The organism is Sphingomonas melonis, from assembly GCF_013409985.1.
GTDB classification, from domain to species: Bacteria; Pseudomonadota; Alphaproteobacteria; order Sphingomonadales; family Sphingomonadaceae; genus Sphingomonas; species Sphingomonas melonis_A.
Genome location: NZ_JACCBY010000008.1, coordinates 1 through 57,671, shown reverse-complemented (window position 1 = coordinate 57,671; position 57,671 = coordinate 1). Strand labels below are relative to the sequence as shown.

43 protein-coding genes and 2 riboswitches (1 of these 45 running past the window's edge) are annotated in these 57,671 nt (G+C 67.7%); of the genes, 25 read left to right on the top strand and 18 right to left on the bottom strand.

Going from position 1 to position 57,671, the window contains the following annotated elements:
• Nucleotides 1-543 carry the 3' portion of a hypothetical protein gene (locus HD841_RS18570; protein ID WP_179510392.1) on the top strand. 267 nt of this gene lie to the left of the window's left edge, so 543 of the gene's 810 nt are visible here — the last part of the coding sequence; the start codon falls outside the window, past its left edge; the stop codon is at nucleotides 541-543.
• A 205-nt stretch (nucleotides 544-748) separates the two neighbouring features.
• On the opposite strand, the gene HD841_RS18565 is transcribed toward HD841_RS18570, so the two are convergent.
• Complete coding sequence (locus HD841_RS18565; RefSeq protein ID WP_179510391.1) at nucleotides 749-2,581, bottom strand: hypothetical protein; 1,833 nt, start codon at nucleotides 2,579-2,581, stop codon at nucleotides 749-751.
• 200 nt (nucleotides 2,582-2,781) lie between these two features.
• On the opposite strand from HD841_RS18565, the gene HD841_RS18560 reads away from it, so the two are divergent.
• Nucleotides 2,782-3,060: a hypothetical protein gene (locus tag HD841_RS18560; protein WP_179510390.1), complete on the top strand. Its 279-nt coding sequence runs from the start codon at nucleotides 2,782-2,784 to the stop codon at nucleotides 3,058-3,060.
• A gap of 186 nt (nucleotides 3,061-3,246) precedes the next feature.
• Here the strand turns inward: HD841_RS18560 and HD841_RS18555 are convergent, their stop codons facing one another.
• Together HD841_RS18555 and HD841_RS18550 are read right to left on the bottom strand one after the other, a co-directional pair.
• Complete coding sequence (locus tag HD841_RS18555; RefSeq protein ID WP_179510389.1) at nucleotides 3,247-3,516, bottom strand: hypothetical protein; 270 nt, start codon at nucleotides 3,514-3,516, stop codon at nucleotides 3,247-3,249.
• Nucleotides 3,517-3,587: 71 nt separating this feature from the next.
• A complete protein-coding gene (locus tag HD841_RS18550; RefSeq protein ID WP_179510388.1) occupies nucleotides 3,588-4,226 on the bottom strand; it encodes a transglutaminase-like cysteine peptidase in 639 nt (212 codons plus the stop codon).
• A gap of 244 nt (nucleotides 4,227-4,470) precedes the next feature.
• Between HD841_RS18550 and HD841_RS18545 the strand changes: the two genes are divergently transcribed.
• The 5 genes from HD841_RS18545 to HD841_RS18525 all read left to right on the top strand — a co-directional run bounded on the left by HD841_RS18545 (nucleotide 4,471) and on the right by HD841_RS18525 (nucleotide 9,858).
• Complete coding sequence (locus tag HD841_RS18545) at nucleotides 4,471-5,103, top strand: polysaccharide biosynthesis/export family protein (RefSeq protein WP_257015778.1); 633 nt, start codon at nucleotides 4,471-4,473, stop codon at nucleotides 5,101-5,103.
• A gap of 183 nt (nucleotides 5,104-5,286) precedes the next feature.
• The gene (locus HD841_RS18540; protein ID WP_179510386.1) at nucleotides 5,287-5,721 is read left to right on the top strand and encodes a hypothetical protein; all 435 of its coding nucleotides are present in this window, start codon (nucleotides 5,287-5,289) and stop codon (nucleotides 5,719-5,721) included.
• A gap of 27 nt (nucleotides 5,722-5,748) precedes the next feature.
• A complete protein-coding gene (locus tag HD841_RS18535; RefSeq protein ID WP_179510385.1) occupies nucleotides 5,749-7,050 on the top strand; it encodes an outer membrane beta-barrel protein in 1,302 nt (433 codons plus the stop codon).
• A gap of 33 nt (nucleotides 7,051-7,083) precedes the next feature.
• Complete coding sequence (locus HD841_RS18530) at nucleotides 7,084-9,228, top strand: GumC family protein (protein WP_179510384.1); 2,145 nt, start codon at nucleotides 7,084-7,086, stop codon at nucleotides 9,226-9,228.
• 6 nt (nucleotides 9,229-9,234) lie between these two features.
• Nucleotides 9,235-9,858: a hypothetical protein gene (locus tag HD841_RS18525; protein ID WP_179510383.1), complete on the top strand. Its 624-nt coding sequence runs from the start codon at nucleotides 9,235-9,237 to the stop codon at nucleotides 9,856-9,858.
• A gap of 519 nt (nucleotides 9,859-10,377) precedes the next feature.
• Here HD841_RS18525 and HD841_RS18520 read toward each other — a convergent pair.
• Nucleotides 10,378-11,697 (bottom strand): O-antigen ligase family protein, encoded by a 1,320-nt coding sequence (locus tag HD841_RS18520; protein WP_179510382.1) that lies wholly within the window; start codon nucleotides 11,695-11,697, stop codon nucleotides 10,378-10,380.
• A gap of 272 nt (nucleotides 11,698-11,969) precedes the next feature.
• Between HD841_RS18520 and HD841_RS18515 the strand changes: the two genes are divergently transcribed.
• From HD841_RS18515 to opgC, 3 genes are all read left to right on the top strand, one after another.
• Nucleotides 11,970-13,016: a cell wall hydrolase gene (locus HD841_RS18515; RefSeq protein WP_373563071.1), complete on the top strand. Its 1,047-nt coding sequence runs from the start codon at nucleotides 11,970-11,972 to the stop codon at nucleotides 13,014-13,016.
• A 41-nt stretch (nucleotides 13,017-13,057) separates the two neighbouring features.
• Nucleotides 13,058-14,239 carry a glycosyltransferase gene (locus tag HD841_RS18510; RefSeq protein WP_179510381.1) on the top strand — a complete coding sequence of 394 codons (1,182 nt, stop codon included), beginning with the start codon at nucleotides 13,058-13,060 and terminating at the stop codon, nucleotides 14,237-14,239.
• Between the two features lie 169 nt (nucleotides 14,240-14,408).
• Nucleotides 14,409-15,554 carry an OpgC domain-containing protein gene (gene opgC / locus HD841_RS18505; RefSeq protein ID WP_179510380.1) on the top strand — a complete coding sequence of 382 codons (1,146 nt, stop codon included), beginning with the start codon at nucleotides 14,409-14,411 and terminating at the stop codon, nucleotides 15,552-15,554.
• 176 nt (nucleotides 15,555-15,730) lie between these two features.
• Here opgC and HD841_RS18500 read toward each other — a convergent pair whose 3' ends face one another.
• Nucleotides 15,731-16,762, bottom strand: coding sequence for an acyltransferase family protein (locus HD841_RS18500; RefSeq protein ID WP_179510379.1), 1,032 nt, complete (start codon nucleotides 16,760-16,762; stop codon nucleotides 15,731-15,733).
• Nucleotides 16,763-17,027: 265 nt separating this feature from the next.
• Nucleotides 17,028-17,498, bottom strand: coding sequence for a PilZ domain-containing protein (locus HD841_RS18495; protein WP_179510378.1), 471 nt, complete (start codon nucleotides 17,496-17,498; stop codon nucleotides 17,028-17,030).
• A 575-nt stretch (nucleotides 17,499-18,073) separates the two neighbouring features.
• Here HD841_RS18495 and HD841_RS18490 point away from each other — a divergent pair.
• From HD841_RS18490 to HD841_RS18480, 3 genes are all read left to right on the top strand, one after another.
• A complete protein-coding gene (locus tag HD841_RS18490; RefSeq protein WP_179510377.1) occupies nucleotides 18,074-20,020 on the top strand; it encodes an oligosaccharide flippase family protein in 1,947 nt (648 codons plus the stop codon).
• Between the two features lie 653 nt (nucleotides 20,021-20,673).
• Complete coding sequence (locus HD841_RS18485) at nucleotides 20,674-21,711, top strand: acyltransferase family protein (protein WP_179510376.1); 1,038 nt, start codon at nucleotides 20,674-20,676, stop codon at nucleotides 21,709-21,711.
• A 108-nt stretch (nucleotides 21,712-21,819) separates the two neighbouring features.
• On the top strand, nucleotides 21,820-23,121 hold the full coding sequence (locus tag HD841_RS18480; RefSeq protein ID WP_179510375.1) for a UDP-glucose dehydrogenase family protein: 1,302 nt from the start codon (nucleotides 21,820-21,822) through the stop codon (nucleotides 23,119-23,121).
• A gap of 39 nt (nucleotides 23,122-23,160) precedes the next feature.
• Here the strand turns inward: HD841_RS18480 and HD841_RS18475 are convergent, their stop codons facing one another.
• The 4 genes from HD841_RS18475 to HD841_RS18460 form a co-directional block, all read right to left on the bottom strand.
• A complete protein-coding gene (locus tag HD841_RS18475) occupies nucleotides 23,161-24,225 on the bottom strand; it encodes a glycosyltransferase family 2 protein (protein WP_179510374.1) in 1,065 nt (354 codons plus the stop codon).
• A 265-nt stretch (nucleotides 24,226-24,490) separates the two neighbouring features.
• Entirely contained in the window at nucleotides 24,491-25,450 is a 960-nt protein-coding gene (locus tag HD841_RS18470) for a UDP-glucuronic acid decarboxylase family protein (protein WP_179510373.1), read from the bottom strand.
• Nucleotides 25,451-25,483: 33 nt separating this feature from the next.
• Nucleotides 25,484-26,491, bottom strand: a complete 1,008-nt coding sequence (gene galE / locus HD841_RS18465) for a UDP-glucose 4-epimerase GalE (protein WP_179510372.1) — start codon at nucleotides 26,489-26,491, stop codon at nucleotides 25,484-25,486.
• A gap of 127 nt (nucleotides 26,492-26,618) precedes the next feature.
• Nucleotides 26,619-28,028, bottom strand: a complete 1,410-nt coding sequence (locus HD841_RS18460; protein WP_179510371.1) for a hypothetical protein — start codon at nucleotides 28,026-28,028, stop codon at nucleotides 26,619-26,621.
• A 314-nt stretch (nucleotides 28,029-28,342) separates the two neighbouring features.
• Here HD841_RS18460 and HD841_RS18455 point away from each other — a divergent pair, with 314 nt between their 5' ends.
• From HD841_RS18455 to HD841_RS18445, 3 genes are all read left to right on the top strand, one after another.
• Nucleotides 28,343-29,371, top strand: coding sequence for a glycosyltransferase family 8 protein (locus HD841_RS18455; RefSeq protein ID WP_179510370.1), 1,029 nt, complete (start codon nucleotides 28,343-28,345; stop codon nucleotides 29,369-29,371).
• A gap of 94 nt (nucleotides 29,372-29,465) precedes the next feature.
• Nucleotides 29,466-30,947 (top strand): lipopolysaccharide biosynthesis protein, encoded by a 1,482-nt coding sequence (locus HD841_RS18450; protein WP_179510369.1) that lies wholly within the window; start codon nucleotides 29,466-29,468, stop codon nucleotides 30,945-30,947.
• A gap of 102 nt (nucleotides 30,948-31,049) precedes the next feature.
• Nucleotides 31,050-31,517, top strand: a complete 468-nt coding sequence (locus tag HD841_RS18445; protein ID WP_179510368.1) for a hypothetical protein — start codon at nucleotides 31,050-31,052, stop codon at nucleotides 31,515-31,517.
• 36 nt (nucleotides 31,518-31,553) lie between these two features.
• Here HD841_RS18445 and HD841_RS18440 read toward each other — a convergent pair whose 3' ends face one another.
• The 5 genes from HD841_RS18440 to HD841_RS18420 form a co-directional block, all read right to left on the bottom strand.
• Nucleotides 31,554-32,426: a glycosyltransferase family 2 protein gene (locus tag HD841_RS18440; protein ID WP_257015775.1), complete on the bottom strand. Its 873-nt coding sequence runs from the start codon at nucleotides 32,424-32,426 to the stop codon at nucleotides 31,554-31,556.
• Nucleotides 32,427-32,482: 56 nt separating this feature from the next.
• Nucleotides 32,483-33,616: a glycosyltransferase family 4 protein gene (locus HD841_RS18435; RefSeq protein ID WP_179510366.1), complete on the bottom strand. Its 1,134-nt coding sequence runs from the start codon at nucleotides 33,614-33,616 to the stop codon at nucleotides 32,483-32,485.
• 29 nt (nucleotides 33,617-33,645) lie between these two features.
• Entirely contained in the window at nucleotides 33,646-34,284 is a 639-nt protein-coding gene (locus tag HD841_RS18430) for a sugar transferase (protein WP_373563070.1), read from the bottom strand.
• Nucleotides 34,285-34,541: 257 nt separating this feature from the next.
• Nucleotides 34,542-35,672 carry a glycosyltransferase family 4 protein gene (locus HD841_RS18425; RefSeq protein WP_179510364.1) on the bottom strand — a complete coding sequence of 377 codons (1,131 nt, stop codon included), beginning with the start codon at nucleotides 35,670-35,672 and terminating at the stop codon, nucleotides 34,542-34,544.
• Nucleotides 35,673-35,729: 57 nt separating this feature from the next.
• On the bottom strand, nucleotides 35,730-36,590 hold the full coding sequence (locus HD841_RS18420) for a glycoside hydrolase family 16 protein (protein WP_179510363.1): 861 nt from the start codon (nucleotides 36,588-36,590) through the stop codon (nucleotides 35,730-35,732).
• A gap of 582 nt (nucleotides 36,591-37,172) precedes the next feature.
• Here HD841_RS18420 and HD841_RS18415 point away from each other — a divergent pair.
• The 3 genes from HD841_RS18415 (at nucleotide 37,173) to galU (ending at nucleotide 40,233) form a co-directional block, all read left to right on the top strand.
• Nucleotides 37,173-38,039, top strand: a complete 867-nt coding sequence (locus HD841_RS18415) for a glycosyltransferase family 8 protein (protein ID WP_179510362.1) — start codon at nucleotides 37,173-37,175, stop codon at nucleotides 38,037-38,039.
• Between the two features lie 284 nt (nucleotides 38,040-38,323).
• Nucleotides 38,324-39,226 (top strand): hypothetical protein, encoded by a 903-nt coding sequence (locus HD841_RS18410; protein ID WP_179510361.1) that lies wholly within the window; start codon nucleotides 38,324-38,326, stop codon nucleotides 39,224-39,226.
• 134 nt (nucleotides 39,227-39,360) lie between these two features.
• Nucleotides 39,361-40,233, top strand: a complete 873-nt coding sequence (galU, locus tag HD841_RS18405; RefSeq protein ID WP_179510360.1) for a UTP--glucose-1-phosphate uridylyltransferase GalU — start codon at nucleotides 39,361-39,363, stop codon at nucleotides 40,231-40,233.
• A 94-nt stretch (nucleotides 40,234-40,327) separates the two neighbouring features.
• On the opposite strand, the gene HD841_RS20825 is transcribed toward galU, so the two are convergent.
• Nucleotides 40,328-41,794 (bottom strand): sugar transferase, encoded by a 1,467-nt coding sequence (locus tag HD841_RS20825; protein ID WP_257015773.1) that lies wholly within the window; start codon nucleotides 41,792-41,794, stop codon nucleotides 40,328-40,330.
• 192 nt (nucleotides 41,795-41,986) lie between these two features.
• Nucleotides 41,987-43,408, bottom strand: a complete 1,422-nt coding sequence (locus HD841_RS18395) for an L-serine ammonia-lyase (RefSeq protein WP_179510359.1) — start codon at nucleotides 43,406-43,408, stop codon at nucleotides 41,987-41,989.
• 36 nt (nucleotides 43,409-43,444) lie between these two features.
• Nucleotides 43,445-43,511: riboswitch (glycine riboswitch) on the bottom strand.
• A gap of 2 nt (nucleotides 43,512-43,513) precedes the next feature.
• Nucleotides 43,514-43,603: riboswitch (glycine riboswitch) on the bottom strand.
• 323 nt (nucleotides 43,604-43,926) lie between these two features.
• Between HD841_RS18395 and HD841_RS18390 the strand changes: the two genes are divergently transcribed.
• The 6 genes from HD841_RS18390 (at nucleotide 43,927) to HD841_RS18365 (ending at nucleotide 50,253) form a co-directional block, all read left to right on the top strand.
• Entirely contained in the window at nucleotides 43,927-44,892 is a 966-nt protein-coding gene (locus tag HD841_RS18390; protein ID WP_257015772.1) for a replication initiator protein A, read from the top strand.
• 455 nt (nucleotides 44,893-45,347) lie between these two features.
• On the top strand, nucleotides 45,348-46,154 hold the full coding sequence (locus HD841_RS18385) for a helix-turn-helix domain-containing protein (protein ID WP_179510358.1): 807 nt from the start codon (nucleotides 45,348-45,350) through the stop codon (nucleotides 46,152-46,154).
• A gap of 328 nt (nucleotides 46,155-46,482) precedes the next feature.
• Nucleotides 46,483-47,145 (top strand): ParA family partition ATPase, encoded by a 663-nt coding sequence (gene parA / locus HD841_RS18380; protein ID WP_179510357.1) that lies wholly within the window; start codon nucleotides 46,483-46,485, stop codon nucleotides 47,143-47,145.
• On the top strand, nucleotides 47,142-47,426 hold the full coding sequence (locus HD841_RS18375; protein ID WP_179510356.1) for a ribbon-helix-helix domain-containing protein: 285 nt from the start codon (nucleotides 47,142-47,144) through the stop codon (nucleotides 47,424-47,426). The genes parA and HD841_RS18375 overlap by 4 nt, the downstream gene beginning before the upstream one ends.
• Before the next feature lie 530 nt (nucleotides 47,427-47,956).
• Nucleotides 47,957-48,565, top strand: a complete 609-nt coding sequence (locus HD841_RS18370; protein WP_257015771.1) for a ribbon-helix-helix domain-containing protein — start codon at nucleotides 47,957-47,959, stop codon at nucleotides 48,563-48,565.
• A 32-nt stretch (nucleotides 48,566-48,597) separates the two neighbouring features.
• Entirely contained in the window at nucleotides 48,598-50,253 is a 1,656-nt protein-coding gene (locus tag HD841_RS18365; protein WP_179510355.1) for a relaxase/mobilization nuclease domain-containing protein, read from the top strand.
• A 157-nt stretch (nucleotides 50,254-50,410) separates the two neighbouring features.
• On the opposite strand, the gene HD841_RS18360 is transcribed toward HD841_RS18365, so the two are convergent.
• Complete coding sequence (locus HD841_RS18360) at nucleotides 50,411-57,484, bottom strand: autotransporter outer membrane beta-barrel domain-containing protein (protein ID WP_179510354.1); 7,074 nt, start codon at nucleotides 57,482-57,484, stop codon at nucleotides 50,411-50,413.
• Nucleotides 57,485-57,671: the final 187 nt, after the last annotated feature.

Below are 57,671 nucleotides of genomic sequence, written 5' to 3'. Positions count from 1 at the left end.
AAGGCGCAGCTGCATCTGGTCGAGGTGCTCCATGCCGGCGAGCCCGGCCGGCACATCCAGGCGGTGACGCAGATCGCGCGCGAACTGGCCGCCTCGGTTCAGGAGTTCATCAGCGTCGGCGGGACGCCGTTCGATCTCGGTGCGATCAACATCGATCCGATCAAGGACACCAACCCGCCGAAGACGGTCAACCCGACCGATCCCGCGGTTTTGGTCGTGGCGGCTGCGGTCGCTGCCGCGCCGCGCGGCGACGTGCAGCAGGCCGCCGCAGCCCAGGCCGCCATCGCGCAGCACGAGGCCGAGGCCGCCGACCTGAGCAGCGCCGTCACCAAGGTGAGCAACGTGACCAGCGTCGCGGTCACCGTCGGCGAGGATCCCGACGCCGCCTTCGCCCGCGACGCACGGATGCTCGCCCGCGACCTGAAGGCGAGCGTGCGGCGCCGCAGCGAGCAGGATGGTGACGACCGCGACGCTGCCGCCGACGAGGTCGATCGGGTGCTCGCCTCGGCCACGGATGCGCCGGCGGCTTTACCCGCGCTCTGATCCTATAGGGGCGGCGTTCATCCGGACCTGCCGCTGATCGGAAAGCCGTCCGGGTCGGGCAGGCCAAGCGTCACGCCGGACTCAGACCAACGTCGGCGAGGCCATCAACGGCGCGTTGTCGCTGCGCGTCGCCTGGTGACGGACGAACGGGCCGCCGGCGGGTGCCGGCGACCCGTTCCCTGGGACGCTGGATCGATCGCCGCGATCAGGCGGCGCGGTACATCTTGATCCGGTAATTGGTCGTGTCGGTGCCGGCGGCATTCTTGTTCGGCCCGACGACGAAGGTGATCACGTCGCCCTGTTTGAGACTGATCCCCTTGAGGCTCATGTCGTAATGGCCGTTGAAGATCGTCGTCAGCACGGTCTGCGAATTGACCACGACCTGGACGTCGATGCCATCCGCGGACTTGGCGTTGACGTCCCACACCCCGCTGATGTCGAACTTGCCGTCATAGGGGGAGGTGTAGCGCAGGATCGCCTTATAGGCATCGGGCGACCCGCCGGTGTTATAGTCGACCGGGCTCAGCGTGTTGGCGTTGATGTTGAACGGGCGCAGCCAGTCGATGCCGATATAGGGCATCCAGTCCGAGCTCGCGACCTCGCCCCCGCCCTGCGTATAGGCCTGGGTATAGGCCTGCGACCGCACGCCATAGGCGAAATAGGTCCACGGCCCTTCGAACCTGCTCGACCCGTCGAGCGCATTGGTGAAGTCGAACTGGTCGTAGCTGTCGGCGACGAGCTGGCTCGACCCGAGCACGACGGTGTCGCCATAGACCAGCGGCGCATCGCTGACGATGATCGTCGGCGACTTGGCGTCGATCGTCGCCGGCTGGGCGATCTCGACCCCTTGCGAATTGTAGAATTTCGCATTGCCCTTGACCGTCAGGCTGCGCGGGTCGCCCCAGACGACCATCGCATTCTGGCCGAACTGATAGGCATAGACGAAGGGATCGGTGGCGATCCGCCGCCCGGCGCCCCTGGCGAGCACCTGCGTCGCCATGACCTTATAGCCCTGCCCCGGCGGCAGCACCGCGCCCGAAAAGGAGGCAAGCGCGACGTTCTTGTACCAGATGTTGTTGGGGCCGCCCTGCTGGCGCAGCGCATACCAATCGGCCTCGGCGACGCCCGCGCTGGCCATCACCGCGACGCTCTTGACCAGATAGTCGGCGGTGTCGACGACGCTGTCGACCTCCTTGGCGAATTCGGTGACGTGGATCGGCCGGGCGTTGGCGCCCATCGCCGATTTCAGCACGGTCAGCTGCTTGTCGAGCTGTTCGGGATCGGTCGTATAGGGATGGACGACGATGCCATCCATATAGTTGAGACCGCCGAGCGCGAACAGCGGCTTGAAATAGCCGACCGGGATGGCGAGCGCCGCGCCGCCCAGCACCTTGACGTCGGGATGCGTCGCCTTGACCGCGGTGTAGACCGCCTTCAGCGTCTCGAAATAATATTTCTGGCGCGCCGGATAGCCGTCGTTGAGCACCGGGCCGCTGACGAAGTTGAACGCATTGTATTCGTTGGCGACCTCGATCGACTTGACGCGCGGGAAATGGTCGAGCGTGGCGACGATCAGCTTGGCATAAGCGGCACGGCCGGCGTCGGTATAGGGCGTCTGGCCGCCGTCGTAGAGCGGATTGGTATTGTCGAACAGCAAGGTGACGGGGAAGCCGCCGTCGATGACGTTGTTGATCCAGCTCACCTTGGGGGAGGTGAACTGATAGACGCCGGGCGACTTCTCGATCTCGGTCCAGGCGACGCCGTCGCGCACCGCTGCCGAGCCGATCGACTTGGCGGTCTGCAGGATCGAGAAGTCCCAGGTCTGCTGGCCGAAGGCGGTGGCCGTGCCGAGGATCATCGTATTGGGCGTGGTCGCCACGGGTGTCGGCGTCGGTGTCGGTGTCGGAGCCGGGGTCGCGACGGGCGTCGGTGCGGCCACGACCACCACGCCGGACGAGCCGGCCGCGGTGTCGCTGGCGGCGCCTCCGCCGCCTCCGCATCCACCGAGCAGCAGCACGCCGCACGCCGCAAGAGTCATTCGGAAGTTCAGCATGACGATCCAACTCGAGATTGTTCTCAAGCTCTTAGCCATGGCGGAGTTAAATATCGGTTGCGGTGCGGACCGTTGCGGTTCCGCCGCACCGCAAAAAAATCGAGCTATGCCTGGTAGATGCCGGCGTCGCGACGCGTTCGGCCAGCGGCGACCTTCGCCGACCACTCGCAACCGGGAGTATCTCCTTGCTTAAATCCGTCATTCTGGGCGCTTCGACCCTCGCCCTCGTCGCCAGCCCGATCGCGGCGGCCAATGCCGCCCCGACCACCGTCGCGCCGACTAATGCGGCGAGTGCGCTGTCGCTGTCGTCCGCCCATCGTGCCGGCGCGCCCGCAGGCAAGTCGAGCAAGCTCGCCGGTGCCGGCATCGGCCCGATCTCGGCCGCGATCATCGTCGCCGGCATCGCCATTGCCGCCGGGGTGCTGATCAGCGACAAGGAAGACGACGATTCCGACAGCAACTAAGCTGTGACGCACCACCCCGTCCGTCATGTACGGCGGGCGGGGTCGGTCGCGTGCGGCGCTGTGCCGACGCAAATCTGTCCCGACGCAAAGCCGTCCGACGCAAAAAGGGCGCCCGGCTTGCCGGACGCCCCCCAGTACGGGCTGGGCTTGGGACCAGCCCGGCCTGACCCGGAACTTCGCCGGCCGTCAGATACCGTTCGACAGGTTGGTGTCGGGGTCGTTGGTGCGCATGTCGTCGGCCTGGTTCTGGCCGGTCGCGCGGACGGCGTCCGCCTTGTTCTCGAGGCTGGCTTCGGCCGCGTCGTTGCTGACGTTGTCCGCGGCGTCTTCCAGATTGTCGGCGACCGCTTCGCTGTTCGCTTCGATATTGTCCGCGGTCTGTTCGCGCGGGCTGGAATTGCACGCGGACAGGCTGGCCAGACCGGCCGCCATGGCGAGAACCACCATCTTCTTCATCGATTGTACCCCTGTTATCGAACGGCTTGAAAGCCGAAGGGGGTTAATCGCCAAAGCCCGGCTTGGTTCCGTCAGGAGCTGCGCTGGATACCGAACCAGCGCGCCGGGTCCTGCCCGGACTGGACGCCGATCCAGCTATAGGGAACGTCGCGCCACATCCGGATGCCCTCGGCGCGGCTGTCGAGCACCAGGTCGCCCGAGCCGGTGCGCGCGACGAGCACGACGTGCAGGCCGATGCGCCGCGCATAGCCGACCGCGAGGAACAGATTGTCGGGCGGGAAGCCGGCCCTGATCAGCTCCAGCCGCTTTTCGAGCGCGATATCCTCGCAATCGCCGACCGCGCGGCGGCCACGGCCCGAAGGCGTCCACAGTTCGGCGCGGCCATAGGCGCGCAGGTCGCTCTGCTGGCGGACGTGATGGTTGACGGTGCGGTTGACCTGGTCGAGCAGGCGCAGGTCGTCCGTGATCTGCGTCTCGCCCGCCCAGGGTGCGTTGGTGCACAGGTCGGGCCGCGTCTCGCACATCACCGCAAAGCCGCGCGGCGGGGTGATCGGCTGGGCGAGCGCGATGTACAGGTCGGGCCGGCTGGCGCTCGCCGGGGTGGCGAGCGACGCGGACAGCGCGACGGCGAGGCCGGCAAGCCAGCGCCCGATGGCGCCGGTGGAGCGGAGGGCCGGGAGACGGCCGATCGGAAGGGGCGCGGTGATCATCTCGGCCCGCAGGGTAGCGGGGGAAGGTTAAGAAAATTCCTACGCCGTCCCGGGAAAGGACGCTGCGATGCCGTGAACCGCGCGTCGGGCCGTGCCGGGCAGGTGACAATAATCGCGATGTGCGCTAGCTTTAGCCGATCCAGACCGCAGCTGCGGCGGCTCGGCGGCTCTGTCCGCCGGCCGGCCGCCGCGGTCGTCCGATGCGAAGCTCTGCCATGGGGAAGTCCGGCGAATGAAAATCCTGATGACCCTGATCGCGGCGATCGGCCTGGCGGGATGCGGCCCCGCCCTCGCCTCCGGTCAGACCGCGCCGGCCACCGCCAGCACCCCGGCGCGGACCGGCCCGGCCACCGCTGCGGGAACGGGGAGCGTCACCGCCTCGGCACAGGCCGGCCCGGCCGGCGTCTCGGCCTCCACCGATGACTATCGGCTCGGTGTCGCCGACAAGATCCGCATCCTGATCTTCGACGAACCCTCGCTGTCGGGGGAATTCCTGGTCAATGCCAACGGCAAGCTGTCGCTGCCGCTGATCGGCGACGTCGATGCCGCCGGCGTCACCACCACCGCGCTCGCCGCGACCATCCAGCGCAAGCTCGCCGACGGCTATCTGCGCGAGCCGCGGGTCAGCATCGACGTGCTGACCTTCCGCCCCTATTATATCCTCGGCGAGGTCAACAAGCCGGGCGAATATCCCTATTCCTCCGGGCTGACCGTCCTCAACGCGGTCGCCACCGCGGAAGGGTTCACCTATCGCGCCAGCAAGAAGTCGGTGGTGGTCAAGCACGCCGGCGAGGCGACCGAGGAGACGGTGCCGCTGTCCCCCGACCTGCGCGTCCGCCCCGGCGATACGATCCGCATCCGCGAGCGGCTGTTCTGACGATCCGCCCGGCGACGGCGCACCCCACGCCTCGCCGGGCCCACGCGCTGTCCGTCGCTGCCGTAACCGCGTCATTGCGGCCACTATTGTCCCGAAATCGGACGCAACGCCGGCCAAGCCATGCCACGTGATTGTGGATCACGGCGTTATATGACACAGGCTTGGCAAATAAGGGGTTTGGCTATGCGATTGCTTTTCTTGGGAATGGCGGCGACGATATCGCTCGTCGGCGCCAGCGGTGACGCCCAGATTCCGGTCACGCCGCTGTCGCCGGTGGTGTCGCGCGACGATCCCAACGTCATCGCGCTCTATACCGAGATCATGCGCACCATCGCCGGCGTGCCCGCCACCGCGGAGCGCGACCAGTTCGAGGCGCAGATCGCCTATGCGGTCGACCAGAGCCAGGCCAATTGCCCGGTCGTCGTCGCCGCGCTGCACGAGGCGCTCGACGTGCCGCGTCAGCCCAAGCCGACCGTCCAGGCGCTGCGCGACGTGCTGACCGGCGCCTCGCGCTGCGACCGCTACGGCACCGCCGCGGTGGGTGGCCCCGGCGCGACGCTTGCCCAGGGTCCCGCGGTCGGGATCGGCGGGGGCAGCTCCAATTACGCCTCGTTTTAACTGATGACCGTCATGACAGGTATTTCGATGCGGCTGCCCCTTGTTGCCCTGGCGGGCATGCTGTCCATGCCGTTTGCGGCCGGTGTGGCGCAGGCGCAGCAATCGACCGACGCCAATCTGGTGCTGCCCAACCTGCCGCTCGATTTCGATCGCGGCAAGAACACCAGCGTCCTCCAGCGCGAGCGGCCGGAATATCAGGCGCAGGGCGTCCGCGCCGGCTCGTTCCTGCTCTACCCCAAGCTGGAACTGGGCGCGGGCATCACCGACAACGCCTATCAGGTCGACAACAACAAGGAGGGCGACGTCTACGCCCTCATCGCGCCGTCGATCGCCGCGAACAGCAACTGGTCGACTCACGAGCTGAACTTCAACGCCGGCGCGCGGCTGCGCCGTTTCGCCAGCGAGACGCCGCGCAACGAGACCAACTACAATCTCGACGCCAGCGGCCGGCTCGACGCGACGCGATCGCTGACCTTCAACACGCTGCTGCGCACCGCGCGCTCGACCGAGCCGCGTTCGTCGGCCGCCTCGCCGCAGGATGCCGCCGAGGCGATCCAGTTCCAGCAGACCACCGCCAGCGTCGGCAGCGCCTTCGCCGGCGCCCGCATCCGCGGCCAGGTCGCGGTCAGCGTCGACCAGTTCGACTTTTCGGACGTGCGCTCCTTCTCGGGCGGGCGGATCAGCCAGCAGGGTCGCGACCAGACGCTGCTGCGTACCACCGCCCGCGGCGAATATGCGGTGTCGCCCGACACCTCGCTGTTCCTGCAGGGCGGCTATACCGACACGACCTACAAATATCCGCTGACCACCGGCATCGCTAACCGCGACTCCAAGGAGGTCAACGTGATCGGGGGCGCGAGCTTCGACCTGTCGGCGCTGGTCCGCGGCGGCATCGGCATCGGCTATGTCAGCCGCCGCTACGACGCGCCGATCTATCGCGACATCTCCGGCCTGTCGGCGGAGGCGAAGATCGAATATTTCCCGACCCAGCTCACCACCGTCGGCCTCAACGTCCGTCGGACGGTGCAGGACAGCTATTTCGGCACCAGCAGCGGCTTCTTCGCGACCGCGGCCGCGCTGCGCGTCGATCACGAACTGCTTCGTAACCTGCTGCTCAACGCCCAGATCGGCTATGAGCAGGACGATTTCGTCAATCAGAACAGCAAATCGAAGATTGTCCGCTACAGCGCCGGCGGGCGCTACCTGCTCAACCGCAATTTCGGGTTCGGGCTGCTGGTCGGGCGTGACAATCGCTCCGCCCGCGGGACGGTCGGATTACAGTCTTTCGACGAGACCCGCGCGCTGTTATCAATCGTCCTGCAGCGGTAACGCTGTCGTTCCCCAAGGGAAAATCGCGACCGTATGAACAAGATGTCCTCGCTGGCCGAGCAAGATGAAGCAAGCCGCTTCGACCAGTCGCGTCACGTCGGACGGCGCGCGGTCACCCTGAAGTCGGTCGGCGAAGCGATCCGTCGGCGCTGGATCGTCGTGGTCGCGACGGCGCTCGTCGTGTTCGCGGCCGCGCTCGGCACGGCGCTGATGCTGACGCCGAAATACGACGCCTTCGCCAAGGTGCGGATCACCCCCAACGCCGCCTCGCCGCTCGACTTCGGCAACGGCACCGAACAGCCGGCCGACCAGACCGCGGTCAACACCGAGGTGCAGGTGATCGGCTCGCGCGCCACCGCGCGCAAGGTGGTCACCCAGCTCGGCCTCGATCGCGATCCCGAATTCGCCGGCAAGGGCCCCGCCAACACCGCGATCGAACGCGCCACCAGCGGCGTGCTCGAGCACCTCAAGATCAACCGCGACGACAAGAGCTATCTTGTCATGATCGGCATCCGCTCGGTCGACGGCGCCAAGGCGGCGCGCATCGCCAATACCTATGCCAGCACCTATGTCGCCGGCACCGCCGACAATCTGATGGGCACCGCGGCGAAACAGTCGCAGTCGATCCAGAACCGGCTGCGCGAGCTCGGTGCCGAGGTGCAGGCCGCCGATGCGCGCCTCGCCTCCTATCGCGCGCAGAGCGGCATCAGCCAGAGCGGCGAAGGCGGCACGATCACTGACCAGCAGATCGCACCGCTGTCGATGCAGCTCGCCACCGCCGAATCCGAAGCCGCCGCGGCGCGCTCGGCGCTGGCGGTCGCGGAGCGGCAGAATGCGACCGGCGGCACCGACGCGATCTCGGCGGTGCTGTCGTCGGGGGTCATCGCCGACCTGCGCCGCCAGCGCACCGAGGCGGAGAAGCGTCGCGCCGAGCTGAGCTCGCGCTACGGCCCGCGCTATCCGCTGTCGATCCAGGTCGCGCAGCAGATCGAATCGCTCGACGCGCAAATCCGCCAGGAGGCGCAGCGCGTCGTCGGCGGCCTGCGCAGCCAGGCGCTGTCCGCCGAGGCGCGCGCCGCCAGCCTGCGCAACCGCCTCAACACCCTGCAGCGCGGCGTCGCCCGCGACGACCAGGCATCGGTGATGGCCGGCAGCCTGGAGCGCGATGCCGAGGCCAAGCGTACCGCCTATACCCGCCTCGCCCAGGCGGCGCAGCAGTCGACCCAGGCGCAGCGCGTCTCGACGCCGCAGGCGAACATCATCGAGAATGCGACGATCCCGACCAAGCCGACCTTCCCGCAGGTCAAGGCATTCGCCGCGGCCGGCCTGCTGATCGGCCTCGTCTTCGGCCTCGCCGGCGTGCTGCTGTTCGAGGGGCTGAGCTCGACGATCCGCAAGCCTGAGGATATCGAGACCCTGCTCGGCCTGTCGTTCGTCGCCTCGGTGCCGCGCCTGCCGACGCCGTGGAAGCTGCGCGCCAACCGCGCCGCCAATCCGGCGACGACGCTCGTGTCCAAGCCGATGACGGTCTATGCCGAGGCGTATCGCGCGATCCGCTCGTTCATCGCGTCGCGCAACCAGACGCAGCGGACGCAGGTGATCGCGCTCGCCTCGACCCTGCCGGGCGAGGGCAAGACGACCAGCGCGCTGTCGCTGGCGCGGATTATGGCGCTGAGCGGCGACCGCGTGCTGCTGATCGACTGCGACGTGCGCCGCGCCGGCGTGCTGCGCGCGCTCAACCGCTCGGTCGACACCGGCCTTGCCGACGTGCTCGAAGGCCGCGCCTCGATGGCGCAGGCGGTGCTGCCCGACGAGGTCGACGGGCTCGACCTGCTGCTCGTCCAGGGCTCGCTGTTCACGCCGATCGACCTGTTCGGCGGGGGCCGGATGGAGGCGATGCTCGCCGAGGCGCGCGGTCGCTACGACTTCATCATCCTAGACACCCCGCCGCTGCTCGGCATCGCCGATGCCCGCACGCTGGTCGGCCTCGCCGATGCGGTGATGCTGGTCATCAAGTGGAACACGACGCCGATCGCCGCGGTCGACGCCGCGCTCGCCGGGCTCGAGCAGAGCCAGGGCGAGGTGCTCGGTGCGGTGCTGACGATGGTCGATCACCGTTCGGAGGCGATGGGAGGCCTGTATTATTCGGCGCGCTACTCCTCTTATTACAACGAATAGGCGGCGGTGGCCCGCTCCCGCCTGAGGCCGGCGTGGCTGGCGGCCGCGGGGGTGACGCTCGTCCTCTCGGGCATGGCGATCGGCAGCGAGCGCCGTGTCGCCGCGGTCGCCGCGGCGCGCGATGCCGAGCCGCCGGCGCGCGCCGCGCTGCTCGCCGAGGCGACGGGCTGGCGGCCGGCCGACGTGCCGCCGCGCGCCGCGATCGGCCTTGCCGCGCTCTGGCTGCGGCAGGCGGGCGAGGCGGTGCAGCCCGGCGCGGACCGCGCCAGCCTCGCCCATGCCCGCGCGATGCTCGCCATCGCCGACGACGGCCGGCCGACCGCCGCGGCGACGCTGCTGCTGCATAGCCAGCTCGCGCTGACGCCCGGCGACCATCCCGGCCCGGCCAGCCTGCGCGCCTTCACCGCCAGTTATGCCGCCGCGCCCTTCCTCACCGCCGAGGGCTTCTGGCGTGCCGCTTATGCCGCGCGCTATTGGCGCGACCTGCCCGCGGCGACGCAGGAGGCCGCGGTCGCCGAGGCGGCCTGGCTCGCGGCGCTCGACGGCCGCTTCAACGACCGGCTGGTCGACATCATGGGCGGCTCGCCGATGTCGGTCCGCTTCGCGCTGCGGATGCCGCCGAAGCATTGAGGCGCGAGGCTGCGAGGCGGCTCGCCTCCTTGCCTCCTTGCCTCCTTGCCTTCCCGCGCCCCCGACCGTTCGCCCTGAGCCTGTCGAAGGGCAGGTGAGACCCACGGCGCCTCGACAGGCTCAGCACCAACCGGGCGGGAGTGCGAGGTCGGTGACGTGGCACGCTCATCGCCGGCCCCCCTCCCCGACCGTTCGCCCTGAGCCTGTTGAAGGGCAGTTGGGACCCACGGCGCTTCGACAGGCTCAGCACCAACCGGGCGGGGGTGGCGAGGTCGGTGACGTGGGCACGCGCATCGCCGGACCCTCTCCCCGACCGTTCGCCCTGAGCCTGTCGAAGGGCAGGTGGGACCCACGGCGCTTCGAGAGGCTCAGCACCAACGGGGCGGAGGGTAGCGAGGTCGGTGACGTGGGCACGCGCATCGCCGGACCCCCTCCCCGACCGTTTGCCCTGAGCCTGTCGAAGGGCAGTTGGGACCCACAATGCTTCGACAGGCTCGGCACCAACGGATGGATGTCAGGTCATCGAGGTTTCGGCGCGCCGCGTTCGCTTCCGCGCCCTCGCCGCGCCACCGGCCGCCGCACCGCGCCGCTCGCCAGCGCCGCACCCCAGACCGACCCGAGCAGGATCGCGAACAATCCGGCCACCGCGGGCACGTTGAGCGCGATGTCGACCATCGCGCTGCCGGTGATCGCGGCGAGCGCGCACAGCGGCGCGACCGACCACCAGTCGCGCCGCGCGCGGGCGATCTGGAAGGCGATCGCCGCCAGCGCGACCAGCAACAGCGCCAGCCCCGGCCAGCCCGCCTCGATCGCCAGCTGCACCGGCGCATTGTGGGCGGCGCCGAAATTCCAGTAGAGCGGCGCCACCTCCGCGGTCAGCGTGTGCTGGTTGACCTCGTAGAAGCTGCCAAGGCCATGGCCCCAGAGCGGGCTGGCATTGGCGACCCCGGCATAATGATCGATCACCGCCCAGCGCGACCCGGCATCCTCGGGCAGATAGGCGGAGCGGTCGGCGACCGGGGTGAGCACCGCGACCAGCACGAGCAGCACCAGCATGGCGAGCGCGGCCGGGGCGAGCAGGCGTAGCGACGGCCGCCCGTCCTGCCAGCGCCGCCAGCGCCGCACCAGCAGCAGCGCGCCGCCCAGCAGGGCGAGCAGCACCGCGCTGCGGCTGCCGGTCAGCGCGCACAGCACCAGCGCCACCGCACTTCCGGCGAGCGCGGCGAGGCGCAGCGGCATCGGTTCGTCGTCGGGGGCGAGCGCCAGCCCGCCGGCGAGCAGGGCGATCGCCGCGAAGACGATGCCGGCGGCATTGGGATTGCCGATCGTGCCGCTGTAGCGGGCGGCGCGGGCGCTGTCGTACAGCCAGTCGACCGCATCGACCGCCGCCCAGGCGACATAGACCAGCCCGGCGAGCGTCAGCACCCGCACCACGCCGCGCGCCGAGCCGGCGCGATAGGCGAGCAGCGCGGCGACGATGGTCAGCAGCGTCGTCGCCAGCGCCTTGGCGAGCGCGAGGCCGAACAGGTCGGCGGCCGGGTTGGCGGGCATGGCGAGCGCCGCGCCCAAGCCGCGCGGCAGCAGGCCGGGCAGCGCCGCCCACAGCAGCGCCGCGGCGAGCAGCGCGAGCGGCAGCCGCGCCAGCCGCCAGAAGCGCGAGGCGGCGGGCGACAGCGCGATCACCGCGATCGCGAGCAGGGCGTCGGCGAAGGCGGCGATCGCGCTCGACACGCCCTGGTTGGCACCGCCCGCGAGGATCTGCGTGACGATCAGCACGGCGAGCGCCGGCGCCGCCCAGCCGAGCGGACGCGGTGCGGCGGGGCGCGCCGTCTCGCTCATGCCGTCACCTTTGGTGTTTGCGCGGCCGTCCGGGGTGACGGTGTGAGGCGGGTCCGCTCCCGATCGGGCAACACAATCATATCCCTCCCCTGCCCGGCGTGGCCGCTGCCGCATGCCGGTCGGCGCCGACCCTAGCCAATGCAATCGCCTCTGCCAGCTTGCAAATGTCCCGAAAACGCACGATGCGGCGGGGATCGATCCGATCCCGCGCAGGACACCCGTCGAACGATCGGCTTATGGGTGCGGCCGCCCCGATTGCCCGAGGACCGCCCGTGCCGCTTTCCCATTCCCAACGATCGACGCTCTGGGGCCTTGCCGCAGTGCTGCTGGTCATCGGGCTGGTGACCGCGCTGCTGACGATGGACGACGACAGCACATTCCTCGACGCCATCCCGTTCGGGCCCGCACGCAGCAAGGTGGCCGCGCCCGCCGCGCTGCCCGAGGACCAGCTGCCGATCGACACCTTCGTGCCGAGCGCGATCCTCCAATTGTCGCCGCAGGATGCGCTCGCCCGCAATCTCGCGCTGCCGCTCAGCCATGCCAGCAATCCGCTGGCCCCGCCGTTCGTCGCCGCCTGGCTCGGCGCCGATCTCGAGCGGCAGACGGTCTGCCTCGCCAATGCGGTCTATTACGAGGCGAGCGGCGAGCCGCTGAGCGGCCAGCGCGCGGTCGCGCAGGTCGTGCTCAACCGGCTGCGCCATCCGCGCTATCCCAAGACGATCTGCGAGGTCGTCAACCAGGGCTCCGAGCGGCCGACCGGCTGCCAGTTCAGCTTCACCTGCGACGGATCGATGGCGCGCGCGCCCAATCCGGCGCGGTGGAAGGTCGCGATGGGCGTCGCCACCGCCGCGCTCGACGGCTGGACCTCGGCCGAGGCGGGGCAGGCGACGCATTACCACACGCTCTACGTCTTCCCGAAATGGGCTCCCGAGCTGCTCAAGCTCGGCATCCTCGGCCATCACATCTTCTACCGCCTGCCCGGCCAGCCGCACGATTATGCCGCGTTCCGCGCCGCGGCCGCGGCGCTGCCCACCGACCCGGCGCTGCTCGCGCCGACGCTGCCCGATCCGGCGCTGCCGGCGAGCGACATCGACACCCGCGCGGTGGCCGGCGCGCCGCTGGCGCTGCCCGCCTATCCCGGCCCCACCGTGACCGGGACCGACGGCAGCGCCGCGACCCCGGGCGGCGGCAGCGGCGCCGGCGCCGGCAGCGGCCAGCCCGCGCCCGCCCCCACGCCGGCCCCGACCGCGACGCCAACGCCGCGCAATTATTTCCCGGATCGCCGCAGCACGCGTTCCCATCTGCCGCTGCCCCAGTAAGCTCGCGCTATGTCGCTGCCATTGCAACAGGACCTTATCCGATGACCGTAGAGACCACGCCCGGCGGGACCGTTCCGGGGCGCCCGCGCAAGGTGGCGATCGTCCATTATTGGCTGGTGACGATGCGCGGCGGGGAGCGCGTGCTCGAACGGATCTGCGACCTCTATCCCGATGCCGACATCTTCACCCATGTCGTCGACGAGAATGCGCTGTCGCAGACACTGAAGCGTCATCGCATCTTCAGCACCTTCATCAGCAAGCTGCCGCTGGCGAAGACCCAGTATCAGAAATACCTGCCGCTGATGCCCGCCGCGCTCGAGGCGCTCGACCTCAGCGCCTACGACCTCGTCATCAGCTGCGAGGCGGGGCCGGCCAAGGGCGTCATCACCCGCCCCGACGCGGTCCATGTCACTTATTGCCACTCGCCGATGCGCTACATCTGGGACCAGTATCACGCCTATCGCAAGGCGAGCGGCAGGCTCGCCGGGCTCTACCTGCGGCTGGTCGCCCCCCGGATGCGCGCCTGGGACCGGATGAGCGCGTCGCGGCCCGACGTCATCATGGCCAACAGCCAGTTCGTGCGCCGGCGCATCGGCAAATTCTGGGGCCGGTCGGCGAGCGTCGTCTATCCGCCGGTCGACGTCGACCTGTTCCAGCGCACCGATGCGGTCAGCGACGAATGCGTGTGGATCAGCCAGCTCGTCCCCTACAAGCGCCCCGATATCGCGGTCGACGCCTTCACCCGCAGCGGCCGCAAGCTCCACGTGATCGGCGACGGCCCGATGCTCGAGACCCTGAAGGCGCGCGCCGGCCCCAACGTCCGCTTCACCACGCGGATGCGCTTCGACGAGCTGCGCGCGGCCTATGCGCAGGCGCGCGCGCTGATCTTCACCGCCGAGGAGGATTTCGGCATCATCCCGGTGGAATCGCAGGCGGCGGGCCGGCCGGTGGTCGTCTTCGGCCGCGGTGGCGGCACCGAGACGGTGATCGACGGCGAGACCGGCATCCACTTCCACGCGCAGAGCGCGGAGTCGCTGATCGAGGCGATGGACCGGTTCGACGCCTGGCTGCCCGGCTTCGATCCCGAGGCGGCGATCGCCAACGCCCGCCGCTTCGACCGCGCCAACTTCCTGCGCGACTTCGCCGCAGAGGTGGAGCGCGCCGAACGGCTGGTCGCCACCAACAGCGTGCTCGCGTCGGAACAGGAGCGTGCGACGCGCTAGCCTCGCGCGGGCGGGCCGGCACCGCCCCCATTCGGGACACCTATGGCAGCGATGCTGACGTGGGACGGGTGACGATCGCGCGCGCCATCGATAGGGCTGCCGCAACACGAGCAGGATGCAGGCGCCGCACAGGGATGGGAGCGGCCGTCCGCGGCGGGGGGACAGCGAGATGACGACGGACCGGCCCCCGCGGGAAACGCGCATCGACATCGTGCGCGGCGCGGCGATGCTGATCATCGCGATCAACCACATCACCGTCGCCTTCCGGATCTACGGCCTCCAGGGCTTCGGCATCCCGACGCCCTCGGCGCTCGGCTATTCGTCGTCGGCCGCGATCTTCGTGATCATGTCCGGGTACATGGTCGGGATGGTCTATCAGAAGAAGCCGCGCCCGGCACAGGCGGTCCTGCGCCGCGCGCGGACCCTCTACATCGACAATGCGCTGCTGCTCGTCGCGGTCGCGCCGTTCCTGCTGCTCATGGAGGGGTGGGAGGCGGTCGCCTGGGATGCGGGGTTCCTGTTCGACGATCCGCTGGCCGGGTTGCTGTTGTTCGTCACGCTGCTCCGCGCGCCGGCGCTGCTCGATGTGCTGCAGCTCTACGTGATCTTCATGCTGCTGACCCCGGCCGCCCTGTGGGTGTATCGCCGGTCCCCGCCCGCGCTGGCCGCGCTGTCGGTGACGCTCTGGCTGCTTTCCCAGCTCGCGACCGCCACGCATCTCGTCGATCCCAAGCTCGTCGAGTGGAAGTTCAATCCCTTGGCCTGGCAGCTCGTGTTCTTCGTGCCGCTGATCCTGGGAGCGGCCCGCGTGCACGAGCCGCTGTTCAGGCTGCTGGAGGCGCGCAAGTGGATCACGGTCGTCGTCGGCGGTGCTGCTGCCGGCTTCGCCATCGCCAAGCTGCTCCACGTCGAACAGGCGATACCGCAGCATTGGCTGCTGACATCCAAGGGGAATCTGGGCGTGCTGCGACTCGTCCACGCCCCCGTCGTGATCCTCTTCTATTGCGGACTGTTGACGCTCAGCCGGCGGATACCCGAACTCTCGCCGATGCGCGCGCTTGCCTGCGTCGGCCGGCAGACGCTGTATTGCTATATCGCGAGCGTGTGGCTGACCTATGGTCTGGCAATTGCGTGGAGCCGGTTGGGCGGCGGTTACTTGGCCTATCTGGCGGCTGTGTTGTTTTCGCTGCTGGCCACCTTCGCCATTGCCGTGCTATACGATGCGCGATCGGGACGGCAGGCCGCGCGGATGCGCGAGACCATGCCGCGCGAGGACGACCGGCGGGGGCCGGTCAGCGTGGGAGGGGTGCAATGAAGGGCCATGTCATGGAGATCGCCGGCGTCATCGTCGGCGTTCCGGTGCTGATCGTGCTGGGCGCGGTCGACATGATCGCCACGCTGGTCCGCAGATCGCCCATCGCCTGAGCCTGCGGCTGGCCGGCCGGTGGTGTCCGCCCTGCCCGACCTGCTCCCGACCTGCCAATGCAAAGGTCAGGCCCCCGGGCTTGCCGCATCCCTGCGGCCGTTGCCGGCGGCATCGCGGCCCAGCCACGCCGTCAGCCTCATGCGGACGGGCTGATCCCACCAGCGCAGGACGACCGCGGAGGCGATCACCGCAAGGCCGAGGCCGAGGAGCGGCGGCAACAGCGGGTGGATCGATCGCAGCGCATCGATGTGCGGCGCATTCTTGACGACGCGCAGGATCGGCTGGTGCAGCAGGTACAGGGGATAGGACAGGTCGCCTGCGGCCTTGAGCCACGGCAGCATGGCCGCCGCGGGCTGTGTCCGCGCGCCGAGCACGACCAGCGCAGGAAGGCACACCATCGCGATCACCGCATCGGTGACCGCCTGCGACCCGATCGGGAACAGCAGCAGCGCCGGCAGCGCGATGAGCGGCAGCCAGGCCGGCACAACGCTGCGCCGGTGCCACCCGAGGCGGAAGATGACGACGCCTGCCGCGAACGGAAAGGCGACGCGCACCAGCCCGGCCGCGAAGCTCCACCACGACGCGAAGCCGACGAACTGCATGCCGTCGAACCGGTAGCAGATCGCGGCATAGCCCAGCCCGGACAGCAGCAGGCCGCCGGCGAACAGCCGCATCGGCAGTCGCGGCATCAGCGCGTAGACGATGTTCGCGACACCCTCGAAGAACAGCGACCAGATCGGGTTGTCGCTGGGATAGGCCTGTTTTCCGAAGAAGAAACCGGCGGGAACGAGCAGCATGGCGCCGACCGTGAGGAGCGCGGGGATGACGATGCCGTCCTTGCGCCCGGCAACCAGCACCAGGCCGCCGAGCAGCGCGCCGATGAAGATCATCGGATAGAGGCGGATCATCCGCATCCTGGCGAAGGTGGCGAAGCGCAGGCCCGCCGACAAACGCCCCTCATAGGCGTAAGCGATGACGAAGCCGCTGAGGCAGAAGAAGAAATCCACTGCGAGATACGAATGATCGCGCATCGGGCCGCCGATCATCAACTCCCTGGCGTGCAATCCCGCCACGATCAGGGCCGCGATCCCCCTCATTCCGTCGAGTGTCAGGAAATGCTGCTTATACCCTTGATTAACCGTCAACAATCGATCCGATAATGGCCAGACCGGCCCGTACCATCGACGGTTATGATAGCAATAGCGGGAACGTGGCGCGGCAACCGGCAGACCGGCAGACCGGCATCGGCAGGCAGGCAACCGGCCGACAGGGGCGTCGCCGTCGATCCCGCACCGCTGCGCGACCGGACGCGGCGCAGCAGGCCGGGGGGCTAACGGCCCTGCCCGGTCATTCGATACGCCGTCAGGTCAATGCGAAGTACAGGCCGGCTGCGACCGCCCAGCCGGCGGTGGCTGCGATCGTGGCGATGACCAGCTTGGTGCGGCCCGAATAGGGCTCGACATGCGGTTCGGGGACATGGTCGAGCAGCGACGGGCCGGGGCCCGTGGGGAAGGCGATCGGCGACACCGGCCCGGCGTTGAGCGCGCGGGTCAGCATCTCCTGGGTGATCGGCGTGACGAATTCGCAGCCGTAGATGCTGCCGTCCTGCCGCGTCACCCGCGCCTGGTGGACGCCGATGCCGGCGAAGCCGATCGACGCCTCGCTGCCCAGCTCCAGCGCCGGGCCGCCCGACAGGCGGAAGCCGGTCAGCGACAGGTCTTCGATCATCACGTCGTGCGGACGCGTCACCTGGTCGCGCAGCGTCGCATTGAGGCCGACCGGAAAGCGTTCCGAGCCGCGGTCGTCACTGATGATCTGAGCAGTAATCGCCATATCGCACCCTAATCTCTTGATATAGCTCTAGGCTGAAAAAGGTAAAGACAGTGTGAACGATGTTCGTCGCGACGGCCAGCCTATTCGTGTCCGTCCCGCCACTATCGATGATCAGACAAGGCCGGGGCAGCATAGGCTTTGCCGATCCCGACGATTGTAACTCCGCAGCAACTGGCAAGAAAACGGCCGCGGCAAGATACGCTTCCCGCTGTGTTGTTGGTCAACGCGCGTTAACTATACGTGGTGCGACCGGTCATGGCAGCGTTGCTCGCTTGTCTTCGTTCCTCCCTGCCCGGCCGCGTCGCGGGCGCGGCCTGTCGCTCACGCGATGGATCATATCGGGCCACCGGCGCCCGGAAAGCAATGGTTCAATGCGGGTGACAGATGATGAAGGAGCCGCTAATCAATGCCCTAAGCGGCTGCGGCGCAGCTTGCGGGTCCGGATCACGTCGGTCCGGGGTCGTCGATGTCATCATCGGAGCAGATACTATTGGCGTTCGTTGCGGCCGTGCGCCCCGTCCCCGGGACAGAATGTCCTCCCCTTGCGGCGCCTTCCCTCGCGACATGGTCATGACGTGTCGCTAGTCGCGGCGACCGTTCCCGCGTCGGGCGCCGCGGCGTCGCCGGTGGCGGCGACCGCCTCGCATCGCACCGCGCTCGCCTCGATCCTCGCGGTCGGCGGCCGGCTGCTGTCGCGGCTGATCGATCTTGTCGCGCTGATCGTGCTGGCGCGGCTGCTGCAACCCGCCGACTTCGGCCTGATCAGCATCGCGATGAGCCTGATCTTCATCGTCGAGGCGGTGATGGAGCTGCCGGTGTCGCAGGTGCTGCTCGTCGAGCGCGACATCACCCGCTCGATGATGGACACCGCCTTCACGCTCAGCGTGCTCCGCGGCCTCGTCCTGGCGATCCTGATCGGCGCGGCGGCCTGGCCCTTCGCGATGGTCTATGGCGACGCGCGGCTGCTGCCGCTGATCGTCGCGCTGGCGCTGGCGCCGGCGTTCCGCGGCATCAGCAACCCGCGGCTGGCGCTCTACAACCGCGATCTCGACTTCCGCCGCACCGTCGCCACCGAATTGCTCGGCAAATTGGTGTCGCTGTGCGTCTCGATCGGCGTCGCGGTGGCGACGGGCAGCTATTGGGCGCTGGCGCTCGGCACCATCCTGTCGCCGGTGACGGCGTCGCTGATGTCGTTCGTCCTCGCCCCCTATCGCCCCGCCTTTTCGCTCAAGGACTGGCGGTTGTTCCGCAACTTCCTCAGCTGGCTGAGCGGCGCGCAATTGTTCTCCGCCTTCGCCTGGCAGATGGACCGGCTGGTGCTCGGCCGGCTCGCGCCGACGGCGACGGTCGGCCGTTTCACCATGGCGGACAGCCTGGCGTCGATCCCCGGCCAGGTGCTGTTGACGCCGATCCTCGGGCCGTTGTCGGCGGGGCTGGTCGCGGTGCGCGACGACCCCGAGCGGCTGCGCCAGGCCTATCTCAAGACCTTCGCCGCGGTCGCGCTGCTCGGCTTTCCCATCCTCGCCGGCACCGCGCTGCTCGCCCACCCGGTCGTCAGCCTCGCGCTCGGTGCCAAATGGGACATGGTCGCGCCGATCCTGCAATGGCTGGCGCTCGCCGGCATTCCCGGCCTGCTGTGGACGCCGCTCAACGCGCTGGCGCTGGCGCTGCGCCGCTCGACGCTGATCTTCAACCGCCAGCTCACCGATTTTCTCGTCAAGGTGCCGCTGGTCATCGCCGGCGCCTGGTTCTTCCTGATCCCCGGCATCGCGGCCGCGCGCGCCGCGGCCGCGCTGGTGCTCGCCGGCATGGCGGTGCGCGCCGCGCGCGATGCGATCGACCTGCCGGTCTGGGCGCAGCTCAAGGCGATCCTGCGCCCGGTCGTCGGCTGTCTGGTGATGGGTGCGGTCGTCTTCCCGGTCGCGCGGCTGCTGCCGACCGACCTGTCGCGGCCGTGGCTGACGGTGGCGCTCGCCGGGCTGGCGGCGCTCGGCGCGCTGGCGTTCGGCGCGACCGTGCTGCTGCTCTGGCAAGTGGTCGGCCGGCCGCAGGGCGGGGAATCGATGGTGCTCGGCATCGTCACCAAGATGCTGCGCCGCGGTCGCGGCAGCGCCGCGGCGCCGGGTGAGCGCCCGGCGTCGTCCGCCGAGCAGGAGGCGGTCCATGCCGATGCGCGCGACCAGATCTTCGCGCTCGCCACCGCCTCGACCAAGGCGACCGCGGAGCCCGCCGCGTCGAGCGTCTATCGCATCCTCGACATCCTGATGCAGGCCAACCTCGTCCAGCCGACCGACAATCGGTCGATAGAAGGCGAGCAATATCAGCCGCGTATCACGCTGGTCTGCCAGAGGTGCGGGCAATCCACGCCGATCAGGGGCCATGCCGCATCGAATATCATCAGCGTTGCCGCCGGCGCGGCAGGGTTTCACATGACCGCAAAGACGATCGAGGTCGGTGGACATTGTGCACGCTGCCCCACCCCCTCACGCCAAGTCACCCGACCTTATCCGAAACGGCCATGATCCACCAATTGTCATGGTCGGGCACGACAGCATATATCCCCGAAGCTTGCTGATCGGCCGCCGGGTGCGCGAATATTGTCCGTGCATTGGTCAAGAACCTGATTGCTGTCACGCCAGAACCATCGCAACCCGGATCATGCTGTTTGAATGACGCCTGCGGATCGGGCGTCTCTTGCTGTTTATTGTCTATTTGTGGGGATGGCAGCGACCAAGTGTCGCTATTTGCCCTGATCCCGGTCAATGCTTTCCCATTGTTGAACACGGCGGAAGGCGATTTGGCGTTGCATATCGCAGCGCATCATTGTTAGATGCCGCAACGCGTTCACGAAGGAGCCTTTGATTAATCGTGAGCATGTCGGTTCCTACCCTCATCATAATCGCGGCAGTTGTCGGATTACTTTTGATCGTGGTTTTGCTGAACCGACGGTCGAGACGCAGAAGGCGTCGCGCATATCGCAACTATTATAAGGACTGATCGGGCGCGGTAGAATTATCTGCGCATTTTCAGTCACTTATCCGTTTGTTGCGTGATTTCCGCAAAAGCCTTGCCGAATCCACGCCGGATCATGCTAATTCGCACCCTCCAAGTCACGGATCGGCGGTCATAAACCGTCGTCCGGGCCGCGCCGGACCCCTGTCCCGGCAGTCGGCCGGTGCAGGCATATCCGGAGGGGTCTCGGGCCATCGCGACGACGATCGACGCTTCCGCACCGTTCCCGCCCGGCGGTACGATGCGGCTCGCCGGCATCGATCTGATGCGGCTGGTCGCCTTCGTCGCGGTGGTGCTGATCCATGCGGTGTCGAACGGCGCCGGCGACGCGCCGGTCGCGGCGGACGTGATCGCGATCCTGGCGCGCTTCGCCGTCCCCTTCTTCTTCGTCGCCTTCGGCTATTTCCTGTCGCCGCGTTCGCCCGAACGAACCGCGCTGCGCCTGCTCGTCCGCCTTGCGCCGCCCTTTCTGGTCTGGGCGCTGGTCTACATCCTCTATTTCCAGGGATCGCTCGCGGAACTGAGGTCGCCGGCGATGATCGTGCGGCTGCTGATCACCGGGCTCGACGGCCAGCATCTCTGGTTCCTGCCCGCGCTCGGCGTCGCCGGGGTGCTGTTCGCCTTGGTCCGCGGCCGCTTCGGCTGGGGCACGGTGCTCGCGCTGGCGATCGCCTGCTATGCGCTGGCGTTCGCCTTCGGGCCGCTGCGCCTGTTGCTCGACCTGCCCCGGCCGCCGTTCAATACGCGCAACGGCCCCTTCTTCGGCCTGCTGTTCGTGACCGCGGGCGCCTGGTTGCGCCATCGCGACCGTCGCGTCCCGCTGCGCACCGCGCTGGCGCTGTTCGGTCTCTTCGCGCTGCTGCAACTCGTCGAGGTCGGTGCGCTGGTCGCGCTCGGCACGATCCCCTTCCCGCGCTTCACCGACAATACGCTGATGACCATTCCCTATGGCATCGCCGCCTTCCTCGTCGCGCTGGCGATCCCGCCATCGTTCCGCCTGTCGCCGGTGTTCGCACGGCTCGCGCGGCTCAGCCTCGGCCTCTATGTCGTGCACCTCTTGTTCCTCGATCTCGCCGCGCGAATATTGGGCCGCGCGACGCTCGCCGCCTGCCTGGGCGATGCGCTGCTCGCGGTGCTGGCGTCGGCGCTGTGCGTGCTGATCCTCGATCGGATCCCGCCGCTGCGCCGCCTGATCCGCTGACGGCCGCCCAAAATAGGACAGTGATCGCGCGTTCTCTAAGCTTTTCCTTTTGTTAGAGGTCGTTGCATGCCGCATGTCCGCTGCGGTCTTCCCAAGCGATGAGGCTCTATGCGTATTACCATGATCGGCTCGGGCTATGTCGGCCTCGTCTCGGGCGCCTGCCTGTCCAATTTCGGTCATGACGTGATCTGCGTTGACAAGGCGGCCGACAAGATCGCCGCGCTCGAGGCGGGGCGGATGCCGATCTACGAGCCGGGGCTCGACGCGCTGGTCGCCGCCAATGTCGCGGCCGGGCGGCTGCGTTTCACCACCGACCTTGCCGCGGCGGTGGCGGGCGCCGATGCGGTGTTCATCGCGGTGGGTACGCCGTCGCGGCACGGCGACGGCCACGCCGACCTCAGCTACGTCTTCGCCGCGACCGAGGAGATCGCCGCGGCGGTGACCGGCCCGACCGTCGTCGTCACCAAGTCGACCGTGCCAGTCGGCACCGGCGACAAGGTCGAAGCGATCCTGCGCGAGAAGCGGCCCGACGTTGCAGTGGCTGTCGTCTCTAATCCTGAGTTTTTACGGGAGGGTGCCGCGATCGGCGACTTTACCCGCCCTGACCGCATCGTCATCGGTACCGACGACGAGGGCGCGCGCAAGGTGATGCGCGAGGTCTACCGGCCGCTCTACCTCAACGAGAGCCCGATCCTGTTCACCGGCCGGCGCACGTCCGAGCTGATCAAATATGCCGCCAACGCCTTCCTCGCGACCAAGATCACCTTCATCAACGAGATCGCCGATCTGTGCGAGGCGGTCGGCGCCGACGTCCAGGACGTCAGCCGCGGCATCGGCCTCGACAATCGCATCGGCCGCAAGTTCCTGCACGCCGGCCCCGGCTATGGCGGCTCGTGCTTCCCCAAGGACACGCTGGCGCTGCTCAAGACCGCCGAGGATCACGAGAGCCCGATCCAGATCGTCGAGGCGGTGGTCAAGGTCAACGACAGCCGCAAGCGCGCGATGGGCCGCAAGGTGATCGCGATGCTCGGCGACACGCCCAAGGGCAAGACAGTCGCGCTGCTCGGCCTCACCTTCAAGCCCAACACCGATGACATGCGCGACGCGCCGTCGCTGGCGATCGTCCAGGCCTTGCAGGATGCCGGCGTGACGGTGCGCGCCTATGATCCCGAGGGCATGGCCGCGGCGCGCACGACGATGCCCGACATTACCTATTGCAGCGACGCCTATGACGCCGCGGCGGGCAGCGACGCGGTGGTGGTGGTGACCGAATGGGATGCGTTCCGCGCGCTCGACTTCGACCGGCTGAAGCGGACGATGACAAGCCCGGTGCTGGTCGACCTGCGCAACATCTACCGGCCCGAAGAGATCGCCGCGCTCGGCTTCACCTACACCTCGATCGGGCGGTGACGCGGCCGGCGCCGGTCCGGCCTCACCGGACCGGCGCTGCTATTCGAACTTGCGGGTGAGCGAGAGCGCCGAGCGCCAGAACAGCGAGCGGTTGGTCTGGGTACGGGCCTGGCGGACCTGGCGCTCGACCAGCCAGCGCGGCGCATAGCCGAGGAAGACCAGCCAGCCGAAGCGCGCGATGCTGCCCGGCCAGCCGAACGGATGCAGTTCGATCAGCCAGTGGACGGCGTCGACCACGACGGCGTGGCGGCGGTCGGGCGGACGCTTGGCGGGATCGGCGAAGCGCAGCGCCTGCATGCGATATTCCAGCGCCTGGAACGAGCGCAGCAGCGGCTGGCGGATCGCCATGCCCTGCGCGGCCGCCGCAGCGACGAAGGCGCGTTCGAGCACCCGGTCGAACGCCAGCCAGCGCAGCGCGACATCGGCGCTCCACGTCTTCTGCGAGCTCGCCCAGGCGTTCTGGCCATGGACGCGATAGCCGCCGAGCACCGCGCGCAGCGAGCGGACCGGCCCGTAGAGCGGCGCGAGCTTGCTGAGATAGCCGTCGGGCGAGCGATAGACGGTCTTGGCATCGATCGGCATCACCCGGTCGAGGAAGCTGCGCACGAAGACGTTGCCGGTCGACACCGTCCAGGGATACCAGCCCGAACGCGCCGCGCCGCGCAGCACGTCCTCGGGCGAATAGTCCGGCGGGAAATGCGGGAACGGCATGTTCTGGTCGACGCCGGCACGGTCGAGCGTCGCCAGCCGGAACTGCACCTTGGCATCGCCGGGCTGCAGCAGCGCGATCGCGCGGCGCAGGCAATCGGGGTGGAGCAGGTCGTCGGCGTCGAGGAACAGCACGACCTCGCCCGTCGAGGCGGCGAAGCCGGCGTTGACCGCCTCGACATGGCCGCCCTGCGCCTTCATCACCGCGCGGATGCGCTCGCCATAGCCGGCGATGATCGCGGCCGAATTGTCGGTCGAGCCGTCGTCGACGACGACCACCTCGACATCGGGATGGTCCTGCGCCAGCGCGCTGTCGATCGCCGTGGCGAGGAACGCGCCGTAATTGTGGTTGACCACGACGACGGAGGCCCGGACGGACGGCGGCCCGCTGGTCATGTGCGCTATCCTGCCCATAAGGGATAGGACGTTCCGCGTCGCGCCGGCACAACAGTCTGACAGTCTATCGTGCGCACGCCCGTTTTGGTCCTAAACCGTTTGCTTGATCTTCATCATCTTGACGCATTCGGACATGGTAATGCGATGAATACCAATGCCTTAGACCCGTCTTATCGATGAATAATCCATGCCATGGCGGGCGCGGGATGTGCAAGTGCCGCGCCCGTGGGTTCAGGGGGATTTTGTCCTATCACGGATCATATCGTTACTGCTGCGTACCCCGGACGAACTCGCTGTCGAAATAGTCGATCGTCTTCTGCAGCCCCTCGCGCAGCTGCACCTGCGGTTCCCAGCCGAGGTGCTGGCGCGCCAGGGCGATGTCGGGGCGGCGCTGGCGCGGATCGTCGGCGGGCAGCGGCAGGTGCACGATCCTCGAGCGCGAACCGGTCAGCTCGATCACCAGCGTCGCCAGCTCCAGCATCGTGAACTCGACGGGATTGCCGATGTTGATCGGCCCGGTGACGTCGTCGGGCGTGTCCATCAGCCGCACGAAGCCGTCGAGCAGGTCGCTGACGTAGCAGAACGAGCGGGTCTGCTCGCCCGAGCCGAAGATGGTGATGTCCTGTCCGCGCAGCGCCTGGACGATGAAGCTCGACACGACGCGGCCGTCATTGGGGTGCATGCGCGGGCCGTAGGTGTTGAAGATCCGCGCCACCTTGATCGCCAGGCCGTGCTGGCGGCGATAGTCGAAGAACAGGGTCTCGGCGCAGCGCTTGCCCTCGTCGTAGCACGAGCGGATGCCGATCGGGTTGACGTTGCCCCAATAATCCTCGGTCTGCGGATGGACGCTGGGATCGCCATAGACCTCGGAGGTCGAGGCCTGGAAGATCTTCGCCTTGGTCCGCTTGGCGAGGCCGAGCATGTTGATCGCGCCGACGACGCTGACCTTGGTCGTCTGCACCGGGTCGCGCTGGTAATGGATCGGGCTCGCCGGGCAGGCGAGATTGTAGATCTCGTCGACCTCGACGTAGAGCGGGAAGCTGACGTCGTGGCGCATCAGCTCGAAGCGCGAATTGTCGCGCAGATGGTCGACGTTGCGCTGCGTGCCGGTGAAGAAATTGTCGACGCACAGGACGCGGTGGCCGCGGGCGAGCATCATGTCGCACAGGTGCGAGCCGAGGAAGCCGGCGCCCCCCGTGATGAGGATGCGTTTCTCAAGATGCATGATCGGTCCCCGAGGAGCGGAAGGCGGCCGGCGTCAGGATGACGCGGCCTCGCGATGCGTTTTGACATGCCAGCGCCAGGCCGAGGCAATGATGTCGGGCAGCGCCGAATGGCGCGCGGTGAAGCCGAGGTCGTCGCGCGCCACCGCGACGTCGGCGACCAGCTGCGGCGGGTCGCCCGGCCGGCGGTTGCCGGTCGGCGTGGCGAGCGGCCGGCCGGACACCGTCGCGATCGCGGCGAGCACCTCGGCGACCGAATGGCCGACCCCCGACCCCAGGTTGAAGATGCGCCGCGCGGCGGTGCCGGGCGTGCCGTCGAGCAGCCGCTGCACCGCGAGCACATGCGCGCGGGCGAGGTCGGCGACATGGATATAGTCGCGGATCGCGGTGCCGTCGGGCGTCGGGAAATCACTGCCGAACACCTGGAAATTGAGGAGGTGGCCGAGCAGGTGCAGGATCGCGCGCGGGATGAGATGCGGTTCGTACTCGCGATCCTCGCCCAGCTCGCCGTCGAGGTCGGCGCCGCTCGCGTTGAAATAGCGCAGCGCGACGAAGTCGATGCCATAGGCCGCGGCATAATCGGCGAGCATCTGTTCGCAGACCCATTTGGTGCGGCCATAGGGATTGACCGGCGCGGGCACCGTGTCCTCGGAGATCGGCAGCGTCGCCGGATCGCCATAGACCGCGCAGGTGCTCGAAAAGACGATCCGGCCGCATCCCGCGGTGCGCATCCCGGCGAGCAGGCCGATCATGCCGCCGACGTTGTTGTCGTAATAGCGTGCCGGATCGGCGACGGATTCACCGACATAGGCGTCCGCGGCGAAATGGATCACCGCCTGCGCATCGTGATCGGCGATCGCGCGGGCGACCGCGGTGGCATCGCGGACGTCGCCCTCGACCAACGGCCCCCAGCGCACCCGCCCGGCGTCGCCCAGGCTGAGATTGTCGTAGGTGACGGGCACAAACCCCTCGGCCGCGAGCGCCTTGCACGTATGGCTGCCAATATATCCCGCCCCGCCGGTTACCAGAATGCGCCTGCTCATACGTCGGATTGTCCCGTGCTACGGCCGTGAGGTCAAAGGTGGATTGCTCCAGATTCGAACAGGATTAACGATCGGATATTGATAACGAATATGCACGGCACGGCCAGCGACATCGGCCCAACCGCCCCTAGCGCTGGACCACTGCCCCGCCCGGCACCCGCGTCCGTGCCACCCGCCGGCGCCGGCGGGTCGCCACCGGGATCAGCGTCGGCAGCGCGGTGGTGATCGCGAACAGCGTCGCGTTGAACGCGCCGAAGTCGACCAGCGTGCCCGCCACCGCGCCGGGGACGAGGCAGACCATCAGGCTGTAGCGCGCGCCGGTCACCACCCGGCGGATTTCGTCGCTGGCATTGCGCAGGCTCAGCGTCAGCAGCCGCAGGAAGAACAGCGCCATCAGCAGGCCGCCGATGACGCCGGTGCTGCTCAGCACCGCGACCGGCCAGCTCGACGCGCGGGTCGAGCCGACGCCGACGCCATAGCCGCCGGTGGCGACCAGCCCTTCGAGGCTGACGAGGTTCCAGCTGCTGCGCTCCGAATAGGAGCTGCTCGACGTCTTCTTGAAGATCAGGCTGTCGACCAGCTCGACCGCGCCGTTGAACATGCTCGGCGTCGCCACCACCAGCGCCGCGACGATCAGCCCCGCCGCGCCGATGACGAGCAGCTGGATCAGCGCGCGCTTCTCGTCGGCGGGATGGCGCAGCGCCATGACGTTGGCGACGACCGCGAAGACGCCGAGGATGCCGAGCCCGAGGAAGGCGGCGGACGAGGTCGACAGCACGGTGAAGGCGATCAGCGCGAGCGCCATCGGCGTCTGGATCCTGGCATAGACGCCGCCCAGCGCCTCGCCGAGCCGCATGAAATAGATCATGGAGCCGAACGACAGCACCAGCGCGCCATAGGCCGAGGCTTCGGTGTTGAAGCCGATGACGCGGCGCATGCCGCCGACGTCGTCGCCGTCCATGATGACATAGGTCGCGGTGCGCAGCGGCGCGAGCATGCCCGAGCCCGCGGTCGCCATGTCGATCATCCCGGCGAGGATCGCCATCGCGCCACCGACGAAGATCGCCTGATAGACCATCCGCCGCGTGTCGGTCTGCAGCAGCAGCTGGTAGATCGAGACGGTGATCGCGAAGGCGGCGAGCAGGTAGAGCGGCTGGGTGATATTGCCCGAGCCGAAGCCCAGCGGGCTGCGCGTGATGTTGTTGAGCCCCATGATCGGCGCGCCGTGGAACAGGAACGGCGCGGTATAGGTGACCATCAGCCCGTAGACGATGAAGGCGGTGAGCAGGCCGAGCTTGTTATAGTCGAGCAGCCCGTCGATCAGCAGGTGCGGCTTGCGGCAGGCCATGAACGAGCGGACGCACAGCAGGGCCGAACAGGCGGTGTGCGGCAGGAAGGTGGTGCCGCCGGTCAGGTTGACGGGCAGGATGGCAAGCGAGCCGAACGCGAGGCTGGCGAAGAACAGGTACAGCGTCCAGCGGATCCCCGAGACCGCCGCAGCGAAGAACAACAGCCAGAAAATTGCGAGAACGACCATCACAGACCCTTATCGGGGCGCGGGCCACCGCCTGCATCCCCCGACCCCCACGGGTGGCGGCGCAGCGTCGGCGATGGGTACGCACCATCCGTCGACCTGATCCCAGGCACAACAAAAGCGTAGCATCGCCGGCCGGCCAAGGCTATCCTCGGTCGGAGTAACCCGTGCCAAAACGGGCAGTTACTAAATGTTGACCTGCGGGGGTCATATCGGGACACGAATGCGGCGCACATGGCGGCCGCGCGTGTGCGCCGAAGTTGTGACGGGACCGTCGGCCATCGTCCGACCCGTTGCGCGCAGTCAGGAGTTTACCAGTGAACACGCCCATCCTGGGGACACCCGAGTGCAACAGGCCAGGGATCACGCGGGTCGTCACCTTCGTGTCCGATCGCGGCTATGTCGCGCAGGCGCTGATCGCCGCCTCACAGCTCGCCGCGCAGCCCGAGGTCGCCGCGATCGCCGACATCATCATCTATCTGATCGACATACCCGACGAGGAGCAGGACGCGATCCAGGCGGCGCTCGCCCCGGCGCGGTTCAATTTCCGCTTCCTCGACAGCCGGCGCTTCATCCCCGACAGCGTCGACCGCCTGCCCGACCTGCACTGCCCCAGCTCGACGCTCGGCCGGCTCGCGGTCGAGGCGGAGATCCCGGCGCAATATGAGACGGTCATCTACATCGACGGCGACGTCCAGATCGTCGGCCCGGTCGCGCCGCTGATCGCGCACGATTGCCCGCCCGGCACGCTGCTGGCGGGGGCCGACCGGCTCGACAACGGCGGCCGCTATGCCAATCCGCAATCCTATCTGAAGGGCATCGGCATCGACCGGGTAGCGGATTATTTCAACGCCGGCGTGATGATGGCGCGGCGCGAGGCGTGGCGGACGTTCACCGGCCAGGCGTTACGCTTCCTCGCCGAGAACCCCGAACGCTGCAAGCATCACGACCAGAGCGCGCTCAACGCGGTGGTCGGGTCGCATCGCGAGATGATGCATCCGCGCTACAATTATTCGACCTGGTTCCGGCTCGCCGACCTCGACCGTTCGGTCGGGCCGCGGATCGTCCATTTCACCGGCCCGGTCAAACCGTGGAACACCACCAACGGGCCGTGGGACCCGGGCCACCGCCAGGTCTATGTCGATTTCCTCGCGGCGCATCCGTATTTCGCCAAATATCTGCGGATCGACGCCAGCCGGAACGTCGATCCCAAATATCGCACCGGATCGGTGGCGATGCGGGCGCGGCGGATGGCCAAGGCGGCCAAGGAGGCGGCCGAGCACCGCTGGCAGGCGATCCTGCTCAAGCGCTTTCTGCACAGGACTTTTTTCACGCCGCGCGATTGAGTAGGAGGCGCGACGTGCGCCGCCCCGATCGCCGGGCGGCCCCGGACCCGCGGCGCGCGGCCCGGCATTCGGTCATAAAGGTAGCATTGCGGCGATGACGGACAAGCCAGGGGTCGGCAGCCGGACGGCGGGCAGCGTGGCGTGGCTGATGGTCTCGCGGCTGATGGCGCGCGGCATCGACTTCACCACGCTGATCGTCCTTGCGCGGACGCTGTCGCCGCAGGATTTCGGCCTGATCTCGGTGGCGATGACGCTGATCTTCATCGTCGAGGCGGTGGCCGAGCTGCCGATCGTCCAGTCGCTGGTTCGGCTCGACCAGATCGGCCGCAGCCATCTCGACACCGCCTTCACCATCGGCGTGATCCGCGGCGCCATCCTCGCCATCGTCATCGCCGGCGCCGCCTGGCCCTTCTCCTGGGCCTATGCCGATCCGCGGCTGGTGCCGCTGATCCTGTTCCTCGCGCTGTCGCCGATCGCGCGCGGGCTGCAGAGCCCGGCGATGGTCCAATATGCCCGGCGCATCGATTTCCGCCGCGACCTCATCATCGAGATCGTCAGCAAGGTGTTCGGCTTCTCGGTCGCGGTCCTGCTCGCGATCACCACCCACAGCTATTGGGCGATCGCCGCGGGCACCGTGGTCACGCCGGTCGCCAGCCTGGTGCAATCCTATTGCTTCGCGCCGTTCCGGCCGCGGCTCGCCCTGTCGCAATGGCGCAGCTTCGCCGGCTTCCTCGGCTGGGCGAGCCTCGCCCAGGCGCTCGCCGCGCTGAGCTGGCAGTCCGACAAGCTGATCCTCGGCCGCTTCATCAGCAAGGGGGACCTCGGCCATTTCTCGATGGCGGCGGACCTGTCGTCGGTGCCCGAACAGGTGCTGGTGACGCCGGCGATGCGGCCGCTGATGGCCGGTTTCGTGACGCTCAAGGAATCGCGCGAGCGGATGGCGCGGGCCTATCTGCGCATCTCGCAGACGCTGCTCACCATCGCCGCGCCGGGGATGATCGGGCTCAGCCTCGTCGCCGATCAGGTCGTGCCGGTGGTGCTCGGCGGCAACTGGATCTCGTCGATCCCGATGCTGCGCTGGCTCGCGCTCGCGCCGGTGTTCGTCGTCTGGGTCTCGCCGCTCGACCCCATGGCGATGGCGATGAACCGCACCGCGATCTTCCTGCGCCAGCGCGTCGTCGAGATCCTCGTCAAGCTGCCGCTGCTGATCGCATTGATCTGGCATTTCGGCGTGATGGGCGCGGTGATCGGCCGGGTGGCGACCAATGCGATCCTGATGGTCGTGACGATGGGCTATGTCCGCCAGCTCGTCGGGCTGCGCATCGTCGAGCAATTGCTCGCCCCCTGGCGGATCGCGCTCGCCACCGCCGGCATGGCCGCGGCGATCCTGCTGCTCCCCGACGCGATGCGCCAGTCCCTGTCGCTGGTCGCGGTGATCGGCACGGTCGTAATCGGTGCCTCGGTCTATGGCGCGATCCTGCTCGGCTCCTGGGTCGCGGTCGGCCGGCCGGAGGGGCCGGAGAGCATGGTGGTCGACCGGTTGACGCAGATCGGCCGGCGGTTCGGACGGGCGTAGGAGACGAATAGCCGATCGCTCCTTTCTCCTTGCGTAGCCTGTTTCGCGGGACGTTCGTTTCCGCCTAAAATACGGCGGAATGCAATTTACCGGGGCCGTGAAGTGCTCGGACTGGTCATGCTTTTTGCGGCTGCAACGCAATGCACCGTTGAAAATGCCCGCTATATCCTACGTCACGATCCTGACGTGACTGCCTATTTCCGGCCGGTCGACAGCGGGCCAGAATGGCCCAGCAACGTCGCACTCGCCATCCATCATCGACAATCGGGCAAGACGTTCTGGTGGCTCCCATGGAATGGCGGCACGGATGGTCTCCAGAACGTCGCCTCGACGGAAGATGTCATGCTGAAAGGCTGGCAACCGCCCAACCCGGATGGAGGGCCCCGTCCCTATGGCAATCGGCAATATATCGGCACGGATGCCGCCTACGACCTGATTGATCGCGTTCCACGACGAGGCGATCCTGCGCCGGCGCATATGCTTTTCCCGGACTCCGCGGGCGCGCATGATCCGGTATTTCCACGCAAACAGTTCTTCGACCTCGTGAGTTGCCAGGCGAAGGGCGGCTGACGTGGTCGCAACAGGGACTGCCCTCGCCGGCCGCGCCTAGAAGTCGAGGATGCGGTCCGGGCGCAGCTTGCCGGTGAGCAGGTCCTTCACCGCGCGCCAGTTGCCGGCGACGCGGCCCTTGCGGTCGATCCAGGGTTCGGGGGTGAACGCCTTGGCGTGGTTGCTCGCGATGTTGCGCGCCATCAGCCAGAACGCGTCGCGCGGCGGCATCGTGCCCTTGCGGATCAGGTAGAGCGGGTTGGCGATCTGCGAATAGCCGAGCTTCTGGCCCGGCGTGCGGCCGCCCTTGACCCCCTGGTGCACGCCGACGAAGGCGCCGGTGCGCGCGATCCGGCCGCGGTCGCGCAGCCGGCGCGAGAAATCGACGTCCTCCTGCCAGGCATAGAGCGGCAGATGTTCGTCGAAGCGGATGTCGTGGATCGCCGACCAGCGGAACGCCATGTTGCAGCCATAGGTGCCGAGCGTCTCGTCGAGCGACACGTCGATCGGCGCGTCCTCCGCCTCGAACGCGCGGACCATCGTCGTCGCGGTGGGATAGTCGATCCCGGCGCTGTGGATGCCGTCGGCGAGCAGCCGCCCGGTGGTGCCCACGAGGTCGGGATGCGCCGCGAACACCGCCGCGATCCCCTCGATGCAGCGCCGGCTCGGCACGTAATCGTCGTCGAAGAAGGCGACCACGTCGGGCGCGCTGGTCAGCGCCTCCAGCCCCGAGTTGCGCTGGTGGCACGAGCCCTTGGGGCCGCGCAGCACCTGCACCGACGGATCGGCGAAGCCGGCGGGGATGTCGGCGTCCGAGGCGATCGAGAAGATGATCTCACTCGGGGTCAGCGTCTGGCGGCGGGCGTGCTCGACCCAGCGGGCGAGCTCGACCGGGCGGCCGACGCTGGCGATGACAATGGCGACCTTCATCGTGGCGTTCCTTGGCAGTCCGGGCTTGGCGCCCTGGCCGGATGCGGGGGGCAGGCTCATGCGCGCCGCGCCGCGGGCAGGCAGCGGCGCAGCGTGTCGACCAGCAGATCGCCGGCGCGCGCCCAGGTGAAGGCGGCGGCCTGCGCCGCGCCCGCCGCGCTCATCCGGTCGCGCAGCGCCGCATCCTCGCGCAGCGCGCGGATCTGCGCCTGCCACGCCGCGGGATCGTCGGGTTCGGCGTAGAGCGCCCCCTCCCCGCACGCCTCGGGCAGCGCCCCGCACGGCGCGACGACCGCGGGCGTGCCGAGGATCATCGCCTCGAGCGGCGGCAGGCCGAAGCCTTCGGTGGTCGAGGGCATCGCGAAGCACAGGGCCTGCTCGAGCAGGCCGCGCAATTCGCCATCGTCGATCATGCCGGTGAACAGCACGTCGTCGGGCAGGAAGGGATAGGCGGCGCGCATCTCGTCGGCACCGGCCTTGCCGAGCAGCACCAGCCGGACGTCGCCCATCGCGCCATCGGCGAAGGCGCGCAGCAGCACCGCGATATTCTTGTGCGGCTGCGTCGTCGCCAGCGCGACGACATAGCGGCGCGCGGTGAGGCCGAGCCGCTGCACCGTCCCGGCGTCGCTGGCGAAGCCGAGGATATGGTCGACGCCATTGGGGATGACGGTGATCCGGTCGGCGCGCGCGACGCCGTGTTCGACGAGCTGCTGTTTGGAGAAATGCGAGACGGTCAGCACCTGCAGGTTGCGGCGGCCGAGCCGCGGCAGCAGGAAGCGGTACCAGCGCACGAAGGCGGCCGAATAGGATTGCGGCGCGGTATAGACCTGCGCGTCGTGGATCATCGTGATGCCGCGTGCTGCGGCGAGCGGGCCGACGTTGGACAGCGACAGGATGACGTCGCCCCTCCCCTGCCGCGGCAGGGTGAATTGTTCCCAGATCTGGCCGCCGCGGCGGCCGGCCTGATGCACCGGCAGGCCGGCGATCGTCGCTGCGGCGTCGCCGCGCGGCGCCTCGATCTGCACCCCGGCGGGGAACAGCTGCATCAGTTCGTCACGGCGCGCGGCGAGCTGGTGCAGCAGCGCGGTGGCGACGCGCTGGACGCCGGTCGGCCGGGCATAGAGGAACCGCCCGTTGACGAGCAGCCGCCCCGCCCCCGCGGGTCCGCCGGTCCTGTCCTTGCGCGCCAAACTCGTCCCCCTTCTGCGTCGCCGCGGCCCTAGCGGCTGCCCTTGGCCGCCAGCACCGCCGGCACCGTCATCATCATGATCTTGATATTGAGCCCGAGCGAACGGTGCTTGGAATAGGCGACGTCGAGCGCGACGCGGCGCCGATAGGTCGTGTCGCTGCGCCCGCTGACCTGCCACAGGCCGGTGATGCCCGGCCGCACCCGGCAGTAATCGGCGAAGCGGCGGCCGTAGCGCACCACTTCGGCGTTCACGATCGGCCGCGGCCCGACGATGCTCATCGTGCCGTTGATCAGGTTGAAGAACTGCGGCAGCTCGTCGAGGCTGCTCTTGCGCAGGAAGCGGCCGAGCGGGGTGATGCGCGGGTCGTTGCGCAACTTGTGGTCGCGCGCCCATTCCGCCCGCGCGGCGGGATCGTTGGCGAGCAGTTGCTCCAGCCGGTCGGTCGCGTCGACCACCATCGTGCGGAACTTCAGGCAGCGGAATTCGCGCCCGTTCCGCCCGATCCGCGGCTGCGCGAAGATCAGCGGCCCCGGATCGCTAGCATAGATCGCGATCGCCAGGCCGATCAGCAATGGAGCGAAGACGATGATGGCGATGATGCCGACGATGAGATCGAGCAGGCGCAGGATCAATTCATTGACGGGATGTTCGGACGGGCGATCGGACACGCGCAGTTCACCGCCCCTTTCCTGGGTTAGATACATAACGACAACCCCTTTGCCAGCCCATTCGCACTGCGCCCGTTGCGGTAAGGTTAATACCGCGGAAATAATTCGCGCGCCACTCGTCACCATGGCCGGTTTTGCCGGCGCTACATCATACGATCCTGATAATGGTAGATATTTCCATCACAAACGTGCCCGAAACGGCACAGGATGGGTAAGACGTCCGCCCGATACGGTGCCGGACGGGATCATCGTCGCCGTCATGCCGACACCGGCCTGCCGTGGCCGGCGGTCCTCGGCGCCCGGGCGACGAGCGCGCGGGAAATCTCGACATGGCGGCGCGCGAAGGCATAGGAGCTGAGCCCCTCGGGGCCCATCCGGCGCTGCGCGGCGACCGCCTGGGCGTAGCGGGCCTCGGGATCGGACAACAGCCGGTCGATCGCCCGTTCGAGCGCGCCGGCATCGCCGCTGGGATAATAGGTCACCGAATCGTCGGCGAAATAATCGCGCAGGCCGCCGACATCGCTGGCGATCGCGGCGACACCGTTGAGCGCGGCCTCCTGCAGCACGGTGATCCCCGACGCATGGGCATTGGGCAACAGCGGCACGATCGCAATCGTCGCCTGGCGGTAGAGCGCCTTGAGGTCGTCGTTGGTGCCGACCCCGGCGATCTCGACATTGGCGATCCCCTCGGCCAGCGCCGCGGGGCATTTGGTCGAGACGATGCGCAGCCGCCAGTCGGGATGGCGCGCCACCGCCTGGATCAGCGTCGGCCAGTCGCGATGCACGTCGTTGCCGACCGCGATGATCAGCTGCGGCTCGCCCGCCCGGCCGCGCACGGGCGGCGTCTGCTCGCTCGCGTTGATCCCGAACAGCACCAGCTCGCTCGGCCGGTCGGCGAGACGCGTGCGCGCCAGCGCCAGATTCTCGCGCGAGTGGAAGGTCAGCACGTCGGCGCGGCGCAGCAGCCGGCGGAAATAGGCGCGGCGCAGGCCCGACAATCGCGCCCAGCGATCCATCAGCCAGACGCTCTGCGCCAGCAGGCGGGGCTGATCGGCAGGGGCGACCCGCTGCAACGCGAAGACCTGGCTGATCGCGAGATGCTGGGATTCGGTATGCGTCCAGACCACGTCCGCGGCGCGGATCGCGGCGCGGTTGCGCCACGCGTGGAGGAAATCGAAGCCGAGCACCGCGCGCAGGCCGAGCCGGACCAGCCGGCCGAACCGCCCCTCGGGATGGTCGACCGACGAGGTCATCGCCTCGACCATCGGCGCGGCATGGCGATAGCCATAGGGGTCGCGCTCGTTGACGCCGATCAGCTGGCCGCTGTCGAACCGCCGTCCCCAACGATCCTCGCCGAAGCCATAGGCCAAGTGGACATGAACCTTCATGATCATCGTCCCTATATCAACAGGTTGCCGGCATACTTAACATTGCGACGGGGGCGATCACCGCTGCGACCGCTTGACGTAGGCGCGCACGTAATCGACCGTCATCGCGCGATCGTCGGGCATCTTGTCGACCGGCCAGCCGCCCCCTGCCCCCAGATTGAGCAGCAGCATCTTGGGCTTGAGATACTCGGGCGCCGAGGCGAAACAGGCGACCGAACGGCCGTCGAGGAAGACGTTGATCGCATCCTTCTCGACGCTGACGCCGTAGCGGTGCATCCCGGCGGCCAGCGAGCCCGGCGGCACCCGGACGATCTTCGGCCCCTGGTCGCGGCTCTTGCCGTCGGTCCACAGATGCGTGGTGGCGAGGAAGGTGGCGGGGTCGCGGCCGTAATGTTCGAGCGCGTCGATCTCCGGCGTCGTCTCGCCCTTCTTGCCGAGCGATCCGAGCCAGAAGGCGGGCCAGACGCCGTCGCCCTCGGGCAGGATCGCGCGCATCTCGAAATAGCCGGTGCGTTGCAGGAAGCCGCGCCCCTGCGCGTCGCTCGACGACAGCAGCCCGGAGCGCCATTTGCCGCGCGCATCGCGCTTCATATGGATGGTCAGCAGCCCGTCGCGGACCGAGAAGGGAAAGCCGGGCTGCGGATCGACGAAGGTCGAGGCGCCGAAATCGCCGTTCCACGGCGTATGCGCGGTCCAGCGCGTGCCGGGGCCGCGCGCCGAGACGTCGAGCGTGTCGAACGGCTCGTCGAAGGTCTGGCGATACTGGCGCAGGTCGATCGTCGCCGCGCAGCGCGGCAGCGGGGTGCAGGCGGCGGTGGTGGCCAGCGTCAGCGCGGCACAGCCGGCCATGCCGGCCGATACCAGGCGGCTGCGGTGCGCACGGGGGTCGATGCGGGTCCTGGACAGGGATGGGATCACGGCCACCTTCGCCTTCATGGTTTGGGGGGAGCAGCGCGCCGGCCCTTTGCGGGCCATCGCCGGGTTTCTTGCCCGGCTGGCGACCTCGATTCGCTGCCGCGTCGTCGCGGTTGGCGGCACCGGTCGGCGTCGCCACGCGTCTACGCACCACCGCGCCACCCGATCCGGGGTTAACGCAGAGGTCATACTTTTCTTTAGGCCAGTCGGGGGTTTGGCGCCAGCCGTCGCGCTCGCCGTCCGAATTTGGCACATAGCAGCCCGGCGGCACGCTATCACCGGTCATCCGGCGAAAATAATACGCCGATACGATGGCTCGGTGGGCTACGCCGTTTCCTTCCCTCCCTTACGGTCGGTGCCGACATCCGTTATGCCGACTTCGCTGAGGAGGGGAGCTAGCGTCTTGAGCGGCATGGAAAAATGCCGCCACCGGCGCGGCACGGACACCGATTTGACGAACATATTGACGGCGGTCGCTTGTCCGCCACACAGAGTGGCCGCAAAGGAATTTACGTGATTGGCAATGCTTCCCCGCCGCGATCGTGCATTTGCTACATAGCGAACCAGGGGTATCTGTTCCAATCCTTGGTCAGCGCAATACAGGCGCGTCAGTTCTCGCCGGCGCACTGGGACATTATCCTCTACGACCTGACCCGCGAACCGGGTGAGGAAAGTCGCCGCATCGCGCATGTCTGCGCGGCCAAGGGGGTGCTGTACCGCTGGGAGGACCCCGCCTTCCTCGGCGACCTGCACATCATGAACGCGCGGCTGTTCCTCGATCAGCTGCTGCCGTCCGATTATGAGGAGATCCTCTATCTCGACGGCGACACGCAGGTGGTCGGTGATCTCACCCCGCTGCTCGCCTTCCAGCCGCAGACCGGCGGCCTGTGCGCGGTGCGCGATCCGATGATCTACCTCAGCGGCATCGCCAAGCTGCGCGGCGATCTCGAGGACGAGATCCGCGTGTTCGGCGACGATTACGTCAACAGCGGCGTGTTCCGGGTCAACCGGGCGAGCTGGGCGGCGATCTCGCGCGAGGCGCTGGCGCAGATGGGCGCGGCGACCAGCGACCTGCATTTCGAGGACCAGACGATCATCAACCGGGTGACCGACGGGCACCGCGATTACGCCTCAATCCGCTGGAACTTCCCCGGTTTCGTGCTGGGCTATGGCATCGAGACGATCGCTCCACCCTCGATCGTCCACTTCATGTCCAATCCGCGGCCGTGGCAGGGCGCCTATGCGCCGTGGGGACGCTCGTGGCACAAGCCCTATCTCGCCATCGCGCGCGAATTCCCCGAGATCAGGGAATATTGTGCCGCGTTAGATCTGCGCCGGCGCGCCGCCTACAAAGTCAAGCAGATCGCCAAATCCTATCTCGAACGGCGGGTGTGGAACGAGCCTGAATTGCTGGATCATATCCGTCTTCTGGAATCCCGCGCCGCGATCTGACCGCGACGCCGGCAAGACCCCCGCAAGACGGCGCGTACCGATGGCGGCAAGCCAAAGGCGCGCACTGTTCATCAATCCCGCAGCATAATCCTCGCGCATCGCATTGCTGCCGACGCCGGCCGGCAGCAATGCTTATGTGGGACGATCGAGATGCGACAGGATGCTGGATTATCAAGGCGAAACGCGCTAACTGCACCGGATAAAGCGCCCGACACCGGCAGCATTGCCGCGACGTACGCCCTGCGGAGACACGGGAGCCTCATGTACTCCAGGACTGCCTATTAATGCTTGGCCCGGCGACGTCGAAAAATCTGGTCATCACGCGGGCGGGACCGAAAAGCCTGCACGCGCGCTGGCTGACGCCCGATGACCGGCGCGACTTCGACCTGCTCGTCGCGTCCTTCGACCCGAACAGCCGGCCGATCGACGCGCCCGGCACCTTCCACCGCTTCATCCCCGGCACCAAGGTGCAGGGCTGGCGTGCGACCCTGTCGGACAATCACGATTTCATCGCCCAATATGACTATGTCGCGCTGATCGACGACGACATCGACACCGATGCCGACAGTCTCAGCCGGCTGTTCGCGCTCGGCACGGCGGAGGGGTTCACGATCTTCCAGCCCAGCCTGACCTGGGACAGCTATTTCACTTATGCCGGTACGGTGCGCAATCCGCTGTTCGCGTTCCGCACCGTCAATTACATCGAGATGATGGCGCCCTTCTTCGCGGCGCGCGCGCTGCACCAGGTCGCGCCGCTGTTCGATTACGGCTGGGAAAGCGGCATCGACCTGGTCTGGGGCAGCGCGCTGCCGCCCGAGGACCGCCGCTTCGCGATCATCGACGCCATCCCGATTCGCCATACCCGGCCGGTTGGCGCGCTGAAGGAGGCGAATGGCTTCATTAACCGCAGCTATGAATCCGATATCGACGCGGCGCTCGGCCATTTCACCATGCCCTGGCCCAGCCTCGTTGCCTCGTCCGGCGTGACCGCGGCGGGCGCGCGGGTCGGCCGCTGGGGGCTCGCCTGGCGCGTGCTGGCGCTGCTCCCGCTCGCCGTCCGCTCGCCGACGGGTGGCGCGGTTCGCCGCATCTTCGACCATATCCGCCATCAATGGCTGCGCCGTCCCCCCTATGCCGAGGACGTGCGCGGGCTGCTCGCGCGCGATGCCGCCGGCCGGTTGCGCTGATCGCCGGCGTCCGCCGAAGCGTGACCGATCCGGTACAGATCGCCGGATGACCGTATTTCCTCTGTCTTCATAACATTCTAGACCCCGGCAACGGGTGGTCTGGGCCGCCTCCACAGCAATCGATGGGACCAGTGATGACGATCAAGCGTGTACGCAAAGCGGTATTCCCGGTGGCCGGTCTCGGCACGCGGTTCCTCCCCGCGACCAAGGCGATGCCCAAGGAGATGCTGACCGTCGTCGACAAGCCGTTGATCCAATATGCGGTCGAGGAAGCGCTCGAGGCGGGGATCGAGCAGATCATCTTCGTCACCGGTCGTGGCAAGGGCGCGCTCGAGGATCATTTCGATATCTCCTACGAGCTTGAGGACACGATGCGCGCGCGCGGCAAGTCGCTCGCCGTCATCGAGGGCATCCGCCAGAAGCCCGGCTCGCCGGTCTACGTCCGCCAGCAGGAGCCGCTCGGCCTCGGCCACGCCGTGTGGTGCGCGCGCGAGATCGTCGGTGACGAGCCGTTCGCGGTGCTGCTCCCCGACGAGCTGATGGTCGGCAAGCCCGGCTTCATCGCGCAGATGGTCGAGGCCTATAATCAGGTCGGCGGCAATATCGTCGGCGCGCTCGAGGTCGCGGACAGCGAGACCGACAAATATGGCATCATCTCGCCGGGCGCGGTCGACGGACGGCTCACCGAGGTGAAGGCGCTGGTCGAGAAGCCCAAGCAGGGCAGCGCGCCGTCCAACCTGATGATCCCGGGCCGCTACATTCTCCAGCCCGAGGTGATGCGCATCCTCGAAAGCCAGGAAAAGGGTGCGGGCGGCGAGATCCAGCTGACCGATGCGATGGCGCAGCTGATCGGCCAGCAGCCGTTCCACGGCTTCACCTTCGACGGCGAGCGCTACGATTGCGGCGACAAGGCTGGCTATATCCAGGCCAACCTCGCCCTCGCCCTCGCCCGCGCCGACATCGGCCCGAGCGTCCGCAGCTTCGCCGAGGGGCTGCTCGCCAAGTAGAATGTGTGATAGGCCGACACGTCGACGTGTCGGCCTGTCGACGTGTCAGATTTAATCGATCGCGACACGCCTGCCGGCGGTGCCGCGCGGCTGGCTAATAAGCGTTGCGGTGAAGGATCACGCGTACTGTCAGGAAGATAATCTTGATATCCCGCCAGATCGACCAATTTTCGAGATATTCGAGATCGGCGAGCAGGCGGTTCTTGAGATCGTCCTCCACCAGCGTGGCGCCGCGATAACCGCGAATCTGCGCCAGCCCCGTAAGGCCCGGCTTGGTGGCATGACGCCCCCAATAGCGCTGATCGACCTCCCAGAACAATTTGTCTGCCGCTCGTGAGCCCAAGGCATGGGGGCGCGGACCCACGATGCTCATATCGCCCTTCAGCACGTTGATGAGCTGGGGCAGTTCGTCGACGCTGGTGCGGCGGATAAAGCGACCGACCGGGGTGACGCGATCGTCGTCCCGCGATGTTGATCGATGTCCTGCCCCGTCGAGTTCTCGAACGTACATCGAGCGGAACTTGTACATCCGGAACATCTGGTTGCCGCGCCCGATTCGAACCTGCTTGAACAGGATGGGACCTGGGCTGTTGAAGCGTACGGCAAGCGCAGTAAGGATGAGGAGCGGCGTCAGGCAGATCAAGGCAGCCGACGCAAGCACGAGGTCGAACGATCGCTTGATGATGCGATCCATCAGGTTGAGAGGGCCCACCGCAACGATGATCGTCGGTACGTCGCGGTTGAGACCGAGCCCCAACGGCGCCAAGGCCATCAACTCCGGGACGACAATCTCGCTTTGCACATTGGCGCCACGCAGGGCCTGCGCCCAAGCCATGCGTCGCTCGGGCGCGCATGTCACCACGACCCGGTCCGCGCTGGCGATGAGCGTCGCTAGGCGATCATACATGTGCGGATCATGTTCTTCGGGATCGAAATACGATTCAGCCGCCATGATCATCGAAAAGTCGCCCGGCGGGATGGGGGCGCCTTGGTCGCACAACAGGATCGAGCTGAAGGGATTTCCACCGACAATCCGATCGAGATGGCGCACGAAGGTGTAACGCGCCACACCGAGGAAGACGGTGGCGAGCGCCGACCCGAACCCGATCGTCAGACGCGAGAACGTCGTGCCCGATTTCAGGTAGAAGACCGCAAGGAGAACGCAGCCCGCGGCGAGCACCAGCGCCTGAAGACCACGACGGATCGCCCGGAAGGGATCCTGGAGATTGGCCGTATCATAGGCATCTAGGTTCGACGCGATCAGCGCGTACAGCGGGATCAGCACGAGTGCGAACACCAGCCAGCCGGTATCGAGCGACAAGGCATAACGCGGAATGGCGGCGCACATGAAGCCAGCAAAGATGGCGGCGGCATCGACGCACAAGAGGTATAGGACGGCTCTGAACTGCAACAGCGTGCTACGCGGACTCCAACGTGATCCGGCGCGATGGAAATCGGTCATCGGCTGGTCAGACGGAGAACCGCGTTTTACGATCCGCGGGTTCACATCGTCCAACATGTCAACGCATACCTTAACTTGCCCGTCATCGATACGGCTCATGGGGCAGGGGTAATAACCATATCGGCGGTTAAGCTCAATCGGACGGAGGGGGAGCCGCCTGTTTGGGGGGACGGAAAAGGATTGGCTCTGTCGAAGCTTGGCTTCTGCAAAGCTGTCGCGATCTTACGAAGCAAGTTCAACATTATTTTAACTGACCGTGTCGACACCCCGACACTCCGACATCCCGACACGTCAACATTCCACCACGTTGACGGCCAGTCCGCCGAGGCTCGTCTCCTTGTATTTCGAGCGCATGTCCTCGCCGGTCTGGCGCATCGTCTCGATCACCGCGTCGAGGCTGACGACATGGCTGCCATCGCCGCGTAGCGCAAGATAGGCGGCGTTGATCGCCTTGACCGCGCCCATCGTGTTGCGCTCGATGCACGGGATCTGCACCAGCCCGCCGATCGGATCGCAGGTCAGGCCGAGATTATGCTCCATGCCGATCTCGGCGGCATTCTCGATCTGGCGGTTGCTGCCGCCGAGCACCGCGGCAAGCGCGCCCGCCGCCATCGAACAGGCGACCCCCACCTCCCCCTGGCACCCCATTTCGGCCGCCGAGATCGAGGCGCGCTTCTTGTAGAGCATGCCGATCGCCGCGGCGGTGAGCAGGAAACGGCGTGCCCCCGCACCGTCGGCGCCCTCGATCAGCGTCTCGTAGAAGCGCAGCACCGCAGGCAGCACGCCGGCCGCGCCGTTAGTCGGCGCGGTCACCACCCGACCGCCCGCCGCATTCTCCTCGTTGACCGCCAGCGCCCACAGGCTGACCCATTCGAACACCTCCGCAGGGTTGCGGCCGGGGGCGTCGCCGGTGAGGCTCTGCTGGAGCGCGCGGGCGCGGCGCCGCACCCTGAGCCCGCCGGGCAGCACGCCCTCCTGCGCGATGCCGCGGTCGATACAGGCGCTCATCGCGGCGCGGACCGCGTCGAGGAAGGCGTCGGTCTCCGCCGGGCTGCGCCACGCCTCCTCGTTGGCGCGGACCAGCTCGGCGATCGACAGGCCGGTGGCATCGCCGAGCACGAGCAGGTCGGCGCCCGAGCTGAACGGATAGCGTACCGCGACATTGCCCGCAGCGAGCCGCTCGCCCTTGCGCAGGATCGCGCCGCCCCCGATCGAGAAATAGGTTTCCGCCGCGATGCTGCCGTCGGCGAAGCGCGCGGTGAAGGTCATGCCGTTGGGATGCTCGGGCAAGAAATCGCGCGGATGGAAGACGATGTCGTCGGGGGCGAAGGCGATCTCCGCCCCGCCGCCCAGCGGCAGCCGGCGACGATCGCGGATATCGGCAAGGATCGCGGGCGCCGTATCGGGATCGAGCGCCTCCGGCTGCCAGCCGGCGAGGCCGAGGATCGCGGCGGTGTCGGTCGCATGGCCGCGACCGGTCAGCGCCAGCGAGCCGTACAGGTCGCAGGTGACGCCGGTCGGAGCCCCATGGCCTGACGTCGCCCCCTGCCCCGCCCCCTGCCCCGCCACGCGTTGCGCGAAGTCGAAGGCGGCGCGCATCGGGCCGACGGTATGCGAGCTCGACGGGCCGACGCCGATCGTGAACAGTTCGACGACGCTGATCGGCCGGTCGAGGCCGCGGTCGAGCGGCGTGATGACGGGATCGGTTTGCATGCGGTCCTTCCGCCGGCGTCACCGGCCTGCATGCCCCATCTGTCCCTTGCGCCTGAGATCATTATCCCGTCGGCGGGCACCGGGGGGTGCCACTCTCCAGATGTCCAGCGCCGACCGGTCCTTCTGCCTGAGAGTTTCCGGGGCGGTTGCTCCTTCGGCGCCGGGGCAAGCCCGGTCTCTCCCGTATCGACGCGGCAGACGGTATCATCGCCCGCCCCCCGGTCAAGAGGCGCTGCCGACGTTGCGTCAGGCCGAAGAATCGACATGTCGACAGATCGACCTGTCGATTGATCGTTCGTTGGATCACAGATTTTTGGCGGCCCGGCGTCGGGGATTAGACGTGCCGACACGTCGACGCGTCGTACCCGATAGCGGACAGTGCGCCCTCCCCCTGCGGCCGCCCCGGTAGCGGTGTATTTCCTACTCGAAAGCACGAATGGAACGGCGTCCGGACCCGATTTCCCTCGGGAATCCCGTGCGGGGTGCCAAATCTTCGTGCTTTCGAGTAGGAAATGACCATGGCCCGTTCCCCTGCCCCGTCCCGCCCTGCGACCAGCTCCGGTACCCCCCAGCATCGCGACCTGTTCACGCTCGACAGCCCGCTGCACGGCGAGATCCGCGGCGAGCGGTCGCTGATGGCCTTTCCCTTCTTCGCGCTCTCCAAAAACGCCTGGATGAAGCCGCTGACCTACGACCACGCCACCGTGTCGATCGAGGTCCGCCCCAGCGCGAGCGGCGTCGCGACGATCTACGACAAGGAGATCGTGCTCTATATCGCCAGCCTGATGGCGGCGAAGCTCGAGGCGGGCGAGCATGTCGAGCAGGATTTCATCTTCACCGCACACGACCTGTTCTCGGTCACCGGCTCCAACCACAGCGCGCGCTCCTACGGCCGGCTGTCGGAGGCGCTCGAGCGGCTGCAGGGCACGCAGATCAAGACCAACATCGAAGCGGGCGGGGAGGGGGAGGAGGGCTTCTTCTCGTGGCTCTCCGAGGCGAAGCTCCATTATTCCAAGACGAAGAGCGGCGAACGCCGCCTGAAGGCGGTCAAGGTGCGGCTATGCGATTGGCTGTTCCGCGCGATCCTGCTTGATCGCCACGTGCTCGATTATGCCGCGGCCTATTTCCAATTGGGGCCGATCGAACGGCGCATCTACGAGGTCGCACGCTCGACCTGCGAGGAGGGGGGGCTCGACCTCGACCTCGCCACCTTCCGCCTCCAGATCGGCTATCAGAACCCGCTGTCGAACTTCAAGGCAGCGTTGAAGCAGATCGTCGCGACCGACGGCATCCCCGATTACCACCTCGAACTGGTCGAGACCGAGGCCGCGGAGGAGCAGGGCGCCGCGCCGCGTCGCGGCCGGCGCGCGCCGCAGAACCGGGTGGTGATCACGCCGCGGCCGCAGCCGGGGCAGGCGGTGCTCAGCGAGCATCGCACCATCGTCGAATCAGCCGCCGCGGACGGAACCAATCCCGCCGGGTGATTCGCGGCCATCGCCGAATTGTTACCCGAAAGCACGAATGGAACGTCTGCATTCCTACCCGAAAGCACGAATGCGCCGGCGCCATTGTTACTCGAAAGCACGAATAGAAACGGTTATTCTACTCGAAAGCACGAACTTTTTTCGTGTTAAATACTCGAAAGCACGAATCGTAGCCGCTTCCGCTGTTGGATCATTGCTGCAACAAGAATGGGGCGCGGTCATGTCGACCGCGGCGATGTTCATGGAGTGGCCGTGACCACATAAAGGAAAGCCCGGCACGAAGGCCGGGCATCCCAGGAGGTATTCGAGAGACCGGCGTCGCCAAACGTCGATCCAGTGACTTTTTCAACAGCTCACGTCTCCCGAATAGCTCCGAACCCGTTCCGGTTCAAGGATGCGCGTTTCGCGCCACGGTCTTTTTTGTCCTCGGTCCCGGCCCCGCAAGGGGATGGAAGATGACGGCGTTTACCCTCGGGGAGGCAAGCGCACGCGTGCTCGCGCGTGCGGACGGCGGGCTGCGTGGTGCGTCCCGCGCTACGGCCCGCCCGCGCACGCCCCACCGCACCGGCGCGCCGGTGCTGCGCGACAGTCTCGAGGTCGGGACGTTCGAGGATGTGTTCTTCGCGACGCCCGCGCCCGGTGAGACCGACCGGCTGCTGCGCGCCTGTCGCCGCGCGCTCGACGCCGGCCGTCGGCTGCGCCGCGAGGAACGGGCCGGCACGCGCACGCTCAGCGCCACCGAACGCGCGATCGCCGGGCTGACCGCTGCCGCGGTGCGCGTCTTCGAGGAAATGTGCGCGCTCGCCCGGCTCAACCAGGGCCGCGTCTACCCGAGCTACGACTGGCTCGCCGAGGCGACCGCGCTCGGCCGCGCCACCGTCGCGCGTGCGGTGCAGGCGCTCGATCGCTGCGGTTTCCTTGTCCGGCAGCGTCGCTTCAAGCGCGTCGAAGGGGAGGGGCCGCGCTATCGCCAGACCTCCAATGCCTATCGCCCGCTGCTACCGGCGCGCGTGCTCGCCTATCTGCCGCGCTGGATGCGGCCCGCGCCACTGCCGGTCGATCACGAGGCGCATCGCGCGAGCGAGGCGGATGCGTATGCGACGATGCTGGCCGGCCTGTCCTGTTGTGATCGTGCCAAGACCGTGGTGGGCGGCACCCTGGGCAAGGTGTTGGCCGCGCTGGGAGCGGCAATCGATCGTTTCGGCGACGTGCCTCTCCGTGAGTCTCAAAACCATCCGCAACCCCGATTAGATTCTTATTGAACAGGATGTTTCGAGTTGGCCTAGGCGGCCAACACATACGTCTGGCGACAACGAAGAGGACACGAACACCACACATCGAGGCAAATGAAAGCCGAGCCGACAGGAGTGCCGGCTACGCCGTCACATGCTCCCTAGAAGGAGCAAGCGGTTGCCGGCGCACGTCTCACGGGTGTTACCGTGCCCGGACGGGGCAGGGCAGGGCACGTCGAAACGGCAGTGACCCAAGACGACAAGCGACCGGTGATCGGATCGACCCTGTTCGACGCGTCTATATGTCTATACGTCGAGGACTTGCCACGTCGGCATGTAGACATGTAGGGAGGGCGACATGGCGACCATCGCGATCATCAGTCAGAAGGGCGGCGCGGGCAAGACGACGCTCGCCCTTCACCTTGCCGCAGCCGCGCAGGACGCCGGCCGCGTCGCGCTCATCATCGATACCGACCCGCAGGCGACCGCCAGCCAATGGGCTGCCTGGCGGCAGGAGGCGCCGCCCGAGGTGATCGACAGCCCGCCACCGCGGCTCGCCGCCAAGGTCGAGGCGGCGCGCGGACAGGGCGCCGAGCTGATCGTCATCGACACGCCGCCCCATGCCGACAGCGCCGCACGCGCTGCAGTCGAAGTCGCCGATCTCGTGCTGATCCCGTGCCGACCGAGCGCGTTCGACCTGTCGGCGATCCAGACGACCGCGAAGCTGGTGCAGCTGCTGCGCAAGCCCGCCTATGTCGTGTTCACCGCCGGTTCGCCCAATGCGCCGCGCGTCTATCAGGAGGCAGGTGAACTGGTCGACGGTTTCGGCACGCCACCCTGCCCGGTGCAGATCCCCGACCGCGCCGCCTTTCGCCACGCGAGCGGCGAGGGGCGTACCGTCATGGAATACGAACCCGACGGCAAGGCGGCGGATGATATTCGACAGCTCTACGCGTGGACATGTCGACAGGTCGGCCTACCGGTTGCTAAGGCCAAGACCCGCAAGAAGGTATCCGCATGAGCCGCAAGCCGAGTTTCGCCAATCTGCGCACCGTCGCCCCGCCACCCCCGCCTGCTGCAGTGCCGGCCCCGGTCGTCGCACCCGCGCCGTCTGCCGGGGCAGGGGGGCAGGTCCCGGTCAGTCGCCAGGGCCGCAAGCAGATCGCCGGCTTCTTCAGTCCCGAGATGTCGTTCGCGATGCACACGCTCGCCCGCCGCCAAGGCCGCAGCCTCCAGGCGCTGATGGCCGAAGCGTTCAACGATGTGCTGCGCAAACATGGCGAGAGCCCGATCGGGGATTAACGAAGACGCGTTTCGGTTTCAGCGTCGGATGGCGCTTGGATGGCCGCAACGGGTACCTAGCAAGCCGAACGCATATGCGGCTTTCGGTGGTGACACAGCGGAATGGATGGCACCCGTTCTTGCGCGTGATGCCAATCCGTCAGTTTCCTGCCGCACCGGCCGATACACTCGTTCGCGACCCACTTAGATCGTTGCCAGATCGTCGCCCTTGGAGGCTGGAGCGATTGGCATCGTTCCGTCGAAATGTAGGGAGATGGGGCGGGCGATGCTGCGTGCGGTAGCGCACGCCTAAGACCTGGACCTGCAAGGTCTCGACCATTGTAGAGCAGTGTCGATGGCGGGCGTTTGTACGCGGCGGCCGGCTGCGCCTGCAGCTGAAAAGGCTCGGCTGATGCACGGCAGAACCAACCCCTTCTTCCACGTTGTTCGTGTTCAGGGCGCTTGTGAGAGGCGTGGGGTATACGATAAATAGGCGTGGAACGAAGGTATGGCAGGATATGCCATCTGGCACCGTTGTATACAACGGTACGATGGCGCCGCTGCACGGGGCTGGGCCATTGATTGTGACTGCTCGCGTTTCTGATGACGTTGCGGCCGAGATCGATCGCCTCGCTGCCGCGAACGGCCAAAGCCGTTCTGCTTGGATGTCGCGCGCACTGACGCAGCTCGTGCTGGCCGAGGGCGGCGAGAAGCTCCCGCTGGTGCCGGCCGCTGCGGGTGGTCGTCCGGACGACACCGTGCGGGTGACGCTGCGCCTTCGTCGCCACGAGATCGAGGCGATCGACACGGTCGGCGCACCGCTCGGGCTGAGCCGCAACGAGTGGCTCAAGCGCGCCATTCGGTGGCAGCTCTGGGACAGGGCAGGGGTGTTGCGCCTCGCGCCGATCACGCAGGCCGAGATCGGCAAGCTGCGCAAACAGGTCATCAGGATCGGCCGCAACATCAACCAGGCGGTGCATGCCATGAACGCAGCGAACATGCCCGGCAGCGCGCTTGATATCGCGCGGATCGCCGCGCCGTTCATCGACACTTGCGTTGATTTGAAGGCGCACCTGTTCGACCTGCGCGAGACGCTGAGCACATACGCGAGCGGCGAAGTGGCCTATTGGACAGGCGCGGACGAGCGGGTGGCGGAGTGAGTTTTCGCCTCTCTCCGGGGACGCTGGACTCGATGGCGGACGTGTTCGCGCCGCCTCGAAAACGCGTGTCGCATTCGGGAGGCGGGAAGGGCAAACGCGCCAACACCGACGGCACCATGCTGGCGTTTGCCGTCGCGTCGATGCTGACCAAACCGGCAACAAAGCCGGCATCATCAGAGGGTGGATATCGCCCGGGCGGGCAGGTCAAAAAGGCGTTTGGCGGAGGATCGCATGCCGCGGTGACCAATCGCGCGATCATGACGATGGAGCGGACTGCGCGCGGTGTGCCCGAGGTCATGGTGCGGGTGACCGGCCGCCAGCATGGCAGCGGTCATGTGCTCGCCAACATGAGCTATATCAGTCGGCTCGGGCACGGCCCGGACGAGCAGATCGACCTTCATACGAGCGAGGGCGAGGTGCTGCGCGACGCCCGCGACATGCAGGCACTGGCCCGTGACTGGCAGAGGTGGGAGAGCGGCGACGAAGCGCGCCGGCAGGGTGCCACGTCGCTGTCGATGATCCTTTCCATGCCGGCGAACACCGATCCCGAACGGCTGAAAGAGGCGGCGCTGGCGTTCGCGCGCGAGGAGTTCGCGAACCGGTCCTGGGTCGCGGCGCTGCACGTCGACCGGGATCATCCGCATGTGCATCTGACCGTGGCGCGCCGCGATCACGACGGCCGGCGCTTCCATCCCGATCGTGACGACCTGTTCCGGTATCGGCAGCGCTTCGCGCAGAAACTGCGTGACCGCGGCATCGAAGCGAACGCGACGCCGGCGCGGGCGCGCGGGATCGATCCCAGGCATGAGCCGATCGCGGCGCGCAAGATACGCGAGCAGGGCGAGGTTCCGCGCATCGACAAAAGTCGCGCGGACCGCCTGCGCCGGCTGCGCGAAACGGGGGCCGCCGATCCGGCAAGAGCTGTCCTGGCAGCACGGCAGGCGATCGTCCGCGACACGTTCCAGCGGTCGATCGGGGAGCTGTCATCGTCGCGCTCGCTCGCCGATCAGGTCACCGCGCAAAGCCTCCGAAAGTTCGTCACGACGCTGCCGGAGCCGATCCCCAATTCCATCCGCGCGATGCAGATCGATCGCGGTGCCGGCATGACCGCACCGGCTGCACCGGACCGGGGGGAGGGGCCTGCCGCGACCGATCCGGTCGCTGCGGCGCTCGGCCGATTGAAGGCGGCAACAGCGGAGATCACGGCGCGACGCGCACGGGCTGACGATCCGGTTGCTGCGGCGTTGACGCGGCTGGAAGCGGCAAAGGCCGCGATCGAACGGAGGCGCGCGGGGGATGTCGATCGAGCCGATCCGCTGGCGGCGATCGATGCGATGGTCAATGCGCGGGCAGCGCGCATACAGGGCGGCGACGGGGCTGATGATCCGCTTGCCACGGCGCTGGCGCGGATCGAAGCGATGAGAACCAGAGCAGCCGAGAGGAGGGCCGGGGAGGAGGCAGCCGCTTCGCCTGGTCGCGACCGGTCAGGGGATCACGCTGCCGCCGAACGATCGGAACAGATGCGAGCGCTCCTGGAGCAGGAGAGCCGGGCATCGCCGGCACCTTCGGTAGACGAGGTCGAACAGTTCCTGCGCCAGACGCTCGATCGCGTTCTTGCGCAGCAGCATGAACGCGAACTGACACAGCAGCGCGATCGGTCGCAGGATAGGAGTGGGCCACGTCGATGACGGACGACGCCGATCATTCAATAATGATCGCGGGCATCGTGGCACAGTGCGAGCAAGGGATGTTCTAAATGCACATTCCAGAACGACAAACGGGCAAGGCTTTTGCAAGCCTTGCCCGTCGTCCTCTGCGATACCCTCCACCCGGAGGCGGGGAGCGTCAGAAGCGCAACCTGACGCCTGTGGTCATGCTTTCCTGGTGATCATCGCGGCCGGTTTGCGAGGCGACCGAGCTGAACAGGTCGAGCCCGGTCGACAGGCGATAGGCAAGGCCCGCCGCGGCGGTGCCGACCAGATCGGCGCGCGCCGCTCCCAGCGCAGTGAGGCCGAGCCCACCACCGGCATAGCCGGCGACCGCGTCGGTACGGCTGCCCTTGATCTGGTAGCGGAGGCCGAGCGACACGAACGGTCGCAACGGCGCGGCCGAACTGTCGCTCCGTGCGAAGGACAGACCGGCATCGGCGAAGCCGGCCACGTGGCGATCGCGCGCAACGGTGAGCGCGAAGGCGCTGCCGCCGGCCTCGCTGACGCCGTCGCGCGTGGTACGGACCAGCGTCAGGCCGGCGCGGGGCCGCAGCGTCCATTCGGACGAGAGGCCGAGGCCGTAGCTTACCGACAGGTCGCTGACCCAGCTGTGCAGGTCGTAGCGCCCGGTCGCCGCGGCCGCGCCGGGCAGCACGCGCGCGGTATGCGCCTCTCCGCCGTCATAGAGGATCGAGGCGGTGACCCCGAGCCCACTCGGCGTAAGATAACGGCCATGGATGCCGGCGACGAAGCCGTCGAGCTTGGTGCGCGCGGCCACGGCGTCGATCTGCTGGCGATCGTTAAGATAGCCGGCAAAGCCGCCGACGCTCCACGTCGCATCGCCGATGCCGATGCCGCCGAGGAAGCCATAGCTCTGGCTGCGCGTCGCCGCAGTCCCCGCGGCGGCATCTGCCCCCAGCCGGTGCCAGCCCCCCAGCATCTGCGCGAAGGTATAGGGATGCACGTCGTCGCCACCCGTGGCGAAGCCGGGTCCGCGCGCGGTGGCCGACAACGCTAGCGCATTGTCGATGCCGATCTGGCTTGCCGAGGCATAGGCTTCCGGCGTGATCTGCGCGAAGGCCGCCGGATTGGACGCGCCGTTGGCGGTCAGCAGCGACGGCAGGGCCGCGATCAGCGCGCCGCTCGATCCCGGTGCTGCCAGTGTAGTATTGGCATAAGCGATGCTGCGGCTGACCTGCGGCGCGAAGGTGGCATTGTCGAGGAACTGGCCGAGCAACTGGATGCGGTCGCCGCGCTGGACGACGAAGCCGAACAGCGAGTCGGGCTTGAGGATCGTCGTATAACTGCCGGTGATGCCGCCGCTCGCGGTGATCAGGTCGTAGGAGGTGCCGGCACGCAGCGTGCCGCTCGGCGCGAGCTGCAGCGTCGCGCCCGGGGCAATCGCGACCTGGCCGTTGACCACCAGCTTGTCCGACACGGTCGGGGTGATCTCAAACAGCGACAGCGACCCGCTCTGGAGCGCGACATTGCCGTTCACCGTCATCGTCCCCGGCGACGCGCCGGGGCTGAGGATGCCGGCGACGGTGACATTGCCGTTGACCGTGCCGGCCGAGCCGAAGGTCGCACCCTGACGGACCAAGAACTGCGTCGCCGAGAGGGTCGATCCCGACAGGCCGACAAGTCGACCTCCCGACATGTCGACAGTACCGAGAGTTGCGGTGCCGGACACGGTGGCGAAGCCGCCGGTCATCGTCAGTGCCTCAACGTTGGCGATCGAGCCGAACGCCACCGGTGTCGCCTCGCTGCCGCTCGCAACCGCGATTGTGTCGCGACCGGTGCCGCCATCCACCGATCCGACGAAGCGACCGGCGATGGTCAGGCGATTGTCGTCATCGCCGAACCGGATCTGGCCGGCGGTCAGCGTGCTGCCCGCCAGAACGGCAAGGTTGCCGCTGCCGGTGACCCGGTCGAAGGCGTAGCTGCCGGCGAGCGCCAGCGTGCCGGTACCTTCGGTGGTCAGCGTCGCAAAGCCGGTGAGCGCGTTGGCCAGCGTCCGGTCGCCGGCGAGGGCGACGATCGCACTGCCCTGGCTACCACCCGCAACGCTGCCGACCAACGTGCCGCCCGCAGCGAGGCGGAAGCGCGTGTTGCCGGTGCCGAGATCGATGATGCCGGCGAGCGTGCCGCCGTCAGCGACGGTCAGCTGCGTATCGGCAGTGGTGAAGGCGAGGGGGGCTGCGGCGCTGCCGAGCGTTCCCGCGACGGTCAGCGCGCCACCGGTCACCGCGATGCGCTCGAACCCGGTCGCGCTGCCGACCAATGTCACCGGCGCGGCCGTGGTGAAGGCGAGCGTGTCGGTGCCGCTGCCGCCGTCGTAACGGCCCATCGCGACCGACGTATCGAGCGCGAGCGTGTCGTCGCCGCCACCCAGCGCGACGCGGGCGATGTCGCCGTCGACGCGCAGCGTCTCGCCGGCATCCGATCCGGTCGCGCCGGCGATGCGATAGCCGGCGAGCGTCAGGTCGGCGTTGGCGCCGCTCAGCGCGAGGCTGGTGAAATCCTGGTCGAGCGTCAGGCGCAGCGTGCCGGTGCCGCCGACCGCGAGCCGTTCGAAGCCGGTGCGCGCGCCGATGCCGCTGCGGTCGCCTGCGAGGACGACCGAATAGAGATCGTCGCCGGCACCGCCGTCGACGATACCGGTGACGCGGCTGTTCGGCCCTTCGACGAAGGTGTCGTTGCCCGCGCCGAGCGCGACCGCGCCGAGGATGGTGCCGTTGTTGATCACTGTCTCGTCGGCGCTGCTGCCGGTCAGCGCGACCGGGCCGCTGGTTCCCAGTGTGCCGCCCGCGGCGACGGTGATGGTGCCGCCGACGAGACCGATCGTATCGAAGCCGAAGCTTCCGAGATAGTTGACGTTGCCTTGGCCGGTCTGGCTAAGGCCTTCAAAATGGACGAATTGCGCGGCGTTGATCGTGCCGCCGCCAGTCGCATCGACAATCAGCGTATCGGTGCCGTCGCCGCCGTCGACCGTGCCGGTCAGCGTCGCATTCACCTGCTGGAGGAAGATATCGTCGCCAGCGCCGAGGACAACGTCGCCGGTGATCGTGCCGCGGTTCTCGATCCGGTCGCTGCCGCCGCCGAGCGCGATCGAGCCGATGATCGTGCCGGTATTGACGATGCGGTCGTCGGCATCGCCGACGGTCTGGATCGCGCCGGCGAGCCGATCGCTGCCGAGATAATAGGACAGGTAGTCGTTGCTGGCGAGCGCGGTGCCGTTGCTGCCGCGGATCGTGCCGGCGTTGGTCAGGTCGAGGCCGCCTTCGCTGTAGACCGCGGTGGAGAGCGTGCCGGTCGCCTCGATCGTGCCGGTCGCGGTGTTGGTGATCTGCGTCCGGTTGGCCGATGTCGCATAAGTGTGCACGGCGATCGCCGGCGTGCTGCCATAGACCGGCGCGGCCCCGGCATAGGGGTCTGCGGGCAGGGGACTGCCGCCGCCGTTGGCCCCGATCGTGCCGCTGTTCGTCAGCGTGACGGCGGTGCGGGCGTCTGTAGTCGTGTTGTAATCGATCGCGTACAGCACGAGCGCGGTGCCGCCGGTCGCGGTTGCCGCGATCGAGCCGCTGTTGTCGAGCGACACCGTCGCGCCACCGGCGCTGCCGGTGGAGGAGGCGAGGGTGACCGCGTGCCGGCTGCCGGTGATCGTGCCGGTGTTGGTCATCGCCACCGTCGCTGGAACCGGTGTCTCCGTCGCATAGGACGTATAGTGATAGCCGGCGACCCCGCCGGTAATCGTCCCGCTATTGGCGATCGTCGCCGGCCCGTAGGTCAATAGATAGAGTGCCGGGGTGTCGCCACTGTTGATCAGCGTGCCCGTGTTGGTCACTGCCGAGATGTCGTACATCGTCAGCGCCGGACCGGCCAGCGTGGTACTACCGAGCGTACCGCTATTGGTGAAGGCGGCGAGCGGCGTCGACGGGGCAATATAATAGGGTTCGCTCGTGCCGATCGAGACGCCGCCGAGGATCGTCGCGGTGTTGACGATTGACCCGTCGCCCGAGACGCGCACGGTACCGGCAACCGGATTTGCGGCAGTGATCGTGACGACGGTGTCGGTGCCGATCGCGCGCGCACCTTCCTGTTCGAAACTGACCAGCGACACCGGCATGGTGCCGAGTGCGACGCTGCCGCTGCTGGTACGCGCATGGACGAAGGTGTCGATACCGCCTCCGCCGTCAACGGTGCCGCTGACCCCGATGACGTCGTCGATCGCGATCAGCTGGTCGTCGGCACTGCCGAAGCGCAAATCGCCGGCCAGCGTGCCGCCCTCGGCGATATAGGTGGCGGGTATATAACTGACGCCGCCAAAGCTCGAATAGGCAAGGTCGATCGAGCCGGTGATCGTGCCGGCGTTGCGGATCGTGCCGCCCATCATGCGGATCGCCGTGCCCGCCCCGCCGGCGATCGTGCCGCCGGTCATGTTGGTGATGACGGTGCCGTTGGAATAGCCGTAGGATGGCACGCCAATCGCGACATCGCCCGAACTGGCGATCCGACCCGAATTGGTGATCGTGCCATAGGCGTAGGAGGTGAGCGCCACCGCAGTGCCAGCGACATCAATTGTGCCGCTGTTAATGACATTGGAGACCCCGCTGATCCCGGTCGCCGCGCCACCACCCGCGACCTGGACGATCGAGCCGCTGTTGGTGACGCTGAGCGCTCCCGATACGCCGGTGGCGTTGTCGAGCATGATCGTGCCGCTGTTGACGACGCTCTTGCCGCCGGCGATCGCATTGATTCGGCTGTAGCTCGGCGTGACGCGATCGCGGACGGTGATCGTGCCGGCGTTGGTGAACGTGTCGTCCCCGGTCAGCGCCACTGCCGTATAAGGGTAGGTGTTGCTGTCCGATCGGTCGAGCGTCAGCTCACCGCGGCTGGTGAGGGTGAGCCCGCGCGTTGCCGGCTGCGTCTCGCCCGGCGCGAGCAGCAGCGACGTGACCTGGATCGCCGGCTGGCTGGTGGTGGCGATCGTCGCGTCGAGATCAACCACGCCCTGGCCGGCGAGCGTCAGCGGCGGGACGTACAGGCCGGGGGCCTGCGTTGCGGTGCCGCTCAGCGTCAGTGTCGCGCCGTCATAGAGATCGTAGCCGATGCCGGCGAAGCCGGCCGGGGTGGCGAGGCTGGTCGCGGTATCGCTGCGGACGCGATAGCGCAAAGTCGAATTGGTGGCAGTAATCGTGCCGGTGATGCCGGCGATCCGCCCGCCACCGCTGCCGGCGAATTCCGCAACCAGCACATCATTGGTGCCGAGCGCCAGATTGCCGTTCACCACGCCGCCCGCCAGCGCGAAGAAGCGGTTGGCGTTATAGCTGCCGCCATAGGTGCTGCCGACCAGCGCCACGTCGCCGTTGATCGTACCGGCATTGATGATCGTCGCGTTGGACAACCCGGTGGATGTGCCGGCGACGCCGCCATTGATCGTGCCGCTGGCACGATTGTCGAGCACGCCGTAATAATCGACCAGCACACCAGTGCCGGGCGAGGTGATCGTGCCGGTGTTGACCAGCGAGGAAGCGATCCGCGCGCCGACGACCTTGCCTTCGATCAGACCGCTGTTGCTCCAGTCGGCACCGTAGGAGCCGGTCAGGATCACGCCGGTGCCGTTGGTCGAGCGGATCGTGCCGGCATTGGTGAAACGCGCGTTGAACAGCGAGACGCCGGTATTGGCGGCGGTGATCGTGCCGCTCGAGGCGTTGACGATCTCTCCCGACGCGCTCACCGAGACGCCGCCGCCCGCGGCGGTGATTGTGCCGCTGTTCTCGAACCGCGTCACGTACCAGCCGATGCCGATCGCATAATCATAGGCGCTGCCGCCGGTCGCGATGATCGTGCCGGCGTTGGTGAAGTTCGGCGCGCTGTCATAGTCGTAGCTGCCGACCTGCACCACGGAGCGAGTCCCAGTCAGCGTCGTGCGGTTGACGACCGTGCCATAGCCGCCGATCGTCAGCGGTCCGGCCGCGACGAAGCCATCGGCGAGCGTCGTGGTGACCTTGGCGTCCGGCGCGAGGCTGAGCTGTTCGAAATTGGTCGGCAGCGGGATCGCACTGGCGACGGTCGCATCGGCCGTGAAGTCGACCCGCAAAGTATCGGTGCCGGCGCCGCCGTCGATCGCGCCGGTGATGCCGGTGACCAGCCCGTTGTTCCAGCCGGCGACGAGCGTGTCGGCGCCGCTGCCGAAGGTGACCGAGCCGGTAATCGTTCCCGCGTGGGAATCGACGATGCTGTCGCCATAATAATTTGAATTGGCGGCGGTGACGACGTTGCCGGTGATCGTGCCGGCATTGGTCAGCGTCAGCGTCGTGGTAGCACTGATCGCGGTCGTGCCGGCGGTGGCGATCCGTCCGCCCGCGGTATTGGTGATCGTCAGCATGCTGCCGGTGATCGCTGCGCCGCTGCCGGTGTTGGTGATCGCGCCGCTGTTCGCGAATGTCTGGCTCGAGGAAAGGTTGGCGAGCGTCGCGGCGCTGCTCGCCACAGTGATCGTGCCGCTGTTGGAGAGCGTGCCATAGGCATAGCCGGTGCCCCAATCGATCGCGCTGCGCGTACCGCCGTCGATCGTCCCGGCGTTGTCGAGCGTGCTGACCGTGCCACTGATCGCGCCGATCGTCCCCGTTGCACGATTGGTGATCGCGAAGCTGCCATAGCCCGGCGTGGCCGCGAGCAGTGCGATGCCGCTGGTGCCGGTCAGCGTACCGCTGTTGTCGATCGTTGCGTTGGCGCTGCCATAGGCGTAGCCTGAACCGCTGCGACCGACGACGACCGCGTTGCTGCCGGTGACGCTGCCGCCCTGCGCGACGGTAAGGGCCAGACGGGCATCGTTATAGCCATAGCCGCTCGCGGCCGGCTGCCACAGCAGGCTGATCCCGGGCTGCGCGCCGCCATCGACCGTTCCGGCGATTGCGACGCCGACAGCGCTGCCGTAATCGGTCGACGGCAGCGCCACCGCGATCCCCGGCCGCCCGCTGCCCTGCACCGTCGCGCCGGTGGGGACGTTGACCGTCGTGCCGTAGGTGGTGACGACAAGACCGTCGCTATCGGTGCCGGTGCAGGTGGTGACCGCATTGGTCTGGGTAGGATCGGGCGCGCATTGTGCGAATACGGGAGCCGCGGTGACCATCGCCCCGGTCGCCATCGCCAAGGCCATGCCACTCGTCTGCAGCGCACGCACCCGTACCAGCCGCGTCGACGTCATCGTCCCGATCATTCTAGAACCCCCCGGTATGTGGCGATCGTGGTAAGATGCCGCCAGGGCCGCGTCTAGATGGGTAAAGGTCTATGACAGGTTAGGCGCTGTCTGCATTCATAGGATTCCGTTTGAGTTGAAGATCTGATTCAAGGCTGGGCAAGGGAGCCAGGCTTTGAGCAGACGAACATTGACG

What these genes read in the sequence shown, in the direction of transcription:
- HD841_RS18510 (WP_179510381.1), top strand. Translation starts at nt 13,058, where the DNA reads ATGACCGTAGAGACCACGCCCGGCGGGACCGTTCCGGGGCGCCCGCGC.
- HD841_RS18450 (WP_179510369.1), top strand. Translation starts at nt 29,466, where the DNA reads ATGACGGACAAGCCAGGGGTCGGCAGCCGGACGGCGGGCAGCGTGGCG.
- HD841_RS18535 (WP_179510385.1), top strand. Translation starts at nt 5,749, where the DNA reads ATGCGGCTGCCCCTTGTTGCCCTGGCGGGCATGCTGTCCATGCCGTTT.
- opgC (WP_179510380.1), top strand. Translation starts at nt 14,409, where the DNA reads ATGACGACGGACCGGCCCCCGCGGGAAACGCGCATCGACATCGTGCGC.
- HD841_RS18475 (WP_179510374.1), bottom strand. Translation starts at nt 24,225, where the DNA reads ATGACCAGCGGGCCGCCGTCCGTCCGGGCCTCCGTCGTCGTGGTCAAC.
- HD841_RS18395 (WP_179510359.1), bottom strand. Translation starts at nt 43,408, where the DNA reads ATGCAAACCGATCCCGTCATCACGCCGCTCGACCGCGGCCTCGACCGG.
- HD841_RS18555 (WP_179510389.1), bottom strand. Translation starts at nt 3,516, where the DNA reads ATGAAGAAGATGGTGGTTCTCGCCATGGCGGCCGGTCTGGCCAGCCTG.
- galE (WP_179510372.1), bottom strand. Translation starts at nt 26,491, where the DNA reads ATGAGCAGGCGCATTCTGGTAACCGGCGGGGCGGGATATATTGGCAGC.
- HD841_RS20825 (WP_257015773.1), bottom strand. Translation starts at nt 41,794, where the DNA reads ATGAGCCGTATCGATGACGGGCAAGTTAAGGTATGCGTTGACATGTTG.
- HD841_RS18480 (WP_179510375.1), top strand. Translation starts at nt 21,820, where the DNA reads ATGCGTATTACCATGATCGGCTCGGGCTATGTCGGCCTCGTCTCGGGC.
- HD841_RS18385 (WP_179510358.1), top strand. Translation starts at nt 45,348, where the DNA reads ATGACGGCGTTTACCCTCGGGGAGGCAAGCGCACGCGTGCTCGCGCGT.
- HD841_RS18530 (WP_179510384.1), top strand. Translation starts at nt 7,084, where the DNA reads ATGAACAAGATGTCCTCGCTGGCCGAGCAAGATGAAGCAAGCCGCTTC.
- HD841_RS18495 (WP_179510378.1), bottom strand. Translation starts at nt 17,498, where the DNA reads ATGGCGATTACTGCTCAGATCATCAGTGACGACCGCGGCTCGGAACGC.
- HD841_RS18365 (WP_179510355.1), top strand. Translation starts at nt 48,598, where the DNA reads ATGGCGGACGTGTTCGCGCCGCCTCGAAAACGCGTGTCGCATTCGGGA.
- HD841_RS18410 (WP_179510361.1), top strand. Translation starts at nt 38,324, where the DNA reads ATGCTTGGCCCGGCGACGTCGAAAAATCTGGTCATCACGCGGGCGGGA.
- HD841_RS18565 (WP_179510391.1), bottom strand. Translation starts at nt 2,581, where the DNA reads ATGACTCTTGCGGCGTGCGGCGTGCTGCTGCTCGGTGGATGCGGAGGC.
- HD841_RS18550 (WP_179510388.1), bottom strand. Translation starts at nt 4,226, where the DNA reads ATGATCACCGCGCCCCTTCCGATCGGCCGTCTCCCGGCCCTCCGCTCC.
- HD841_RS18500 (WP_179510379.1), bottom strand. Translation starts at nt 16,762, where the DNA reads ATGAGGGGGATCGCGGCCCTGATCGTGGCGGGATTGCACGCCAGGGAG.
- HD841_RS18360 (WP_179510354.1), bottom strand. Translation starts at nt 57,484, where the DNA reads ATGACGTCGACGCGGCTGGTACGGGTGCGTGCGCTGCAGACGAGTGGC.
- HD841_RS18440 (WP_257015775.1), bottom strand. Translation starts at nt 32,426, where the DNA reads ATGAAGGTCGCCATTGTCATCGCCAGCGTCGGCCGCCCGGTCGAGCTC.
- HD841_RS18375 (WP_179510356.1), top strand. Translation starts at nt 47,142, where the DNA reads ATGAGCCGCAAGCCGAGTTTCGCCAATCTGCGCACCGTCGCCCCGCCA.
- HD841_RS18540 (WP_179510386.1), top strand. Translation starts at nt 5,287, where the DNA reads ATGCGATTGCTTTTCTTGGGAATGGCGGCGACGATATCGCTCGTCGGC.
- HD841_RS18370 (WP_257015771.1), top strand. Translation starts at nt 47,957, where the DNA reads ATGGCGCCGCTGCACGGGGCTGGGCCATTGATTGTGACTGCTCGCGTT.
- HD841_RS18425 (WP_179510364.1), bottom strand. Translation starts at nt 35,672, where the DNA reads ATGAAGGTTCATGTCCACTTGGCCTATGGCTTCGGCGAGGATCGTTGG.
- parA (WP_179510357.1), top strand. Translation starts at nt 46,483, where the DNA reads ATGGCGACCATCGCGATCATCAGTCAGAAGGGCGGCGCGGGCAAGACG.
- HD841_RS18520 (WP_179510382.1), bottom strand. Translation starts at nt 11,697, where the DNA reads ATGAGCGAGACGGCGCGCCCCGCCGCACCGCGTCCGCTCGGCTGGGCG.
- HD841_RS18460 (WP_179510371.1), bottom strand. Translation starts at nt 28,028, where the DNA reads ATGGTCGTTCTCGCAATTTTCTGGCTGTTGTTCTTCGCTGCGGCGGTC.
- HD841_RS18545 (WP_257015778.1), top strand. Translation starts at nt 4,471, where the DNA reads ATGACCCTGATCGCGGCGATCGGCCTGGCGGGATGCGGCCCCGCCCTC.
- galU (WP_179510360.1), top strand. Translation starts at nt 39,361, where the DNA reads ATGACGATCAAGCGTGTACGCAAAGCGGTATTCCCGGTGGCCGGTCTC.
- HD841_RS18390 (WP_257015772.1), top strand. Translation starts at nt 43,927, where the DNA reads ATGGCCCGTTCCCCTGCCCCGTCCCGCCCTGCGACCAGCTCCGGTACC.
- HD841_RS18470 (WP_179510373.1), bottom strand. Translation starts at nt 25,450, where the DNA reads ATGCATCTTGAGAAACGCATCCTCATCACGGGGGGCGCCGGCTTCCTC.